Genomic DNA, 57,671 nt, shown 5'->3' on the forward strand with positions numbered 1-57,671 from the left:
AGCACACGAACAACGGCATGCTGTCACCGGTTGACTATGAAATGAAACAGCAGAAAATGAACAAGGCAGGCGTCTAGGAAGTTAGGGGCACCTCAGTCTTCACCACGCAGACCATCCAGAACGATCCTGATCTTCTCTTCGGATGAGAGGGCAGCGGTGCGCGCGTTTGATGTCTTTGACGATCTTCTCGCCGGGGCTCGTCGTTGTTTGTCTCATCTTCCACTCCTCAGTGGTGACGATGAGCCAGAAATGCTCTCTTATCAAATAACGCTATTTGGTCCCATAGGCGCTGACGTCAGACAAGCAATGCAGATATCACGCGGAGCGTGGTTCCATGAAACTCAAACCCGGCCCGAACGAGAACCACTCGCGTAACCTTGATCAGGGTTGCACTTGTTTTGAAATTCAGCAAAATAAGTTCGCGACTACAGCGTTGTGGTAGTGCTGATGCATTCAAATTTGTGCTATAGCGTAAATCAATAAAAAATTAATACCTGTGGAGGGGATATCATGAAAACTACTCTTTCTCTTGCCGTGATTGCGGCAGTTTCGGCGACGATGGTCTATGCGCAAAACGCGGATTACGCTGATCTTGACCGCACGGACTGGCCGAGCAGCTTTACCGTTGGCACGGCGTCCCAAGGTGGCACGTTCTTTGTTTACGGCTCTGGCTGGGCGAACTTGGTTGGCGATCAGCTTGGCATTTCCGGCGGCGGCGAAGTGACCGGCGGTCCAATGCAAAATATGGCGCTTGTCCACACTGGCGATGCCGCGTTCGGCATGACCACGATGGGCCCAGCACGCGAGTCTCTTGAAGGGACCAACCCGATCGCGCCCGGTCTTCAGATGACCAATGCTTGTGCGATGTTCCCGATGTACCAGACGCCGTTCTCAATGGCTGCGCTGACATCGTCGGGTATCGAATCCGTAGCGACGATCCCAGCGGGCGCGCGCATCGGCTTTGGTCCAGCCGGTTCAACGTCTGACACGTACTTCCCTGCGATGTTGGAAACGCTTGGTGTCGACTTTGAACGTCGTAATGGCGGTTGGGATGACCTTGGTGGCCAGCTGCAGGATGGGCTGCTTGATGCCGTGGCATTTGCCGTTGGTATCCCGACACCTGCAATCAGCCAGATCGAAGTGCAAGCCGACGTGAATTTCATCGACTTCACTGACGAAGAGCAGGCCCAAATCATCGACACATATCCTGTCGCGGATTACGCAATTCCTGCAGATACTTACGCGACGCTTGAGCGTGATATGCAGTCTGTTGCGATGTGGAACTTTGCGATTGCGAACTGCGAATTGCCAGAAAGCTTTGTCTACGCAGCCACTGACGTTGTCATGTCGGACAATGCGCGGATGATGAACATTCACGGCTCAGCAGCCGAGACAATCGTTGAAAACTGGACCAAAAACACAGTCATGAAGTGGCATCCTGGTGCAGCGCGTTGGTTCCGTGAAAACGCCGATGCGGATATCGCTGACGATATGGTTTACACTGCAGAATAAACGACTGGATTGCCCCGATAATCGGGGCAATCCTATACTAGGTGGTGTCCATCCCGACGCGCCCTGATAAATTTAACAACTTTTTACGAATTCCGGCTTATAGTCGGACAACCTGCCATGAGCGGGAACTGGGAGCGGCTAATGTCCGGACAGAACGACGACATCGAAATAATGAAGCCAGAGCTCGAGCCGGGTGGTCTGGCTGAAAGTGGCGGCGTGATATCCGAAGGTGCTGACGAAGAACCGATGGAGGCCAATCGACGCGACTTTACCGGTTGGCGCATGACCACGATTGCGTGGTGTTCTGGTCTCTATGCTGCGTTTCACATGGCCGCACTCAACGGCCTGTCAATCGAGCGTTGGATTGGCGTCGAAATCCCGTTGTTGCCGACGTTCCCGATGGAAACATGGAACTTTCGTATCATCCACGTCGCTGGTGCGCTTTTGCTCGGCTTTCTACTGTACTCCGCACGTCCATTTGCGGAAGACAAACACGGTGAATCCCGCGCCCTGAACTTGCCGTCCTTGGTACTCGGTGCACTGGCGCTGGTATCGGTGGGCACGGCATTTTCTTTTGCTGTCGAGATCGCAAATGGTGCGATGTGGAACGGCATGGACACAGGTATCCGCAGCAGAGAAATCTGGTGGTTTGGTGTTCCGTTGCTCGTCGCTACCGTTGGTGCGATTGTCTTGAGTTGGTTCCATCGCAAACAACGCGACGGGATCGCCGCACCCGATATCGTTTTGGGAATATGCGCCGCCGGTGTCGCGGTTTACTTGATCACGATCTATGGCACGTTGATGCGCAACTCCACGGGGACGCCATTTGCGCCGATCGGAATTTCGCTGGCAGCGGTGTCTGGCGTTGCACTTATCCTCGAATTGACGCGCCGCGTGGCTGGGTTGGCTCTTGTCATTATTTCAGTCGTCTTCCTCACTTATGTCTTTACCGGCCAGCATTTGCCGGGCTTCCTGAATTCCCCTGTCATCTCGTGGGAACGGTTCTTTAGCCAAGTTTACACCGACGCAGGTATCCTTGGACCAACGACGGCGGTGTCTTCGACTTACATCATCCTGTTCATCATCTTTGCGGCGTTCCTTTCCGCATCCAAAGTTGGCGATTATTTCATCAACTTCGCATTTGCGGCTGCAGGTCGCTCACGCGGTGGCCCTGCGAAAGTGTCGATTTTCGCCAGTGGCTTGATGGGCATGATCAACGGCACATCGGCGGGGAATGTGGTCGCGACCGGATCGCTCACGATCCCGTTAATGAAGCGTGTCGGATACAAGCCAACAACCGCGGGCGCAGTCGAAGCTGCTGCATCGACCGGTGGCCAAATTATGCCGCCAATCATGGGCGCTGGCGCGTTCATCATGGCCGAAGTCACAGGCATCCCTTACACAGAGATCGCCCTCGCAGCGGTCATTCCAGCAATTCTATACTTCGTGTCCATCTACTTCATGGTGGATTTCGAAGCAGCGAAGTTGGGGATGCGCGGGATGCGCGCCGACGAATTGCCGAAACTGCGCAAGCTGATCCGTCAGGTCTACCTGTTCTTCCCGATTGTTATCCTGATCGCCGCGTTGTTCATGGGTTATTCGGTTATTCGTGCTGGTACACTTGCCACGCTTTCAGCGGCCGTTGTGTCGTGGCTTACGCCATACCGGATGGGTTTCCGCGCAATTGGCAAAGCATTTGAGCTTGCTGGTGCTATGGCGATCCAGATCATCATCGTCTGCGCTTGTGCAGGTATCATCGTTGGGGTTATTGCGCTGACGGGTGTCGGCGCACGGTTCTCATCGCTGCTTCTCGGTATCGCCGGTGCGTCCGAATTGGCGGCATTGTTCTTTGCAATGTTGATCGCGATTCTGTTGGGGATGGGGATGCCGACAACGGCGGCCTATGCCGTTGCTGCAAGCGTCGTAGCACCCGGGCTAACTAATCTGGGTATCCCGCCACTGACGGCGCATTTCTTCGTCTTCTACTTCGCGGTGGTCAGTTCGATCACACCTCCCGTCGCATTGGCGAGTTATGCTGCGGCTGGTATTTCGGGGGCCAATCCGATGGCAACATCGGTTGCGTCCTTCAAGATCGGGATCGCCGCTTTTGTTGTGCCATTCATGTTCTTCTACAACTCTGCGTTGCTGATGGACGGTACATGGCCCGAGATTATCCGTGCAGGCATAACAGCCGTCGTCGGGGTCTTCCTTTTATCCTCAGCGGTTCAAGGCTGGTTCATGGGTGGGCGCACCGTCTGGTGGTTGCGTATCGCAATCGGAATCTTGGCGCTGTTTATGATCGAAGGTGGCATTGTCACAGATCTGATTGGCGTCGGCGGTGCGGTAGCCGTCTGGGCGATCCAGAAGTTCATTCGCCCCGATCCGAACACGCCTTTTGAGGTGCGTGGGGCAGATTAATCGCTGCCTTATAGGAAACGCCTCGTAGCAACCGCTGCGGGGCGTTTTCTTTTTGTGATACCATTCTTGGTTGCGACTGAATTCGCTAAGGCGGTTCAAGGACTTGATAACGCTTAAATTGACTACATTTGTTACTGTGAACCGCCCAATCAAAGGGTTACTTACGAACCCTGATTTTCTACAACTAATTTCTCTGATAGCTCACATATATGGACATCATACTTATTACGGCGGTCATCGCGTCGCTCTTTCTCGTTATCGGCGCAGCCGAACCTATGGCCGCACGTTTGCAGCTTCCTTACAGTGTGATTTTGGCGGTTCTTGGATCGTTGATCGCCGTCGCATCCGTGTTTTTCTTACGCACCGATCTGACCGACGCATTGAACCCCGTGGCAGAGGCCATAGTGGGGCTGCCGATCAGATCAAACGTCTTTCTTTATGTCTTCCTACCCACGTTGTTATTTCAGGCGACCTTGGGGATGAACCTTCGGCGCATGTTAGACGACTGGGTCCCCATTCTGGTGCTGGCAGTTGTAGCCGTCGTGGTCGCAACCTTGAGTGTGGGGTATGCGCTGGCATGGGCGAGCGCGCTGCCACTTGCCGCCTGTTTGCTCATCGGCGCGATTGTATCGACCACTGACCCTTCGGCCGTTGTGTCGATCTTTCGATCAATTTCAGCGCCGCGCCGATTGGCACGGATCATCGAAGGCGAAAGCCTGTTGAACGACGCCGCAGCCATCGCGCTTTTTGGACTTTTCATGGGCTTTGTCATGTTGGGTATGCCAGACCCGACATTGACCGATGCGCTTGGCCAGTTTCCGCTTTTGATCGGGGGCGGCGCCGTTGCGGGATGGTTCATGGCACGGCTTGCAGTGCGGCTCATGGCCGTTTTCGTTCATTACGAAAGGGCGCAGATTTCGGTGTCTGTGTCGTTGCCGTATCTCGTCTATATCGGCGCAGAGCAGATCATCGGTGCGTCAGGTGTCATCGCCGTTGTGACTGCCGGGATCACGATGAACCTCACCGGGCCACGACTGTTATCGCCACAAACATGGACTAATCTTAGCGAAGTTTGGGACTTGTTGGCGCATTGGGCAGGCGCATTGATCTTTATTCTCGCGGCACTTTTGATACCGCGCTTGCTGGAAGAAGTCCGCGCCGAAGACTTTGTGCTGATCGGTGTCGTGATTTGCGCGGCGGTTGCAGCACGGGGCCTTATCTTGTTCGGGCTCTTGCCATTGTTAACCTTGCTGCGGGTGTCGCCTGCCGTCGAACGCCCCTATCGTGTCGCAATTTTGTGGGGCGGCTTGCGCGGGGCGGTGACGCTTGCGCTGGCTTTGGCGGTTACGGAAAGCATTCTTGTCCCCATCGAGGTCAAGCGCTTGGTCGGTATTTTGGCGACTGGTTTCACGCTGTTCACACTGATCGTGCAGGGGACCACGTTACGGTCTGTGATCAAATGGTTAGGACTCGATCGTTTGTCGCCCATCGACGAAGCGCTTTCGCGTCAGGTTGTTGCTGTTGCCTTGCAAACGGTGCGTGAAGACGTCGAGCGGACCACCGAAAATTATGAACTGACACGGGAAATCGTGCGATCCGAGGCAAAGAACTTTGGCGAAAGGCTCGACCGAACTGTGCAAGCAGCAGAGGACGGTGCTGAAATTCAAGATAGGGACCGGATTACGCTAGGCTTGATCGCGTTAGCGGGGCACGAGCGCGACACAGTATTGGTGCGGATGCGCGAACGAACCATTTCGCAACGAATGGCAGAGCAAGTTTTGTCGGACGCGGATCGGTTAATCGAGGGTGCACGCTCGGGTGGTCGGAACGGATATCAACGCGCGGCGCGGCGTAGCGTCTCGTACGGCAAAGGGTTCCAGTTCGGTGTGTCTTTGCAACGAAGGCTACGTTTGTCAGCGCCTTTGGCTCGAATGACCGCGGATCGATTTGAGTTTTTGCTTTCGCAGCGGTTAATCTTGCGTGACCTTGATGCGTTTATTGACAGACGTATTCGCCGTATTCACGGTCGCCGCGTTGCGGATTTGCTGCACGAACTGCTGGCCCGTAGGGTCGACGCCATGGAAACCGCGTTGGAGGGATTGCGTCTGCAATACCCTGGCTATGCGGAAAAGCTAGAACGCCGCTTTATACGACGTACTGCGCTACGGCTCGAAGAGCGCGAATACACTATCATGCGCGATGACGGGCTGATCGGGACCGAGGTCTATACGACGCTCATGCAACGGCTGAATGCGCAACGCGCAGCCACGGAAAATCGTCCGGCTCTCGACATTGCGATCCAACGTCTGGAACTTGTCCAGCGTTTCCCATTGTTTGTGGGTATTGAAGATGCTGCGCTGAAGAAACTCGGGCGCGCGCTCAAGACCGTTTACGTTAACTCTGGCGATCTGATCATCAACAAAGATGATCCTGCGGATAGCGTGTATTTCATTGCATCAGGTGCTGTCGAAGTAGAGAGCGCAGGTCAGACATGGCGGCGTGGTGGCGGTGAAATGGTCGGTCAAATGGCGATCGTTACCAAAAAGGCAGTTCGCACACAGGTACGTGCAATTGCCCCATCGACGTTACTCGTGCTGGATGCAGAGCGTTTCCGGCGCCTTTTATCGCGTAGTCCTGCAATACAGCAAGCTATCCATCAAAGCGCGAAGGAGCGGGGCATCGACCCCGAAGGGCTTATCACACCTGACAAAAACTAGGGCGTTTTGTCAGGTGTCTTATCGATGTACGAGATTGGCCTCGCTAGTCGTCGATCCTAACATTTGCACTCGACGCCGATACGGCCTCGGCGGAAAGGCCAATAGACATCAAGATTTGGTTTGCGCCGACAGTGATGACGATCAAGGCGCACAGTGCTATCAAAAACGCCTTCATGTCATACTTCCTTGCTCTGTTGTTTGTCGGCTTCATCGACTTCTTCAACCCAAAGGCTGTGGTGTTCACGTGCCCATTGTTCTTCGACTTCGCCAGTGCCCATCGCATCGAACGCGCCTTCCATGCCGACGGTTCCAAGGTAAATGTGGGCAAAAATCACGGCCGTAAGGACCAGGCTGACAATCGCATGCCAAAGCTGCGCGTATTGCATTTCTTCTTGTGGAGCCAGTGGATAGGGCAGGTCGCCTAAGCCGACCCAACCGGGCACGCCGATTGCATTCAGTTTCGCGAACGTGAAGCCGAACATGTTGATTTCAAACGGGAACAAGAGCGACAAACCCGAAACAGAGATGGAAGTCCCCAAGACGATCACAGACCAGAAAACAATCTTTTGGCCTGCGTTGAATTTCTTGGCTGGGGGATGGCCACCCCCGAAAATACCGCCGCCACGCAACAGCCAAGCAATATCGGTTCGGTTCGGTATGTTGTGTGCAACCCAGAATACAAACACGATCACTAGAGCGAGCATAAACGCCCATGAAATGTTGTTGTGTACCCATTTGGTAGCAATAGCGACCGTCGAAAATGCGTCATGGCCGAAAACCGGAATAAGGAACTTGCGACCGAACAGAGAAATTAACCCAGTTGCGCCAAGGACGAGAAACGAACCCGCCAGCAACCAGTGGCCGAACCGCTCAACGCCAGAAAAGCGCGTGATGGTGCGTCCCGTTTTCTCACCCTCGATCTCGATGCGTCCGCGGAAGAAATAAAAGATCGCGAGCAGAAGCAATGTGCCGCCTAGCAGCGCGGCACCATATGTCTGCAACGGCCCCTCGCGGAATTTTAACCACCACATGCCACCGTCTTGGATCAGCGTTGTTGTGGCTGGTCCGCGTATTTGTGATCGCATGTCAGCGGTGTCATAGCGCACACCGCGCCACAACTCGGCGTCAGATTGCCCTCCGCGCGTGCCAAGTGGCTCGGTCGTTGGCGCAGCTAAAGAGGGATCGCCAATCGCATCGCGGCGAAATTCGTCGTCCACGTCTTGGTCAGCCTGACGTTGCAGGATGTCATTTAAGGTTTGCGCGCCGCCAGTGTCAGCGCGGACATCGCCCACGTTCTCTTGGGCCAAAGCAGGTGTCATTAAGCCGCTAACAAGCACTAAAACTGCAAAGAGACGGAGCATCAGAGCGATCCTTTAGTTATATCATAGAGACAGGCGACCCGTTATTGGCCGCCTGTTCGCAAGTCTAAATTGTAGGCGCGTTACTGACCCTTTTGGTCGTAAGCTGTGCCCCAGCCCCATGCGCCTGCGCCAAAACCGCGTGCAACAATGCGCTCGCGGTAGATTTCGGACACGGTATCACCGTCGCCTGCGAGCAGCGCTTTGGTCGAACACATTTCAGCGCAGAGCGGCAATTTGCCTTCTGCGATGCGGTTCCGGCCATACTTAGAGAATTCTGCAGCTGAGTGGTTTTCTTCGGGACCGCCTGCGCAGAAGGTACATTTGTCCATCTTGCCGCGCGAGCCAAAGTTGCCAGCCTGCGGGTATTGTGGCGCACCAAACGGGCACGCGTAGAAGCAATAACCGCAACCGATGCACAAGTCTTTCGAGTGCAGCACGATGCCATCTTCGGTTTGGTAAAAACAATCTACCGGGCAGACCGCCATGCAAGGCGCGTCCGAGCAATGCATACATGCGACCGAGATCGACCGTTCGCCGGGTTTACCGTCATTAATAGTGACAACCTTGCGGCGGTTGATGCCCCAAGGAACTTCGTGTTCGTTTTTACATGCAGTCACACAGGCGTTGCATTCGATGCAGCGTTCAGCGTCGCAGAGAAACTTTGCTCTTGCCATGATCTATCTCCTCTTATGCCGACCAGATTTTGCAGAGAGTCGCTTTGGTCTCTTGCATCTGGGTTACGCTGTCATAGCCGTAGGTTTGTGCGGTGTTGGTGGATTCACCCAACACATAAGGGTCGGCGCCTTCGGGGTATTTATCCCGCAAGTCCTTACCTTCGAAGTGGCCACCAAAGTGGAACGGCATAAATGCCACGCCAGTGCCCACACGTTCAGTCACCATCGCCATCACTTTGATCTTGCCGCCTTCTGGACCTTCGACCCAGACTTGCGCGCCATCACGGACACCAAGGTCATTCGCATCGCGTGTGTTAATCTCGATAAACATGTCCTGCTGAAGCTCGGCCAACCATGGGTTGGACCGTGTTTCTTCGCCGCCACCTTCATATTCGACCAAGCGACCAGAGGTCAGAATGATTGGATATTCTTGAGAGAAATCGTTCTTTTGGATCGATTCGTACATGGTTGGTACACGCCAGAACTTCTTGTCCTCGTAGGTTGGATAATCCGCAACAAGGTCGCGACGGTTGGAGTAGAGTGGCTCGCGGTGCACTGGCACCGGATCGGGGAACGTCCACACAACCGCACGGGCCTTGGCGTTACCGAATGGTGCGCAGCCATGTTTAATCGCAACCCGCTGGATGCCGCCGGAAAGGTCGGTTTTCCAGTTTACGCCACCAGTTTTCGCTTGGAAATCAGACGGAATTTCGCCTTGTTGCGACGTCTCTCCAACTTCCTCGTTGCTGTTCGCGCCACCATCGTCGGCAGGTTCGGTCGTCAGCGGTGCACCTTCAGGATATCCGGCGACGCTGTTGATGCTCGCGCGTTCTTCAGCGGTGAGATCATTTTCCCAGCCAAGGTCACGCAACATTTGCACCGTGAACTCGGGGTAACCGTCTTTGATTTCAGAATCTTTTGAGTAGACACCATCGGCTAGAATGTTCTCGCCGTCATGTTCCACACCAAAGCGGGCGCGGAATGTCAGCCCACCTTCGGCCACAGGAATCGACATATCATAGAGCAACGCAGTGCCCGGGTGGTTCATTTCCGGGGTGCCCCAGCACGGCCACGGCATACCGTAGAAATCGCCGTCAGCTGGCCCACCAACTGCACGCAAGGTTGTGCGGTCGAAAGTGTGCTGGTTCGCCATGTGCATTTTCATGCGCTCAGGGCTTTGGCCCGTGTAGCCAATCGTCCACATGCCACGGTTGAATTCGCGCGTCAGATCTTCGATGTTCGGCTCGCCGCCGTCTTCGATACCGATATTGCGGAAAATGCGGTCATGGAAACCAAATTTCTCAGCAAATTTCGCGAGGATTGTGTGATCAGGAAGCGATTCAAACAATGGGTCCATGATCTGCTCGCGCCATTGCAGCGACCGGTTCGATGCGGTCACAGAGCCGCGTGTCTCGAACTGTGTCGCGGCAGGCAGCAGGTAAACGCCATCGGTCCGGTCTTGCATAACCGCTGAAACAGTCGGGAACGGGTCGACGACGACCAGCATTTCCAGCTTCTCCATCGCAGTCTTCATCTCTTTTTGACGAGTCTGCGAGTTCGGGGCGTGTCCCCACAATACCATGCAACGTGTGTTATCAGGCTGGTCGAGGTTGGCTTTTTCTTCAAGCACACCGTCGATCCAGCGGCTGACTGGGATACCAGTGAGGTTCATCATCTTGGTATCGCCGATTGATGCGTCCGAGAAGCGGCCTTTGAGGTAATCCAGATCTTCTTCCCAAACACGAGCCCAATGCGCCCAAGCACCGTCGGCCAAGCCGTAGTAGCCGGGCAGCGTATCGGCAAGAACACCGAGGTCAGTCGCCCCTTGCACGTTGTCGTGGCCGCGGAAAATGTTAGTGCCGCCGCCAGAAACGCCCATGTTCCCAAGAGCAAGCTGCAGGATACAATATGCGCGGGTGTTGTTGTTGCCGTTGGTGTGCTGCGTGCCACCCATGCACCAAATCACGGTGCCGGGACGGTTGTTTGCCAAGGTGCGCGCGACACGCTCGAGCTGCTCGCCCGGTGCGCCAGTGACGCGCTCAACCTCTTCGGGCGTCCAGCGTGCCACCTCTTCGCGGATTTGATCCATGCCCCAAACGCGGGTGCGGATGAATTCGGCATCTTCCCACTTGTTTTCAAAGATGTGCCACAGAATACCCCAAACGAGAGCTACGTCAGAACCGGGCCGGAAGCGCACGTATTCATCAGCGTGAGCTGCTGTGCGGGTAAAGCGGGGGTCGCACACGATCATCGGTGCGTTGTTCTGTTCTTTTGCTTTCAAGAGGTGCAGCAAGGAAACAGGGTGCGCTTCAGCAGGGTTTGCACCGATCAAGAAGATCGCCTTGGAGTTATGAATGTCGTTGTAGCTGTTCGTCATGGCGCCATAGCCCCATGTGTTTGCTACGCCAGCAACGGTGGTCGAATGGCAAATTCGCGCTTGGTGATCGACGTTGTTCGTGCCCCAATAGGCCGCGAATTTGCGGAAGAGATATGCTTGTTCGTTGCTGTGTTTGGCTGAACCAAGCCAATACACTGAATCTGGGCCGCTTTCTTCGCGAATTTTCATCATGCCATCGCCGATTTCATTGATGGCTTGTTCCCAGCTCAGGCGGACCCATTCGCCGTTCTCTTTTTTCATCGGGTATTTGAGGCGGCGTTCACCGTGAGCGTGTTCGCGGACCGATGCACCTTTGGCGCAATGTGAACCAAGGTTGAACGGGCTGTCGAAGCCGGGTTCTTGGCCTGTCCAAACACCGTTGTCGACTTCTGCGATGACTGTACAGCCGACCGAGCAGTGTGTGCAGACGGATTTCTTGATCTCGACTGCGCGGGCTGCGACTGTCTGTGCCGTCGCCTGCGATACTGTACCGCCAGTTGCCGCAACAGCGGCCAAGCCGCCAATCGCTAGGCCTGAACCGCGCAGGAATGTGCGGCGATCAACAGAACCAGATGCGCCTTGCGCTACTGGTGATCGTGTTGACCGACGTGCGGTGCCATTTGTCTTTTTCCTGAGCATGGTTCTCTCCCTACTGCTGCACTGTCGCAGTCTTGGTAGTCGTCTATTGTTGCCTGCCCAAATGTGGTGGGCGGATTACTTTATTCTAAAAGCGAGTGCTTTCCAGATAGGTGCGTGTGTGTTCCGTATCTTGCATCACTTGTGATGTCAGATCGACCTGTGCTGGTCCCGCTTGCGCGGCGTTCGCACCAGATGCAACCGCGACAACACCGGGAACGGCTGTGCCTGCGATTTTCAGGAAATTGCGGCGGGTTGTGCCGTCTTTTGTTTCAGCCATTTGAATGCTCCCTGTTTCATGCGGTAATTTAACTATAGCGGTCTTAACCGCCAATTAATAGATGGGCAATTAGCTTGCCATCATCCGAAATGCTTCTTGTTCGACGTTCAGCAGTTCGGCCCCGACGGCCCCAACTGATGCATAAAGCACCGATGCTTTCGCGCCCTGCAAGTCAGCAAAGAAATGCGTCGCCCAAGGGCCGATGTGCTTGTTGTAAAACTCTTTCTGACGTTCCAGCGTGGCCGCCGTGCCAAAGCGCCCGACGATCATGCCGCCCATCATTTCCATCAAGGATGCGATATTGTCTTCTGGCTCAAACGTGTTTTCAGCGCGTGTGATGCCAAGCGCAGCCATGTCTGCCCGCAAGTTGGCAAGCGGCTTTTCGTTTAGAAATCCGGTCATGTAGTAGCTCGCGTAAGGCAGCAGCTCGCCGCGACCTAACCCGATAAACAATGCGTTATATTCTGTGCGCACGGTCTTGGGTTTACTCACCTTAGCGACGCGCGCCAGTCCCGCGATGGCTTGTCCGAGCGGCGTTTCATCGCCTGCCAGGTCTGCTGTTTGCGCCAGCAACAGTTCATCGGGCGGACCAGATAGCATGAGCCCAAGGTAGTTGTAGAGATCAGCGCGCAGGCGATCCTCGTCGTCAATCCGGTCTTTTGGTTGTGCAAGCGTCATGCGCTATTCCCATCAAAGTGAAATGCCATTCTACGCGGCTTGGGTGGATCAAAGTCGTCAACTGGATCGTCTGCAACATCATCTGGATCGGGCAGGGTGATTGCCTCTGGTTCGTCGCTGACAGCTTCATCAACTTCGACCAAAACATCTGGCTTGTCGAGTAACGTTTGTTCTTCGGCAGCAGCGGCATCTTGACGCGCGACCTCTAGGACATGCGCGAGCAAGCCTTCGCCCACGCGATAGCTGGTTTTGATCGGGGCGTTGCCGAAGCTACCAGTGAGATAGTCATCATCGTAGTCATTCAATCCGTCAACGCAGGCCAGAACAGGATTGCTGCGCCACAGTTTGCGCAACGCGCGTTTGCGAATGTGTTCCGGTACGGCCTTGGCCATGAAGGCGGTGAAATCATCGCCCTTAGCTAGCGTTTCCGGATCGGGAAGCCCCAATTCGTCGAGAATTTCTTCGTCAGACTTTTCAGCCAGTGCCTGCTGTTGCTCAGCTTCGAGAGCGGTTTCCTCAGCTAGCTTGTCGGCGTCCGCCTCTGCCTTCACGCCAGCGCGGCGGCCGGCCCAAAAAGCACTTTTATCGGTCATTTCGTTACCCCCCGGAAACGCCGCGGTGCGCTGTACACATCGTTGTCTTGGGAGATGCGCGGATCGCCGATGCCATCTTCGACACTATCGACATCTGTATTTTTGCGCTTACGTTTAACAAACGCCTCTTCCTCGTGGTGACGAGAAACAAAGTCAGCAACCCATGCTTTCATACCTTCGGGCATTGCCACTTTTTCGACCATGACCTCGTCGGAATCGCAGTAATCTTGCCCCTCATAAGGTGACGCAGTGACGAGCGTGACCTTCCACGGCATCTCGCGAGATGCGGTATTAGGGCTTAATACGATGTAGAGTGACGGCTCGCGCGTTTGCAATTCGTGCACGTAAGCCTCTGTGTCAGAGACATATAATTCCAACGGTAGCGTCGCTGCGTGAAATTCGGTGACATCTCCGTCACGATGCAGTACGGCCCAATCCGCAGGCGGTGCGCCGGGCAAAATGCCGACCGCACGCCACGCCCACTTCATCCAGCGGGTCACGCCGGGCGATTTCCGAATCACGACGCCCACCGGAATGGACTGGGAGTTGGGGAAGACGAACGACAATCGGATACCTGTGGGTTTGATCATGTCACGTATGACTTGGGTCTTTCTATCGTACACAACTTGCTGGAAAATTAAAGCTGGTACTTGGGCGATCACAATGAATTTTGCGTGTCCTTCTCTATTGTTACGTGATCTTCGTTAGATCACCTTTCATCCTCGGCTTTTACGTCTTACGTATGGCGAGCCAAGGAGGCAGAATGACTAAGACACTGATGATATGTGATTGCCTCGGCACTCAAACGATAGATGCTGACGCTTTGGCGCGCGATGTAGGCGTTTCGTGTTCGCGTAAGCACACGTCGCTCTGCCAGTCCGAGATTGGTCTGGCTGCAAAATCGATTGAGGCTGGCAATGTGATGATCGCCTGCCAGCAGGAATCGCAGCGGTTCACCGAATTGGCTGAAGATCTCGATGCTGACGTTCCAGAATTTGTCGATATTCGCGACCGTGCTGGCTGGACGGCTGATGCAGGCAGCACAACAGCAAAGATGGTCAGTCTGATTGCCGACGCGGCGCTTGCACAGCCGTCGCCAAAGACGCGTGATGTTGTTTCTGACGGTATTTGCTTGATTATTGGCGCGCCCGACGTTGCTTTTGCTGCCGCTGAAAAGTTGGCAGACATCTTGACCGTCACCGTGCTGGTCCCAGGTGCAGTCGACTTGCCCATCACCAATCGCTTTGATGTGTGCGTCGGGAAATTGAGCCGTGCGCAGGGTACACTTGGTCAATTTGCTGTTACGATCAATGCGTTTCAGCAAGTTTTTCCTGGCGGACGCGGTGAGCCCGCACTGACTGACCCGCGCGATGCGGCGCAATCCGAATGTGATCTGATCCTTGATCTCAGCGGTGGAGTTCCACTGTTTCCCGCCCCAGAAAAGCGTGACGGATATCTACGCGTAGACCCTGCCAGTGTGCCTGCTGTGGCGGATGCGATCCTGAACGCCAGCCAGATGATCGGGACGTTTGAAAAGCCGTTGCACATCCGCTTAGAGCCGTCACTTTGTGCGCATTCGCGTGCTGAACAACCTGCCTGCTCGAACTGTCTGAACGTTTGCCCCACCGGTGCGATCCTTTCCGCAGGTGAACATGTCGAGATTGACCCGATGGTTTGTGCTGGTTGCGGTGCCTGTTCGGCTGTGTGCCCGTCCGGCGCAATCAGCTACGATGCACCGCCAGTAGATCATGTGTTCCGCCGGATCGGCGTGATCGCAAGCGCCTACCGGAAAGCAGGCGGTCAAGCAGGATCGCTGCTGGTACATGACGCGCACGGGGCAGAAATGATCCGCCTTGGCGCACGTTTCGGGAAAGGGTTACCTGCCAATGTGATCCCGATGGAAATCGACGCTTTGGCAATGTTCGGACATGCGGAAATGCTCGCGGCTTTGGCAAGTGGTTTCACCTCTGTCGATGTTGTGCTTGGCCCGAAAAGCGACCGCGATGTGATCGCCGCACAAGCAGAACTAGCCACAGCGATGGGCGCAGGTAGCGCCATCGCATTGCTCGACTTCAATGATCCTGAGGCGTTTTGCGATCACTTATTTGAGCGCACTGCCGCACAGGTCCACGTCGAAAACCCCATTTTGCCTCAAGGATCGCGTCGTCAAATCAGTCGCATCGCGGCAAAGGCGCTGACGCCGGACGCCTCGATTGTGCCTTTGCCAGAACACGCGCCTTATGGTGCCGTGCTGGTTGACACAGATGCTTGCACGCTCTGTTTGGCTTGCGTTTCGCTGTGCCCATCCGGCGCGCTCGCGGATAATCCGGATATGCCGCAACTGCGCTTTCAAGAGGACGCATGTTTGCAATGTGGTCTCTGCACAAACGTCTGCCCCGAAAATGCCATTACATTGCAGCCCCAGTTAAATCTGACGGACACTGCGCTGGACCAAGTCGTTCTGAATGAAGAGGAACCGTTTGCCTGCGTGGAATGTGGTAGCTTGTTTGGTGTCAAATCTACCGTCGAGCGGATCATGGAAAAGCTGGCGGGCAATCATGCGATGTTCTCAAATCCCGCGACTGCACGTATGATACAAATGTGCGATAATTGCCGCGTGCAGGCGCAATACCACTCTGAGAACAACCCGCTTACTGGCGGGAAACGTCCTGCTGTACGCACCACCGATGACTATTTTTCCAGACGGAAAGATCATTAACTGTCCTTAATTACGTTCAAAAGGGAGACCATCATGAGCGATGATTTCAATATGTCGATGCGCAAATTCCTCAAGCAGGTTGGTGTGACGTCGCAGCAAGCGATCGAAGAAGCGTTTCGCACTGCCGATGGCACCGAAGGTCAACAATTCGAGGCCCGCATGGTGCTGACGATTGACGGTGTTGATCTGGAACATGTCGTTACCGGCACGATCAAGGGTTGATTTGATAATGACGCTTGCCCGTGAGGACGTACTTTCCGCGCTGAAAACCCTGACCGACCCAGTCAGTGGTACATCTGTTGTTGACGCTGGTTTGGTGAAGGCGCTGACCGTGCAAGACGGCAACGTGCGCTTTGTGCTCGAAGTGAGCGGCAATCACGCAGCCGCTTACGGCAAGCTGAAAGACGAGGTCGAAGCCAAAATCAAGGCGTTGGCCGGTGTCGCGCAATTGTCCGTTGTGATGACGGCGCACAGTGCGCCCGCCGCGCCGCCGGACCTAAAGCTGAACAAGCCGTCAGAGCCTAAAGGCCCGCAAAAAATCCCCGGCATCAACCACATTATTGCGGTTGCGTCAGGTAAAGGCGGCGTGGGCAAATCGACCGTTTCAGCGAACCTTGCCTGTGCATTGGCGGCTGAAGGAAAGCGCGTTGGACTGCTCGACGCCGACGTTTATGGACCGTCACAGCCACGTATGTTGGGCGTATCGGGGCGGCCTTCGTCGCCTGACGGCAAGACAATCCTGCCCATGCGGAATTTTGGGGTCACGATGATGTCGCTCGGCCTGATGGCGAATGATGATCAGGCGGTTGTCTGGCGCGGCCCGATGTTGATGGGCGCGTTGCAGCAGATGCTGACCCAAGTGCAATGGGGCGCGTTGGATGTGCTGATCGTGGATTTACCGCCCGGCACTGGCGACGTGCAAATGACATTGGCGCAAAAAGCCCAGCTTGAAGGCGCTATTATCGTTTCGACGCCGCAAGATATCGCGCTTTTGGATGCCCGCAAGGGAATCGATATGTTTAACCAACTCGGCACGCCGATCCTTGGTATGATCGAGAATATGTCGACGCATATCTGCTCGAATTGCGGGTTTGAGGAACATATGTTCGGCCATGGCGGTGTTGCTGCCGAAGCCGAAAAACTTGGCGTGCCTTTGTTGGCAGAAATTCCGCTGCACCTCGATATTCGTATGGCCGCAGATGGCGGCGCACCGATTGTCGTGTCTAAGCCCGACAGCCCACAAGCGGCGAGTTTCCGTGCGTTAGCGCAAAAACTGATCGCGCTCGGCCACGTATGACCGAGCCTCAGTTTCCGCCGCTATTTTCGGGTCTTGATGCCAATGGGGCTGATCCTTTTGCCTTGGCTTGTGCCGAGGCGCGAGCCGTGTGTGATGCGGGGCTCGTCGCGTATGATTTGGCGCATGCGACCCTTCGTGCGGCAATTGTGTTTGCACCTGAAATCCCGTTGCGCGATGCGGCTTGCATGCTACCGCTCTGCGGTGTGGGGTTCCAGAACGCACTTGGTGCGCTCGCGCCGCCCGAAGTTGGTGTGCATTTGGGTTGGAATGGCGACATTTACCTGAATGGCGGCCATTGCGGCGCGCTTCAAATCGCGGCGTCGACGCATGAACCCGATGCAGTGCCAGAATGGCTGGTCGTCGGATTTGCATTGGATCTCTGGCCACCATCGGATGACACTGGATTAACGCCAGACAGAACCGCGCTTTACGCAGAAGGATGCGGCGATGTTGATCCGATCACCTTGCTGGAAGCTTGGGTGCGGCACACATTGGTTGAATTGAACGCTTGGGCCGATGATGGCCCGGCACGTTTGCACCGCAACTGGAGCGGGCTTGCCCATGGTCGCGACACTGAAATTGCCGTAGCGGGTCAAACGGGCATCTTTATTGGCCTTGATGAAACGCTCGGGTTGCTATTGAAAAGCGGCGATCAGACCCGCCTTATTCCACTGACAGCCCTCTTGACGGAGCCGACATGAAACTTGCCCGCGCAATCCATTTTGACGAAAGCGACACGCGCGTTTTCCATAATCCGGCTCGCACCGGCGAATGGTGCATTTCCGGCGGATTCGAGTTTTCAAACTGGTCCGATGGTGATCTGACTGGCAAAGCGCGACAGGCATTTTCCAATGGATGGATGGGATGCGAGACATTTGGCCGCGTCACGTTCGTCGCGGTCACGCAGATCGAAGACACCGAAATTCAAGCGCTAACCGACCTGTTGGCCCAGCATTTTGTCGATATCTACGGTGCACCATCGCTGGATGCCGCCCGTAACGTTGCCCGCGAAGAATTGTCGCAAATGTCGGACCTCTGCGACGAACATGACGCGAATACGCTGCTCACAGTGGCGCGTGAGCTAACGCAAGCGGGCGTCAAGGAAAGCTATCGCATGATCGAAGCGCAGGCGGCAGGGCTTGAGCAATTCGCAATACACGGCGAAATCGACGATCCTCACCACTAACAAACACCCTTCGACCAACGCGCTGCCGCGACCGAGGGCGGTTAACGGTGGGTGTCGATCCATGCGGCGCACCCATGAGCCCTTGAAATATAACGAAATTTCCCTGATCCGTGTCGGTTGGGCGCAATCGCTATAGCTTCTTGTGCTTTACTATGCGAAATTTCCCGCGAGATGGAGATTTTGCATACATGGACAGCTTTTCGGGCATTTTGGTAGAAGCGATCGGTCTTATCCTGTCGTGGGACCCTGACGTGATCGAGATCATTGTGCTGTCGTTGCGCGTGACGTTGACGGCGGTCGCCGCCGCGTGCCTGATTGGCTTGCCGCTGGGTGCAATCGTCGGCGCGTTTCAGTTCCCAATGCGAACAGGCGTGATCATTGCGATGAATACCTTGATGGGGCTGCCGCCAGTTGTGGTTGGCTTGCTGGTTTATTTGATGCTGTCGGCTTCGGGACCGATGGGCGTTCTGGGGCTGCTTTACACGCCGACGGCGATGATTGTTGCGCAGACTATCCTCGTGACACCTATCGTCGCGGCGTTGACACGGCAGGTGATTGAAGACCTGAACAGTGAATACGCAGAGCAATTCGCATCGCTGGGCGTGGGTCCATTTGACCGCGTTCTCGCGTTGCTATGGGATGCCCGCTATAGCTTGCTGACCGTGGCGCTGGCGGGTTTTGGTCGTGCGGTTGCCGAGGTTGGCGCGGTGATTATCGTCGGCGGCAATATCAACCACGTAACCCGTGTGATGACTACGACAATTGCGCTCGAAACATCCAAGGGCAATCTACAACTCGCACTAGCGCTTGGGCTGATCCTTCTAACAATTGCAGTCATCGTGAATGGTCTTCTGATGGCTATTCGCGGCACAGCGACGAGGGCGGCTTATGTCTGATAAACTGATCGACATTCGCAATTACACCAGCAGCCCGTCAGCGCCACTGTTGACCGCACGCGGATTGTGCTTTGACGCGGGTGGACAACGTTTGATCAATAAGGTTGATCTGAACGTTGCCGCTGGGCGCTGCACTGTGATCATGGGGGCAAATGGGAGCGGGAAAAGTCTGCTTTTGCGTCTGTTGCACGGACTTATTCGACCCGAAGAAGGCACGATCAACTGGGAAGGCCAACCGCTAGATCGCGCTGGGCGTCAGCAGCAGGCGATGGTTTTTCAACGCCCAGTTATGCTGCGCCGGTCCGTCGCCGCCAACCTCCGGTTTGCCCTTTCAGTGCGTGGGGTGCGAGGCGAAGAAAGACGGGCGCGCGAGGCTGAAACGCTTGCGCTTGCTCGATTGGAAACACTTAAAGACAAGCCCGCGCGTGTTCTGTCCGGCGGCGAACAGCAGCGCCTTGCGATGGCCCGCGCCCTGATCTGTGCGCCGCGACTTCTGTTCCTAGATGAGCCAACAGCGAGCCTCGATCCAGCGTCATCTTTGGCTATCGAAAATCTTATCCAAGGCGCTCGTGAAAACGGGACGACTATCGTTCTTGTGACCCATGACGCGGGGCAAGCCCGAAGGCTTGGCGATGATCTGGTGTTTCTACATGCAGGACGCATCGCAGAGACGGGCCCGATCAAACGCGTGCTCGATGCTCCCCGATCTGAGGCCGCGCAGGCGTGGCTGGGCGGGCGTCTTTTCGTTCCCGAAAAAACTGAAACTGACAGTATCAAAAATGGAGTATGATCATGTTCAGATGTAATTTCTTTGGCTTTGCAGCCACAGGCCTTTTGGCGCTGGGTCTCTCTGGACCCGCGGCCGCACAAAATGATTTCATCATCGTGCAATCCACAACATCGACCCAAAATTCTGGCTTGTTCGACTATATGCTGCCGAAATTCCAAGACGAAACAGGCGTCGAAGTACGCGTCGTCGCGGTCGGCACAGGCCAAGCGATCAAAAATGCAGCCAATGGCGACGGGGACGTGTTGTTCGTTCACGCAAAAGCCTCTGAAGAAGCATTCGTTGCAGATGGTGATGGCGTCAGCCGCAGTGACGTCATGTACAACGACTTTGTGATCGTAGGACCTCCTTCCGATCCAGCGGGCGTCGCCGGGTCGTCCGATATCGCCGTAGCACTCGCCCAAATCGCTGAAGTCGAAGCACCATTCGCATCACGCGGTGACGACAGCGGGACACATAAAGCCGAGTTGAACCTGTGGGCCGACGCTGGCGTTGACGTCGATGCGGCATCGGGTGGTTGGTACCGCGAAACCGGGTCCGGTATGGGGGCTACTTTGAACACTGGCACGGGCATGAATGCTTACATTATGACGGACCGGGCCACCTGGATCAGCTTTGGCAACAAAGGCGATTATGAGATCGCAGTCGAGGGCGACGCGAAGATGTTCAACCAATACGGCATCATTCTTGTGAACCCTGAAAAGCATAGCAATGTGAAGGCCGAGCAGGGGCAAGCGTTTATCGATTGGGTGCTATCCGAAGAAGGACAAGCCACGATTGCTGACTACAAGATCGACGGGCAACAGTTGTTTTTCCCGAACGCGAACTAATAATCGATTAAGGCGCGCTGCGTAGTAGTGCGCCTTTCGACTGAATTTCATTCAGACAGCCAGCGCACTGTGCCCATCTGTGACAGATCGTACCCGCCCATTGACGCGGCCTTTTCGCGACACGCAGTACTTTGCGCAAACGACAACAACTTTTGCACAGGTTCTGTAAAGTAGGCGTGGCGATCAATCAGCAGGTCAAAGCGCTCTTCGGCCAGCGGCACAAAGCCGAGATTGAACTGACGGGCCATGGCCTCGATGCCAGTCGCGGCATCTGCTTGTCCTGCGGCAACAGCCACCGCCGCGTCATATTCCGTATGGGCCAACCCGCTCACCAGTTCCAAATCTGTCGCGCTCATTCCTTCACGCTTTAACATATCTTCGAAAAATGTAGCGCCGCCTGCTCCAGGTTGACGCAGCACGACACGTTTACCTTTGAGGTGGGCGAAGTCAGTGATTGAGGCGGTTGCATTCTGCGAGACAATCAATCCGCGCGCGCGACTTGCCCACGCGATCAAGACAACGTTTTTCAATCCCCGCGCGGCAATCGGTTCGACATTCCAGCCCGTACTGTCTGGGATATGCAAGCCCGCCAGTGCAGCCCGCCCGTCGGCAAAGCAGTCCAAGCCATCGCGACTACCGTTAAACAGTGTCGCAAGGCCGGATCCACATTCGCGAACGGCCCAATCCAATAGCGGGTCGTGTGATCCTGTCAAAACGACGGGACGTTCAGCCGCCGCAGGTGCGCTACCCGTCTCGATCCAGTCAAGCAGTTCCCCGCGTGGAAATAGCAGCTTACCGGTAATGCGTCGGTGTGGAATTTCCCCTGCGGCCGCAAGATCGTAGACCTTACGTTCTTTCACCCGCAAAATGTCTGCCACCTCTTTGGTGGTCAGATAGCTTGCGGAACTGGCGCCTTGCTCTTGTAACATCTACAGATATGTCTCCCGAATACGTAAAAATGGACCAGCCAGCCATCCTGCGCAAGCAGCAAAGACGACATCATGTCCCACTTCTTGCGAACCTGCTCGGGACGCGCAGGCGTCGGTAGGGAAAAAGAGTATCATATAGTACAGCGATTGCAGTCCATGGTGTTAACGAGAAAAATGTTCCTGATGTCCGCAAAGCCAATTGGAAGGGCAGCCGCGCGGACCTTGGAATTACAGTTGTTCGGGGCACTCACTTAAGTTTTTTAACGAGCGCCTCGATTGCAAGGTGCTGTCCAAAGGATGCTTTAAGTTTTTCGCGCGTCGCGTCTTCCTTCGCAACTTCTGTGAAAAGCTCCACATTGACCGTTGCTTGCATGTCATCGATCCATCGCCCCCAGTGAAAGGACTGCTTCTGCATCAGAGGTTGCGCTGAATCGCGAGAGCTAAGGTTTCGACTCTCATCCAGCCTGTGAATCATTTTTTCTAAGTCGTCACGCCGTTGCAAGTGTTGTGACCAAGTCTTCTGATCTTGCAGGTACTTCAGTCGTGATATTGTGACGAGCTTCTCTATACCGCGAGCCATATGAATTCCTAATGTTTTTGTGCGGACTGCGCGAACCTGATCGCAGCGGCAACCGCCCCATAAAACTCGACAGGAATTTCATCCCCGATCGACGCTGTACTCGCGAGTTGTCGCGCAGTCGGGATATCCACGTGAACGGGGATGCCCTTTTCATTTGCGATCTGCCGAATTTTTAGCGCAATCTCGTCAATGCCCTTTGCCAGAACGATTGGTGCGTTTGATTTGCGTGGGTCCCATGCCAGAGCGACCGCGTAATGGGTAGGGTTAACGATGACGACATCAGCATTAGGGACGTCGTGCATCATCCTGTTGGACGCAATCTCCATGGCCCGTTGCCGCCTTGCATTTTTAAAGTGTGGGTCGCCTTCAGCTTCTCGATGCTCGTCCTTGATTTGCTGGAAAGACATCATATTCTTTTTTATAAATTGGGCATGCTGCCAGAGGTAATCTACGATAGCCAAGGTGACTGAAATGAGCGTGGCAATGAATAGCAGACTCAAACATTTGTCGAAAATATACTTTGTGCCAATCTGCGGCTGGAGCAGCGATAGTCCGGCAATCTGATCAATTAACGGGATCAGTAACGCTAATAGTGCAATCACGTACAGTAGCAGTTTCGTAAAGCTTTTGAGGAATTCAAAAACCCCATTTACGCCAAACTTCTTCTTGAAACCGGCGGCCGGAGATATTCTGTTAAACTTTGGTGTAATGTTTGAGCCGACAAAGATAGCGGATCGTTGCAAAACTATCATGATTGCAACAAGGCCAAAGGGTACCAAGAAAATTGGCAAGATGGATGCGCCAATTGAAATGAAGATTTCAGGAGACAATAGTGCCGTGTTCGCTTGTGCAATGAGTGTCGATGGAGCAAGGAAGTTCCGAAGTAAATATGTCAGTTTCTCAAAGATCGAAGCACCAAATATGGACAGCGTAACTGCGAGAGACAGGTATGTCAGAGCAATTCCTATTTCTTGAGATCGCGCGATTTCGCCCTTTTCTCTGGCGTCCTGAAGCTTTTTCTCTGAAGGTTGATGGGTCTTGTCATCGGAGTCGTCCATTCACTTATACCGTTGCATAGGTAAAGAATCGAATGCGACGTATCTCCATTCGCTGAGAATTGGCTCAATCGCGATTAGAAGAAGCGCAATCGAGGCAGCGATTATGGCAGGAGCGCCAACAAAACTGACTAAGAGCTGTGGCATCGCACGATTTATGGCACCTAGGGTGAAATTGTAGAATAGTGATAACGCCAGAAATGGTAGTGCGAGTTGAAAGGCAAGCGCATAACTGCTTACCATAAGATTCACAATCATGTCTAAGATCAACGCCCCATCAATTGCACTGTTGAGAGGTAACCAATCGTAAGACTGTACAAGAAAAAGGACAAATGTATCCAAAAATCCCGATATCATAAGAAGTGTTACGCCAGATATAGTTAAGATGTTGCTGATGGTCGATTGCGCATCGTTTGAAACGGACCCCCCAAATATTTGGGCTATTGAACTAGCTTGCGCTACGATGGTGCCTGCGATTTGCAACGTAAAAAGCCCAAAGCGAATGGAAAACCCAATGATGGTACCGAAGATGATTTCCTTGACCATGATTATCGAGAGGGTTTCAAAACTATTCGGCGGAAGAGGCGTCGAATTCGTTACCGCTGAGAAGATTGTTATGCTTATCACAAAGGTTAGAGCGAGCTTGAACCTCGGTGGAACATAGCTTGCAGACAAGCCCGGCAGTAGAAATGCAACTGCAGCCACTCGACAAAAAACGAGTGCCAAGCTGTCAAGTGACACAATCCCAAAGACGCTGACTAGAGTCACGATATCGATCAAGGTTGAATTACGCCAACTAAATTCAACGATACGTTTTGATCTATTTCGTCGTATGAAAGTACAGGATTGGAAATACCCTTCGCAGCCAAAATGCTACTTATGAATTTACGACGTTTACTCGTCGTGATGATAGCTGTTTGGGTCGATGTGCTAGCGACATCGTTAATTTCTTTTGATGTCTTTTCGAGTAATTCCTGCAGCAATGGCGGGGGCAAAGCAATTTCACTTCGGTTGAACCCGTCGCCATTTAACTGGTAGGTGGCAAACACCTTCTCCCACTCTTGCGCCAGTTGAACGACATTCAGGTTATTGTCTTTGTCCTTGATCTTGTCCAGAATCTGAAAACCTAAACGGCTCCTGACGTGCTCATAGATACTATCCCAGTTCTTCGAAAATTGTTGACCTTCAGCGATTGCTTCAATGATCAGTTGCAAATTCCTGATGGAAATGTGCTCGTCGAGCAGGGAGCGTGCCGTCGCGTGAAGCAATTCTAATGAAACTTTTTCGGGGATCATCGTATCTAGCAACTTTTTATTGGCAGTTGCGCGCCTTTCGTCGGGAACAGTTGTCATTTCAGAAAGGCGTTCTTGTAAAGCGGACATGTTTAGGATTTTTGAGAAATTTTTCTTCAGCACCTCCAGCAAGTGAGTTGCAAGAATTTCTTCAGGGCGCACAACCGTTAACCCGTTAAGTGTGGCTTCCTCGGCTCCATTTTTTGAGACCCAAACCGCTGGTGCGTTGAACACAGGTTCGGTGACTTTTTGACCCTCTAATTCAAGCTCCTCGGAGTTGGAGGTTAGAACAAGTTGTAGGTCCGGTTTGAGATGATACCGACCATGCGTTACGCCAAGTAGTTTGATAACATATTCGCCGGACTCAAGTATAGGATTGTCCGTGAGATGTACTTCAGGAAGAAGAATTCCAAATTCGCTTGCAACATGCTTCCGAATGTTGGCGATACGCGTGTCAAGACCTGTCGCGCGATCCAAGGCCATCGGGGTGAGATCTGTGGCGAAGTCGATATGGATGATATCAGTTTCCAATAAGCTTGAAATAGACGATGTCACGGGCTCGGCTACAACCTTGTCATGATCAGATTTCGGATCACCCACTGCTCGCTTTATAATCCTGAACCTAGCCGCTCCCGCCACTCCAAGAACCATGGCCCCTGCCATGAATGGTAAAAATGGAAGGCCAGGAACCAATGCGAAAAACACCATCAAAATCGAAACAGAGATCAACGCAGCCGGGTGCTTCCCAAGTTGATCAACGACGGTTACGTCTGTGGCTCCAGTTGTGCCACCACGTGCCAGCAGTAAGGCTGATGCAATAGAAATAAGAACGGCGGGGATTTGCGACACTAGACCATCGCCGACAGTCAAAATTGAATACGTGGCAAATCCTTCGCTAAGCGGCATATCGTGACTAAAAAAGCCGATAGCTAAACCGAAAAATAAATTTAACGCAGTAATTAAAAGTCCAGCAATAGCGTCGCCTTTGACAAACTTTGACGCGCCATCTAGTGATCCGAAGAAAGTTGTTTCGGCTTGTTCTTTTTCACGACGTTCTTTGGCTTGCTCGTGGGAAATGGCTCCAGATGCAAGGTCGCTATCAATCGCCATTTGCTTCCCTGGCATGGCGTCCAGCGCAAATCGTGCACCGACCTCGGCCATGCGAGTCGCGCCCTTGTTAATAACAAGAAAGTTAACCATCAATAAGACGCAAAAGACAACTAATCCTAAGGCAATATTCCCCCTCATAACGAACATTGCAAATCCTTCAATGACGTTGCCAGCGGCGCCGGTGCCCGTGTGTCCATTCCCGATAATCAATTTCGTTGAGGCGATATTGAGCGATAGGCGTAATATTAGTGAGCCAAGTAGGATAGTTGGAAAAGCGGAAAAATCTAATGGTCTTTGAATGAAAAGTGTCACGGTGAACATGAGAATTGCCAAGGAAAACGAGGCGGCGAGTCCAATATCCAAAGCCCAAGATGGAACTGGAAGAATCATGATGCAAATTACGCCCATGAGAACGAAGGCGAGGGCAATTGTCGTGTGGGAGGAGTTGCTGTTCATTAAGGGACCTAAAGTTATGGAATCAGTTTTAAATATCTTTTGGGGCGTGCTGACATCTGCCCTAAAATGGTTTCTTTCAAAACTTTGGAGTCTTCGAGTAGTGAGCGGATGTTCGAGCTAGTAAATTGCCCGCTGGACATGGTTGATGCAGATCCGTCCCGCGTATGGATATTTGGTATGGTGTCGTCGGTCCCGAAACCATCCGGCAACGTTTCAGAAACGGTGAAATTATTAACGTCCAAATCTAATTCCGAGATGCCAAACCCGATAAATCGGCTTTTTAAAGCAGCGGTCGTAGCTGGAGAAAGTGGCCATTCCTGACTGACAAAATACGACGCTAGGAAGTCTGTATCCGAGGCGTCGGTTGTGATGGCTGAAAATACTGCATTTGCCTCGCGCTCGACGTCTGAAGTAGACACGCTTTCGGCTGCTAGTTCACGTAGTTTATCAAGCGCATCCGAAAAATTCCTCAGAGCTAGACTCGTCGATATCTCGGCGCTAAGAAGTTTTGCCCAATTCGACGTGTTTTGATATTCGAATCGAACGGCCTCTGACGCGCCAACTAGGTTTATATCGGAGGGCACGCGAAGGGATGAGGACAGGGATTTTGTAATAAGCTCTGGTTCATCCATGTTTGACAGTTGCAATTCTCTAAGTGTTGTTCGTCGCTCTGGGTCAGGAGGAGATCTTTCTGGATCTTCATAGATAACTTTCATGAATGTATTTAACTCTTCTGCTGCATCTAACCAACCGTGCTGAACTAATTGACGGTGGGTCTGGCCTGTAAGTGTTTTTTGCAAAGGGGCCGGTAAAGATTTGAATTGAGAGAGTATGGAGGCGGCGTTCGTGTTACCTGAGTTAGGATTTGAGGTTTGTAGAAACAACCAGAAATTTAATGAATTATCACAATCACTGAATAAATTCCAAAACTCTCGTTTAGAAGATGGTGAAGATATTAAGCGAGAAATCTCAGACAGTAATGCGACTTCCCCAATGGGGCCATCGATTAATTCGAGTATTTGAGCCGCTTCGTTTCCAAAGCCTAGTTTTTGATAGGTAATGACGAGGGGTATGATGTGTTCAGCGTTTGGCTCTCCATTGGACGTGAAGATGTGTTCCCGTTCTTCTGCGATGCGGCCATAGTCGAACTTTGCTAAATTTGCAGAAAATAATTCTGTAGATCGAAATTCGTTGCAATGCAAAGCCTCAGAGTTAGAAGATACTTCTGTGTCGACGTTCGTATTCGATCTCATACCGATGTTTAAGTTGAAATCGCTAGTAGGTCTGGTAATTTCCACCAAGCGGACTTCTGAATTTATTTCTGCGGTCGTTCGTAACTCTGTTGTGCCTGCCACGGTGCTGGATGAGATCTCTCGTGCCAAACGGTTTGGTGAAAATATGTTTTTAGTTAAAGATCCCTCCGAGGTCGGAGGCGAGATCCGAGCTATAGGACCATGTGTTAATGGCACGAACTCAGAGTCCTTCCACCAGCTCTCGAACGTGGCGCGAGGCTGATACGAGGTGTCGCCGACCGCAGCAGGGGTATCATATCCAATGTCAATAACTAGATAAACGTCCTCGTAGGAAAAAACGGTTCCCTTGCACTCGCACGCGAGCTGGATGTCGAGAACGTTTTTAAGGCGTTCAGATGATATCGATGAAATTCGTAAATCGGTAACTTGATCAAAGGTGTTTTTTGAATCGAATACCAATTTTTCAGGTAGCTCGAGTGTTAACAGCGATCCATCTTGAGTTGAACGCCAATCAGTTTGAGGAGGGATAGTGACAACAATACGTGTAAAGCTTTCATGCTCAGCAGCGACAACAGGAACAATTTCTGCGGATAGGCATTGGGGTAAAGCCATGCTTAACGCTACTATAATCAGGCGCATTAAGAGGCGTCCTTTTTTAAAGCTTTTAAAGCATCTTCAAGGTCAGTAAAACTTGGGCGAAATTGCATTGGAGTATTTTGTCTACCCACTTCTATACAGATATTGGGAGCGTGGCGGTGTAGGTTAGCAACAAGAACTTCGCGGATCAGGCGGTAGAAGTGCGCATCTTCTTCAACTACAGAGCCAACGCGCAAGGCGAACGGTCCGACTAGGCCGTAAGCTAAGAATACGCCAAGAAATGTCCCGACCAATGCGCCCCCAATTAACTTTCCTAAGACTTCAGGCGGTTGATCAATCGACCCCATTGTCTTGATGATACCAAGAACTGCCGCTACGATACCCAGCGCTGGCAACCCATCAGCGATACTTTGTAAAGCGTGTGTTGAGTGCATGTTGTGGTGATGTGTGGCTTCGATCCGTTTCTCTAAAACCTCTTCCACTTGGTGAGGGTCGTCATAGTTCATCGATCCGGATCTCAATGTATCACATATCAGCCCAACCGCTTCGACATCAGCCAGTATCTTTGGGTATCGCTTGAAGATTTCTGAATCTGACGGATCTTCGATGTGGACCTCAAGTTCGACTGGATTGGTCCTTGCAATACGTAGCAGCTCAAAAAGAAGACATAGCAGGTCGCTGTAGTCGGTCGATTTCCAGGTTGGACCCTTGAATACTTTTCCAATGTCCTTGGCTGTGTGCTTTATTCCGGATCCATCGTTGCTGATAACAAATGCGCCAACCGCAGCTCCGACAATCATAATCATTTCAAATGGTAAGGATTTTAGAATAATCCCCATTTTGCCACCCGCGAGTAGATATCCGCCGAACACGGTTATAAAAATGATGACAATACCGATTAGTCCGACCATTCATTCGTCTCACAGTTCTGGCTCTTGGTTTGGATGGAATTATTGAACGTTAAATGCATTTGCATTTCGTCCGGCCAACATGACGCTTATCGTGTGTGCAACCTGTGGTTCTAGCTCCGTCATGACTGATGCTGCTGCATCGGGTTGCATCAAGCTTAGAAATCCAGCCGCAAACCCAGGGTCCATTTCAGAAAAGAGCGCGGCTGTGTCGCGCGGTTTCATGTTTTCATAAACCGTCGCCAATCGCGCAAGGTCGTTCTCGGCAGCGCTATCAGCTAGCGCTAATGTTGCTGCAAGTTTTGCTTCGATCTCAGTCAGTTCAGCTATCTTTTCAGTTACGCGAGCTTCCGCATCACGTAGAGTGTCGTCCAAGTCATCCAGTTGTTGTTCTCGTTCTAACAAACGCGCTTCGCGGGATTTAAGTGCTGCAAGTATTGTCTCAATCGCGTCGTCTCCAAACGGGACGCTCAAGATAGTATGCTCATCGCTTATTGAAGGTTGATCCGCGGGCGCGGCATCTTGTGCAAATGCGACGTTACCTTGGTTTGTGATTCGTATGGTGCCGGACAGCAACAAAATTGACGCAAGTATTCGCAATGAACTAACTGTATTTCGACGTTGTTTTGAGTTTTTCATTCTGCGCTCGCATAGTCGAAGTTACGTCGTGCAAAGAACGGATTTGCGGGCGCTGTCTTAGTCTGGCGTTCATTGGTTGGAAGGCTATGTAACGAGGCAACTAACAGCTCGAGGTGTCGTCCCGCTGCTTCGGCACGTTCACTTCCCTCTTTCAACCGGTTTACCGATTCGCTTCCTGTGATCTGTGCTTTTTGAAGGGAATTCTCTAAATCTTGAATTTGTTTAGACATTGTATTGATCGCTTTTCCAATGCCACTCTCCAAATTGGTGAAACGCTTCAATCGACGAGACAAAACGATGCAATAAAGTGCAACGCCAAAAGCGCCAGAAGACATTAGTATATCAGAGATGAAGGCCATTCTGGCACCCCTTAGTTTAAGACAAATTCCATAACGAGAAGATCATTAATTAGATCGTCTCCTGCAACGATCTTGACCCTATGCAGCATTTGCGACCGCAGTTTGATGAGCGCAGCTGGTGCTTCTAAATCGTCTATTTCCAAAGCTCTTAAATAACCGTTTAAAACATCCACGATTCGCGGTTTTATTTTCTCCACTTCGGCGACGGCAGACGGTTTTACTTCGAGTTGAGCCGTGAAACGTAACAGTTGCCTGCTGGAACCGCTTGAAAATGAAACGATGATCGGGTCTAGCGCCACAAATGCTAGCTCTTCTGTTTCTCGGTTCGCGGTGTGGTCCGGCGTTGAGGCGCTACTTGTTGGCGTTGCCGTTCCACCAATCATGCCAGAATTTGCTGCAAGAAAACCACCCGCTGCCCCCGCAACCAATAGGACGATGCCAAGGATCAAGGGCAGCTTTGATTTTTTCCTGATCGGCGGTCCATCTGTTTCGATTATGTCTGCCATGATTGCGAATCCATTTTGTTGCGATGGAGCCGACTAAATCAAAGAAGACCTAACTTGATGTTAATTCTTTCCGGCCAATCTGTCGGCATATCGAAGGCAGAAAGCCTTTCTTGTGTCGGAGAACTGAAGTGCAGAATTTACTCGATGTGTGGGGGCGACTTGGCCTCGGTCAACGGATCGCGACAATAGGGTCGACGCTTGGCGTTTTTCTCGTCGTACTGTTGCTGGTTCAGTCGCCCACATCAAAGGATATGTCATTACTTTTCGGTGGATTGGAGGCCGGTGCTGCCGGCGACGTCCTGGCTGCCCTAGATCAGCAAGGTGTGCTATATGAGGTGAGAGGTGCTGCGATCTATGTTGACGCTTCGGCGCGTGATTCTCTTAGATTGGTCCTTGCTGGCCAAGGACTTCCGGTGAGCGGGGGGGATGGGTACGAGCTTCTTGACAATTTAAGTGGATTTTCGACCACATCGCAAATGTTCGACGCGACGTATTGGCGAGCAAAAGAAGGTGAATTAGCACGAACAATCGTGGCTAATCCTCGGTTTAGAAGTGCGCGGGTCCACATCTCGACGTCAACAACGCGAACCTTTCAACGCACCGAAGCACCCAGCGCCGCAATTACGGTACAATCTGCCACCGGAGTGATTTCTGCGAGCCAAGTGAAAGCGTTACAGTATCTCGTTGCTTCGGCGGTAAGTGGGTTAGTTCCTGAAAACGTTGCGATAATAGATGCAACGGCTGGATTGTTGTCTGGGGCTGATGACCTGCCCGGGGCTGCGGCGGATAATGAACGAGCTGACGTTCTTAGGGCGAGGGCGGAGCGCCTTTTGATTGCGCGAGTGGGGGCTGGAAATGCGGTCGTCGAAGTCACGATGGAAACGGTAACCGATTCGGAAACCATTTCTGAGAGGACCGTTGATCCCGACAGTCGCGTCGCAATTAGCACAGACGTTCAAGAGAGCGCTGAAAAATCCGAGGATTCCCGCGGAGGTGACGTGACCGTCGCGTCCAATTTGCCTGATGGTGATGCGGCGGGAGGTGGTGCTGCAAACAATGAAAACAGCGAAACACGAGCTCTAACAAATTTTGAGGTTTCGGAAACGCAACGTGAAATTCATCGCGGACCGGGGGCTGTGAAGCGTTTAACCATCGCGGTTTTGATTAATGACGCGGTCGTAATCGGCGCTGATGGAACGACAACGTCAGAAGCCCGGTCCGACGAAGAGTTGGCAGACTTGCAGGAACTCGTGACGTCGGCAGTTGGGTTCGATGAGGAACGTGGTGATCAAATCACGCTTAGAGCGATGCCATTTGAACCTGTTCCTGAGTTGGGCACTGAAATGTTCGCCGAAGGTGTAACGACGTCTTCGCTCAATATGATGCAACTCATTCAGATTGGCGTTTTGGCCGCTGTCGCGTTGGTGTTGGGGTTATTCGTTGTGAAACCGATTCTCGCGCCTCGCGCTGATATCGCCGCGTTATCTGCTCCTAGCGAGCGATCAGTTGATGGCGATATGACAAACGCAGATGGTGGATCGCAGTTCATCTCTGCATCTCCCAATGTGATGTCGATCGAAGGTCCCGATACCGAACCCTTGGCTAACGGCACGTTGGCTGCTGGGGGGACCGAGGACCCCGTCACACGATTGCAAAATATGATCTCCGACCGTGAAACTGAAACACTGCAGATTTTAGAAAATTGGATGGATGACCATGAGCGAACGGAGGATGCATAGATGGGCGCGATACTGAGCCTAGAGAGTTTTGATGATGGTTCGTTACGATCTTCAACAACTGATAAAAAAGCAGTGGGTTCTTATGATGATGGTTACCGCGACGGGTGGGTGGCCGCAGAAATGGCGTTGGCCGAAAAGCAAACGCACGTTCGAGCCTCTCTAACCGAGTCGTTAAACGATGCGAACTTTGGGTACTTAGAAGCCCAAGCACATTTTTTGGCTGGAATGAACTCGTATGTTACAGCCCTCGTTGAAGCTGTTTTGCCGGCACTTTTGAGCCCTGCGTTTAATGCCCAACTTTGCTCAGTCCTTCTGGAGGCGATTGAGCGCGACGCATCAGGTCCAATTTCGATACGACTACCGCCTGATCAGATTCAGGCGTTTCAGTTGGCTGTCGATGATCTCGACTTGGCGCGTGTCACCTTTGTTCCAGATGAAACGCTTACAGATCATGCGGCGATTGTATGTGGGCCCAATAGCGAAACGGCATTGGATTTAGATGGCGTGCTGCAGGTCATCACAGAGCATAGCGCAATATTACTCACACCATCGCAGAAGGCATCCTAAAATGGAAAATCACGTCGAGAACGAAGTGGGAGCGCACAGCGCGATTCATCCACTACAGCGGATACCAATTGAAATTGCAGTTTGCGTTGGTAAGGCAACGCCTCTGATCTCCGATTTAATGAAACTTTCAGAAAATGCGGTGCTTCCGCTTGATCGGAAAATTGATGATCCCGTCGAATTGTATATCGGCGATCGGTTGATTGCGCGGGGCGAATTGCAAGAACTCGAAGGAGGGGAGCCGGGACAGCTGGCCGTCAGATTAACAGAAGTCGCGGTCCATAAGGATGAGTTAGATTAAAGTGCGTCATCTTCTCGTTTCCCTCGCTCTTGTTGTCCTCTGGGCGTCACCCTCAAACGCACAAGACTTTGCAATAACCCTTGGCGACGACTCCTCGCTGGCGTCGCGCTCTGTCCAGCTTTTGGTCCTTGTCACGGTGTTGAGCCTCGTGCCGGGCATTGCAATTATGGTGACGTGCTTTCCATTTTTTGTAACGGTTTTCGCGATTTTGCGGCAGGCCATCGGGCTGCAGCAGTCGCCGCCGAACATGATGATGGTGAGTCTTGCGCTCTTCATGACCTATTTTGTCATGGAGCCGGTCTTTCTTGCGTCATGGGAAAACGGGATTGGTCCTGTTGTCGATGGCGTGATGGACATCGAGACTGGATTTTATCGGGCCATGGAGCCTTTGAAGGTATTTATGGCTGGACGCATTGATCCAGATACTTTCGAGCGGTTGGTTGAATTGCGGCCAGACGTCGATCTGGCGCTGCCTATCGAGCAATCCAACCTGTCCGTCGTTATCCCATCATTTATGCTGAGCGAATTGGCGCGTGCCTTTCAGGTTGGCTTTATCGTGTTTTTACCTTTTCTTATCATTGACTTAATCGTTGCTGCGATCCTGATGTCGATGGGCATGATGATGGTGCCGCCCGCCATTGTTTCACTGCCGTTTAAGTTGTCATTTTTTGTTGTCGCCGATGGCTGGAGCTTGCTCTCAACAGGGTTGGTCCAGAGTTATGGCGGGTAAGTGGGCATTGCTCTTGTGCTGCAACGCACTTCACGGCACGCACAATTGTATCCGCGGAAAACCCAAAATGCTTCCCAAAGCGGTTAATCCAGTGTATGGCCCGCCCATCTTGGAAGCCCGGCGCCCGCAGTCCAGCGCCGACAAAAAGAAGATACCGGATTGAGGGGGAATACGCCCCCTACGCAAAAGGCCCCAAAGGGCCAAAAGGAAAACATATATGTTTAACGAAGTAAAAAAGTCGATGCAGTGGGGCGAAGAAACGCTCACTCTCGAAACTGGTAAGGTTGCGCGTCAGGCTGACGGCTCTGTGATCGCAACGCTTGGCGAAACATCTGTGATGGCGAACGTCACATTTGCACGCAAGCAAAAGCCAGGTCAGGATTTCTTTCCACTGACCGTACACTATCAAGAAAAATATTACGCTGCCGGTAAAGTTCCTGGTGGCTTCTTCAAGCGTGAAGCGCGTCCAACTGAAAAAGAGACGCTGACATCCCGCCTTATCGACCGTCCTATTCGCCCGTTGTTCGTCCCTGGCTTCAAAAACGAAGTTCTGGTGATGTGTACTGTGTTGTCCCACGATCTGGTGAACGACCCAGACATGGTTGCTATGATTGCCGCATCCGCTGCGCTGACCATCTCTGGCGCGCCGTTCCGTGGCCCGATTGCTGCTTGTCGCGTCGGCTATGAAGGTGGCGAATACATCCTGAACCCTGAAATTGACGATATGCACAACCTGCGCATGAACCCAGAGCAGCGTTTGGATCTTGTTGTTGCCGGCACAAAAGACGCCGTGATGATGGTTGAATCCGAAGCATACGAATTGACCGAAGAAGAAATGCTTGGCGCGGTAACATTCGCTCACAACGCTATTCAGCCTGTCATCGACTTGATCATTGATCTGGCCGAAGATTGCGCGAAAGAGCCGTTCGATTTCCAGCCAGAAGATTATTCGGACCTGTTCAATGCTGTCAAAGCCGCTGGCGAAGACAAAATGCGTGCCGCTTATGCGATCACCGACAAGCAAGAGCGTACTGGTGCGGTTTCTGCCGCGAAAGATGAAATCGTCGCGTCTCTGACCGAAGAACAGCAAGAAGACGGCAACTTGGGCGCTGCCCTGAAAAAGCTGGAATCTGCTGTTCTGCGTGGCGACGTTGTGAAAAACGGCAAGCGTATTGATGGTCGTGCACTCGACACGATCCGTCCAATCGTTTCCGAAACTGGCATTTTGCCACGGACACACGGTTCTGCCTTGTTCACACGTGGTGAGACTCAGGGTCTTGTTGTGACAACGTTGGGTACCGGCGACGACGAGCAGATGATCGACTCGTTGACTGGCATGTATAAATCAAACTTCATGCTGCACTATAACTTCCCACCATATTCTGTTGGTGAAGTTGGTCGCGTGAGCGGTCCTGGTCGTCGTGAAATCGGCCACGGTAAGCTAGCTTGGCGTGCGTTGCAGGCGGTTCTGCCGTCGGCGACAGACTTCCCATACACTATCCGTTTGGTGTCAGAGATCACTGAATCTAACGGTTCTTCTTCGATGGCGTCCGTTTGTGGTGGTTCCTTGTCCATGATGGATGCGGGCGTTCCGTTGAAATCACCAGTTGCTGGTGTGGCGATGGGCCTCGTGATGGAAGACGATGGCGACTACGCGATCCTGTCCGACATCTTGGGCGACGAAGATCACCTCGGCGACATGGACTTCAAGGTTGCGGGTACTGAAAACGGTATCACATCTTTGCAGATGGACATCAAAATCGCGGGCATCACGCCAGAGATCATGTCCAAAGCATTGGATCAGGCGAAAGCTGGCCGTTTGCATATCCTCGGCGAGATGGGCAAAGCCCTGACAGGCGCGAAAGATCTGGGCGTACACGCACCGAAGATCGAAACGATGCAGATCCCAACCGACAAGATCCGTGAAGTTATCGGGTCTGGTGGTAAAGTGATCCGTGAAATCGTTGAGACATCCGGCGCGAAAGTAGACATCAACGACGACGGCGTCATCAAGCTAGCGTCTAACGATGCAGAGGCCATCAAAAAGGCCTACGACATGATCTACTCCATCGTGGCTGAGCCAGAGGAAGGCGTTGTCTACAAAGGTAAAGTTGTGAAACTCGTCGATTTCGGCGCGTTTGTGAACTTCTTTGGCAAACGTGACGGCCTCGTGCACGTCTCCCAGATCGAAAACCGCCGCTTGAACCACCCGTCTGACGTTCTGAAAGAAGGTCAAGAAGTTTGGGTGAAATTGCTTGGCTTTGATGATCGCGGTAAAGTGCGCTTGGCCATGAAAATGGTGGATCAGGAAACTGGTAAAGAGATCACTAAAGAAGAAGCTGCCGAAGAGTAAATTAGGCACTTTTTGAATGGAAAAGCCCCAGTGGAAACGCTGGGGCTTTTCTTTTTGTTTACTTGTCTTGTTTATGTAAATGAAAACAACGAGGAACTTTTGATGAAGTCTACAGTCGCAATCGCATTCATTTTCAGTGTTTTAGGGTCGGTCGGTCACGCTCAGCAGGTCGGTGATGTCACCGCTTGGAGCGGGATTTCTTCTTTTGGGCTCTCGTTCGAGGGCGGCTATCAATTCGCCCCTGAATTCCGCGCGCGAGGTGGCTGGATGGGTGGCGTGAACGTTGACGAAACGCGTACAGAGGACGGAAATACGTTTGATGTAGATGCCGAGATTGGCGCGTTGACCATGATGGTCGACTATTCTCCGATTGATGCTGGCTGGCGCATGTCTGGCGGCGTGTTGTTCAGCCGAACGTCAATCGATTCTACCGTGCGTGGGGCCGCCGGCGATCCTATTGAATATAACGGGCAAAGCTTCAGTAGTGGCGTCGCCGAAAGCCTGATCGAGTTTAAGCGGTCTGTTTCTCCGGTCGTTACTGCGGGCTATGATTATCCGATCTCTGACAATTGGGTTTTGAGCGGTGAGATCGGTGCAGTGTTCATTGGCGGTGTTGATGTTGAAGTCACAGGTGACAGTGCAGAATTACAAGACGCCATCGATAACGACGAGGACGTGAAATCTATGCGTGAAGATTTGGCAGATGTATCGATTTATCCGTATATCAACATCGCGATGGGTTACCGCTTCTGATCGCACATCGCGATTTTTCCCCTAATTTGGCGCGAGCAAGCCGACTAATGTTGTTGTCGGTTTGCATCACCGCACTGGGTTCACTCATATTTGATCTGAATTTCCTCTGCGATGGCGTTAAGTACTAGAAAACCAGCGCCAGATTCTTTGGGGGAACAACCGAATGCTGACACGACGTCATTTTATTGCCACGGGTGCTGCCATCACCGCGTTTGGCGCACATCCTGCTTTCGCTCAGGAAGCAGCTACACCTGCTATAGAGGAACCAATTGTACCGGCTGACCCGCTTGCGCCAACCTTGGTGACTTTGGCGGGCATCGTTCCGGCGAACGAGATCCACATGGATCCGAACACTTTCCGTCTTTATCTCACGCTCGGCGGGGATCAGGCGATGCGTTACGCTGTCGGCGTAGGCCGTCCGGGGCTTTACGAACCCGGAACTTTCTTTGTTGGTGCAAAGAAGGAATGGCCAAGTTGGACACCTACGCCTGACATGATCGAACGCGATCCAGAAGCCTATGAACAGTTCAAAGACGGTATGGAGGGGGGCATAAATAATCCTCTCGGTGCACGTGCAATTTACCTGTTTGAGCCAGGTCGCGGTGACACTTATCTTCGTATTCATGGGACGAATTCACCGCGCACAATCGGGACTGCCGTCTCAAATGGGTGTGCACGTTTGACGAATGAGTTTGTCGTAGACCTTTACGACCGGACGCCTATGCGTGCGCAGGTATATCTGTATCCACGCGACGTCTAGCGCGGCGAACTGATGCAGGAACCCTACAGTGCCGCCCCTATTCGGGGCGGCATTTTTCATTTTCGATGATTTGGTAACCAGATTGTAATAAATTACAGGCAATAAGTATAAAAACTGACCTGAGCAGGATCTGAAATGCTGACACGCCGTCAATTTGCTACAACAGCAGTGGCTTCGCTACTTGCGTCGCCCGCCATCGCAACGCCCACAGTTGTTCAACTTCCCCTCAAGTTTATGCCGCAGGAAGTAGACGTGAATCCGGATTTACCTGCAGGCCAAATTCATGTCGTGAAGAAAGATTTTTTCTTATATTGGACGCTTGGTAACGGCCGTGCGCGTCGCTATGGGATCGCGCTGGGCAATCAGGGGCGCAACTACACGGGCGTTCTAACAATCCGTCGCAAGGCCGAATGGCCGAGCTGGACGCCGACGCAGAACATGATCAACCTCGAACCAGAGCTTTACGCGCCGTACCGTCGCGGCCTGCCCGGCGGTCACCCGCAAAACCCGATGGGTGCACGTGCTCTGTATCTCTATGATGGTGGCCGTGACACATATTACCGCATTCATGGTACGCCACAGCCGTGGACGATTGGTCAAAATTTCTCGTCTGGCTGCGTGCGTTTGATCAACCCGCATGTGGAAGAACTGTATGCCCAAGTGCCTGTTAATACGCACGTGTATATTTTTTGACGCACAATCACTGATTTGAACGAAAAAGCCCCGCATCAAAATGCGGGGCTTTTGTTTTCCAAGTATAGCCGGTGTTACTTAAGTTTGGTTTTGCGCAAGTACGGTAACACCGTTTCAAAGTCACCGAACTTCGCTTTGGCATCTTCGTCGCTCAGCGTCGCGGGGATGATAACATCATCGCCAACGTTCCAGTTCGCAGGCGTCGCGACGCCACGACCTGTTGAGGTTTGCAGGCCGTCAAGGGCACGCAGAACTTCGGCAAAATTGCGGCCGACAGTCATTGGGTAGGTCATCGACAGTTTCAACTGCTTGTCCGGCCCGATAATAAAGACCGCGCGTACCGTTGCGCTATCGGCTGGTGTCCGACCGTCGGGCAGGTAGGCTTCGGCGGGTAGCATGTCGAATGCTTTGGATACTTCCAGCCCTGTGTCCGCGATAATCGGAAAGCCAGCAGGCGCACCAGCGACGGTCTCGATGTCGGATTTCCACTTCTTGTGATCCTCAACGCCGTCAACAGATACGCCGATAACCTTGGTGCCGCGCTTTGCCCATTCGTCGGATAGCTGTGCGACCGCACCAAACTCTGTGGTGCAGACCGGAGTGAAGTCTTTGGGATGCGAGAACAAAATTGCCCAGCTGTCGCCGATCCAATCGTGCAGTGCAAAACTACCTTGGTCGGTTTCAACGGTCAGGTTCGGGATCGTGTCATTAATACGTAAGCTCATAGCATTATCCTCTTGTTGTCCTTTGATCATATATAGGTGTGTCGAAAATTTAGAACACCCCCGCGTAACGCTGATGTCTTAGAACGGGGCCTTGGCCGTGATCCGTGTGCCTTGCCCGCCGTCGGGGTGCCGAAACTGGAACGTTTCAGAATGCAGCATCATGCGGGGATAGTCGCGGGCGGCGCCTGTCGCATAGAACGGATCGCCTAAAATCGGATGCCCCATCGCCAGCATATGAACACGCAATTGGTGTGATCTGCCAGTTTTCGGCATCAAGCGGACACGCGTTTCCGTGTCGTTGCCCCGCAGGACACGAAAATCGGTGATCGCCTGCCTTCCCGTCTCGTGACACACCATCTGTCTCGGGCGATTGGGCCAGTCCACGATCAGCGGCAAATCAATAGTCCCGGTTTTCTCCGCAATCAGTCCAGCAACCCGCGCGACATAGGTCTTTTTCGTCTGCCGTTTTTCAAATTGCAGGCCAAGATGACGCTGGGCATGCGGGGTTAGCGCAAAGATCATGACGCCGGATGTGTCGCGGTCTAGGCGATGCACCAACAATGCCTGCGGATAAACCGCCTGCACACGCGCAATCAGACAGTCGGCAAGGTGTTCACCTTTACCCGGAACAGACAAAAGCCCGCAGGGTTTGTCAACGAGCACAACTTCGTGGTCATCGTGCAAGATGACCAACGGGTCTTGGGGCGGGTTGTAAGTGTCACTCATAAACGCGGTCGCCGAAAATAGCGGACCCAACGCGGACATGCGTGGCACCCAATGCGATGGCGCTTTCAAAGTCGCTGCTCATGCCCATAGATAGCCCTGTCAGACCGTTGCGATGTGCAATCTTCGCAAGCAACGCAAAGTTTAACGACGGCTCCTCGTCGGCAGGCGGGATGCACATTAACCCTTTGATAGGCAAATCAAGTGCAATCGCGTCTTTGATGAAATCGTCAGCGTCTTGCGGCAGCACACCAGCTTTCTGCGGCTCTGCACCGGTGTTCACTTGTATATAGAGGTCAGGACAGTGGCCTTCCTCTTGGGCAATGCGGGCGATAGTCGTGGCAAGCTTTGGCCGATCTAGCGTGTGGATCGATTGCGCCAGTGCCATGGCTTGCCGAACCTTGTTGGTTTGCAGCGGTCCAATCAGGTGAAGATCGACGTCACTATAGGTCTCGCGAAACTCTGGCCACTTACTTGCCGCTTCTTGGACCTTATTTTCGCCGAAAATTCGGTGTCCACTGGCAAGAATCGCTGCGACTCGGTCGTTTGGTTGTACTTTGGAAACCGCAATAAGTGTCACGTCACCTTTTGTACGGTTCGCTTTTATTTCGGCGCGATTGATGCGCTCTTGGATATCGGTCAGCGACATTGCAGGGTCCTGTTATTGTTTTGATAATCGTCTTGAGCAACAAAATAGGGTGTTTCGCGGGCAATGTCATCGCGCAAACCGCCAAATCTGGTGTGTGTCCTTGATGCACCATTTCTCATAGACTGGCGAACATGTGGTCCAATTTACTTGAGTGTGCAGCCACTTGGGCGCAATTACTCAGGCAATGCTAGACGATCTGGCATCTTGGGAATGCAAACACGAGGGAATTATCCATGAAAAGCATCCTTCTTACCACTACTGCCCTGGTCGCCTTTGCTGGCGCCGCTGCAGCTGATGGCCACGCAGCAGTTTCACACGAACTGTCCGCGACACTGGGATACACATCCAACGACAACTACGGCAGCGCCGATGTTATCGATCCAACAGAAGACTTCGGCGAAGACGGTTTCTTCTGGGAAGGTAACCTGAAGACTACTGCAACTGCTGGTTTGGACAATGGTCTGACAGCTGGTGCATACTTCGAAATCACTGTTGGTGAAGACGATGCTATCGACGGTTCTGTAACCGACGACAGCGAAATCGGCCTTGTATCTTCTGACTTCGTTGTATCCTTGGAAAGCGACAACGCTTCCTTGTTCTTCGGCGACACAGGCACAGCGGCTGACCGTCACTGGGCATCTGCTGGCGACATGGAATCCGACTTCTTCACATCTGGTAACGACTCCGCAGCACTGCGCGGCGACGTATCCTTTGGTGGCGTAGACGCATCCATCTCTTACCTTGCTGATGACACTAACAACGAAGCTGAGCAGTTGTCCTTCGGTGCAGCTGGTACATTCGGTATCGCTACGATCACAGCAGCGTACCAAGAAGAAACTTCTTACGTTGACGGCGACGGCGACTTCAACGGCGACGAAGTTGCTGGTATTTCCGGTGCTGTGACTTTTGCTAACGCAACAATCACACTCGCATATGCTGACAACATGACTGACGATACACAGTCTACTGGTATCAAAGTTTCTTACCCGTTCGGTCCAGTTGTTGGTACAGTTTACTACGTTGAAGAAACTGGTGGCGTAAACGAAGACCCTAACTACGGTGTTAACGTTGCTTACGCAGCTGGTGCAATCGACGTAGAAGTTGATTACCAAGACGACCAGGGTACAGAAAAGTACACTGTTGAAGGTTCTTACGACGTAGGTAACGGTCTGACTGTTCTTGCTGGTGTTCTGAACGAAAACGAAGGCGACGATGTAGATTACTACGCTGGCGCAACATACGACTTGGGTGGCGGCGCAGTTGCTACACTCGTTTATGCTGAAGACGTTGACGGCGACCAAGCGGACGAAATCGGCAACGACGAATTCGATCCAGGTTTCACTGTTCAAGTTGACTTCACATTCTAAGTCGACCGACATGATCTAAGTTTGAGCCGTCCTTTTAGGGCGGCTCTTTCTTTTTGGGCGCACATCTTTTGCTGGACTAGTCTTTCGGTGCGCGGGCCTTTATGAAAACGCAAAGCTTGATCGCGCGTTTCCATTGAAAGACCAGACATATGTCCACCTATTCCCCATCAGACATCGAAGCCAAATGGCAGGCCGCATGGGCGGATGCCGAGACCTTCAAGGCCGTGCGCAGCGATGATAAACCCAAGTACTATGTCTTGGAAATGTTTCCGTATCCGTCGGGCAACCTGCACATGGGACACGTGCGCAACTACACGATGGGCGACGTGATCGCGCGTTACAAACTGTCGACGGGCCACAACGTGTTGCACCCGATGGGGTGGGATGCGTTCGGGATGCCTGCAGAAAACGCAGCCATGGCGACCGGCATTCACCCGAAAGAATACACATACGGCAACATCGCCCACATGAAATCCCAGATGCGCCCGTTGGGCCTGTCGCTGGATTGGTCGCGTGAATTTGCGACCTGCGATCCCGAATACTACGGCCAGCAGCAAGCCTTGTTCATCGATTTCCTTGAAAAAGGCCTGATCTACCGCAAGAAAGCCGTCGTGAACTGGGACCCCATCGATATGACGGTTCTGGCCAACGAGCAGGTCATCGACGGCAAAGGCTGGCGGTCCGGCGCCGAGGTCGAACGCCGCGAATTGGTGCAGTGGTTCTTTAAGATTTCGGACTATTCCGATGAATTACTGACTGCCTTGGACAACCTAGACAACTGGCCTGCCAAAGTGAAATTGATGCAGTCCAACTGGATCGGCAAATCGCGCGGCTTGCAGTTCGGCTTTTCCATGATCGACGGCCCCGAGGGCCATGACCGCGTCGATGTCTACACGACGCGCCCCGACACGTTGAACGGTGCATCTTTCGTGGGCATTTCGCCGGATCACCCGCTTGCCAAGCAACTCGAAGCAGACAACCCGGAAATCGCCGCGTTCTGCGCTGAATGCCGCAAAGGGGGCACGACAGCCGAAGCTGTTGAAAAAGCAGAGAAGCTCGGTTTGGACACAGGCCTGCGCGTGCGCCACCCGTTTGATAACGCTTGGGAATTACCTGTCTACATCGCCAATTTCATCCTGATGGATTACGGCACGGGCGCTATCTTTGGCTGCCCTGCGCATGATCCGCGCGACTTTGAATTCGCGACGAAATATGACTTGCCCATCATCCCGGTTTTTGCCGAAGTCGGGGCAACTGATGTGATCCTAACCGAAGCCTTCGTGCCGGGTCGCACTGATAAGGTCACGTACCTCAAAGGCTTCGCTGGCGAGACCGATCAAAACGGCGACGAAGCCGTCGAAGCCGCCGTTGATTTCTGTGAAGCTAACGGCGTTGGCCAAGGCGTGACCAAGTTCCGTCTGCGCGACTGGGGCCTGTCCCGTCAGCGGTATTGGGGCTGTCCAATCCCGATTATCCATTGCGATAGCTGTGGCGCGGTGCCTGAGGCGAAAGAAAACCTGCCGATCCGTCTGCCCGACGATGTCAGCTTTGACATTCCCGGCAACCCGTTGGATCGCCACCCGACATGGCGCGACTGCACTTGCCCGAAATGCGGTGCTGCTGCGCAGCGTGAAACCGACACGATGGACACTTTTGTCGATTCGTCTTGGTACTACGCGCGGTTCACGTCACCGGGTGCGACCACGCCTGTAGACGCGGACGAAGCGGCGTACTGGATGAACGTCGATCAGTATATCGGCGGGATTGAGCATGCAATTTTGCACCTGCTGTACTCGCGCTTCTTTGCCCGTGCGATGAACATGACAGGTCACTTGCCAGAGGCCGCATCAGAGCCATTTAACGCGTTGTTCACCCAAGGCATGGTGACTCATGAGATTTACCAAACAAAAGGCGCTGATGGGCGCCCTGTTTACCATTTCCCGTCAGATGTGACCGATGGTAAGTTGGCTGACGGCACAGACGTCGACATCATCCCATCCGCCAAAATGTCCAAGTCGAAAAAGAACGTGGTCGACCCGGACGACATCCTTGCGACTTACGGCGCTGACACCGCACGTTGGTTTGTGCTGTCCGACAGCCCGCCAGAACGCGACGTGGAATGGACCGCTTCGGGCGCTGAAGCCACGCACAAACATCTGGCCCGCGTCTGGCGGATCGCCACTGACATCGCCACACTCGAAGGCGGCGATGCGTCGCAAGACGCAGACCTCGAGCGGGCCATGCACAAGGCGATCCAAGACGTGACCAATGGCGTCGAAAGTTTCGGATTTAATGCGGCGATTGCAAAGCTTTACGGCTTTACAGGCGTGCTGTCGAAATCGAAAGCCAGCGCCGCGACCAAGCGTGACGCAGCCCGCACATTGGCCCAGTTGATGTCACCAATGACGCCGCATTTATCCGAAGAAATCTGGACGTTGCTGGGTGGTGAGGGGCTTGTCACGACAGCCCCTTGGCCGGTCGCGGACGAAAGCAAGCTGGTCGAAGATACGGTCACGATGCCTGTTCAAATCAACGGTAAACGCAAAGCCGAAATCGCAGTTGCCGCGGACGCAGACAAAGCATCCGTCGAAGCGCTCGCGATGGCAGACCAAAAGGTTCTACGCGCACTCGACGGCGCGACACCGAAAAAGATCATCGTAGTGCCGGGGCGGATCGTTAACATTGTTATTTAGGGTGATCTCTCGCCGAGGCGTGCTCTTGGGGGCGTTTTTGGCTTTAACCAGTTGCGGGCTCGCTCCAGCTTACGGGCCAGATGGTGTGGGCGAGCAATGGCAGAATGCAGTCACGTTCCAAACGCCGCAAAGCGTGATCGGCTACCGCATGAACGCGCGGTTGACCGAGGTCTTTGGCCCCGTGACTGCCGCCAAATTTACCTTGAATGTCGAACCTCAGGTCGGTTCGGTCTCTGCGACGATCACAGAGGACGGGGATAGCACGCGCTATAACCTGACTGGCAATGCGACGTGGACATTAACCGACCTATCCGGCGTACAGATCGCGACGGGGTTGGAGCAGACGTTTACCAGTTATTCAGCAACAGGCTCTACAGTGGCGACGCAGGCGGCGGAAAATGACGCTCAGGCACGCCTTGGCGTGGCTTTGGCGGACTTGATCGCCCGGCGGGTGGTTCTACTAGGGGCCGCGCTATGAAACTCGCTGGGGCAGCGGCAAACGGCTATTTTCGCAACCCCGATAAAACCCACACTGGGATGTTAATCTTTGGTGCGGACCCGATGCGGGTCGCTGGCAAGCGGCAGGAAGCAATCGCTGCGCTCGTTGGGCCCAAGGGTGACGAGGAAATGCGCCTGACCCGCATTCCGGGTGCCGATTTACGCAAAGACCCCGCGATCCTGAATGATGCGATCAAGGCCCAAGGATTTTTCCCCGGCCATCGCGTTGCATTTGTCGAGGATGCGACTGACACCATTGCCAAAGTCATCGATGCTGCACTGCGGGATTGGCAGTCCGGCGATGCGCAGGTTGTGGTCACTGCAGGACAGCTCACCGCGAAATCCGCTTTGCGCAAGGTGTTCGAGGCGCATCGCAATGCGATGTGTATCGGCATCTATGATGATCCACCTAGCCGCGACGACATCGAACAATCGTTGCGCGATGCGGGGCTCGAAGTGCAGGGCCGCGATGTTATGGACGCCTTGTTTGCGCTCGCCGGATCGCTAGAGCCTGGCGATTTTCGGCAAACGATTGAAAAAGTCGGACTGTATAAACGTGGGGACACCACGCCGCTAAGCATCGAAGACGTCATGGCAAACGCGCCGCAATCCGCAGAAGTCGACGTGGACGACGTGCTTGAGGTCGTCGCTACAGGGCAGGCGGACAAGCTGGGACCGGTCTTGCGCGACCTCTATGCGCAGGGCGTCGCACCTGTCACGCTATGCATCGGTGCGATGCGCCATTTCCGGCAACTGCACGCAGCTGCGTCTGATCCGGGCGGCGCTGCGGCCGGGGTAGGGCGGTTGCGCCCGCCGGTCTTTGGCCCGCGTCGTGACAAAATCGTGCGGCAAGCCAGCAACTGGGGCCGTGACCGACTTGAGCGGGCGTTAACCGCTTTGACCGACGTCGACCTACAAATGCGGTCAGCTGGTGCAACGCCGGATCGTGCATTGATGGAGCGGGTGCTGATCCGCTTGGCGATGATGGCGCGACGTTAACAATCAATAAACGCAAAAAGGGGCCAACAAATGTTGGCCCCTTTTCGTTCGTGACTAAGCGGTTGAGCTTAGAATGATGCAGATGCTGCAACCAATGCGGCCAGCAGGCCAAGCACGATGTAGCCAGAGTTAACTGAGCCAGCAGGTGCTGGTGCAGGTGCCTGTGGGATTACAACTGGTGCAGGAGCTGGAACCGGAGCAAGGCCGCCAGCGTTAACTGCTGCAGCGGATGTTGCCAAAACCGCAGCAGCGGCGAGAACTTTCAAAGAGCGCATATTGAGTTTCCTTCTTCTAAAAAATGAAAAAGGGCTAGCCGTAGCTAGCCCTTTAAACTTAAATCTAATCGTTAGATTAGAAAGAAGCGGATGCAGCTACGAGTGCAGCCAAAAGGCCAAGCACGATGTAACCGGAGTTGATTGAACCAGCAGGAGCAGGTGTGTCAACGATGACAACTGGTGCTTCTGGGATTACTGGGGCCAAGCCGCCAGCGTTAGCAGCAACACCGGAAACAGCAATAGCAGCTGCGGCAGCGAGAGTAGTTGTGAGGCGCATGTCGGTACTCCAAATAAATGCACTTTGTGGACGATCACAGGTTTTCTATCCACCGTGCTCGTGTAACTCAAGGGGTTAAATGTTTTGGGCGTCGGACCCAAGAGTTTCTTTTTGCGCAGAAATCCGCCCGATGCAGCATTTTGCCACACATCTCAGCGCATGACGAGACGGCAGTCAGCCTCACGAGCCTATTTTTATTGGTGAATCGGGGGCTTCGCGTCAGGTGGTATGACGCAAGAGCTGCCTCGCGACGCTGAATTTCGTCTTGGCGTGGTCTTGCACAAAAGCTGAAAACCGATGCGGCTGCGCAACAGTTTGCCCCAAACGGGCGTTCGCCATGGAACCAAAAATGCACAAATTTGACCCTGAATGGTCGCGATTCCCGCTGAAAACGCGCGTTTTTCCGTGTTTTGCGAATCCGTGGGGCTGCACCTAGCCGAATTGAGGCAATAGCGATTCTAGCGGATTCGCTTACCGCGACGTGGAAAGCCAAGCCAACGCGCCATGTCCCGCCGCATATCCTGTCGCGAGGCAGCCGTTGATCAGGTAACCGCCTGTTGGTGCTTCCCAATCCAGCATTTCGCCAGCCGCGAACACGCCCGGCGTGTCCTTCACCATAAAGCGCGTATCAAGCGCGCCGATCCGTAATCCGCCCGCCGTCGAAATTGCACCGTCCATCGGCATCGGTTCCGACACTGGTACGGGTAGGGATTTCAACAGCTCGGCAATCCGCACCGCATCGCTGAGGTCTAGATCGCGTGTGAACTCTTGAAACAGCGCCGCTTTGATTGGCGAAAGGCGTAACGACTTTTTGATAAACTGTGAAAAGCTCTGCTTACTGCGCCGTTTCTTGGCGCGGGCCAATACAGCATCTGCCGTCAAATCAGGGAACAAGTCGACATGCAAGATCGCACCGTCGCGTACCGCTGCAGAAAGGTCATAGACGCCGCCGCCTTCGATGCCATTACGAGAAATCACCCATTCGCCCCGCGAAGATCTGCGGCCCGCGTACAGCGCCGTGGCTTTGACTGGCTGCCCAAAGAAAGGCATCATGTGATCCGACCAAGCGACCTGAAAGCCCATGTTCGCGGGTTTGAATGGCGCGACGCTATCGAACTGCGCGGTCCACGCGCCGGTTGATCCCAGCTTGGCCCAACTCGCGCCACCCATGGCGAGGACGGTGACGTCGGGGCTAATTGTCTGCAGGCCGTCGGGCGTGTCGAATTGGCTCGCGGCGCCATCAAAGCCAGTCCAACGCCAGCGTGGATTAAAGGTGACGTTTGCCGCCCGCAACCGTTTCAACCAAGCGCGCAAGAGCGGCGACGCCTTCATCGCCTTGGGAAACACCCGCCCGGTCGATCCGGTGAAAATCGCCTGCTCTAAGTCTTCGGCCCACGCCATCACCTCGACAGGGCTAAAGCCTCGCAGCGCGGCCTCTAGCGTCGGGTGTATCGTGCCAAAACGGGCGATAAAGGCGTCCAGCGGTTCGTCTTTGGTCAGGTTCAAACCGGACTTGCCCGCCATCAGAAATTTGCGGCCTATCGACGGCATTGCATCGCAAATCGTGACGTCGTGGGCTGCTTGCGACAAAACATCGGCGGCCATTAGTCCAGCGGGTCCGCCGCCAATGATCAAAGCTTGGCTCATGTTGGTAAATGACCTTTAATTTCCACGACGCGGTGCGGATATGGGATTTCGATGTCGTTGGCTTTGAGGGTGTTCCAAACAACAAATAGAATATCGGAGGCGTATTTGTTCGGCCCGTCGTCAATACCTTCGACCCAAAACTCGACGGCAAAATCGATGCCGCTGTCGCCAAATCCGCGCAATTCGCAGTCTGGTTCTTCCGGCGCACTTAGTACGTTCGGATGGGCTGCGACTGCCGCTTGGATCAGGTCTGGGACTTTATTGATATCGGTGTCGTAGCTAACAGAGAACAAGACTTCTAACCGGTTCGCCGACCCGCTGTCTGAATAGTTAACCACGCGGGTCGTGATGAAATCTTCGTTCGGGACCACGATCCAGCGACCATCAAAGGTTTCCAAAAACGTGGCGCGGGCGGTCATCTTGATAATTGTGCCCGCTTCGCCACCGTCCAGTTCGACATAGTCGCCAACAGTCGCCTGTCCTTCGACCAGCAAAATCACGCCCGAGATAAAGTTCGACGCGATCTTTTGCAGGCCAAAACCAAGACCCACACCAATTGCACCACCCAAGACCGCAAGCGAGCCAAGATCGATGCCCATAATGTTCATCAACAACAAGAAGGCGAAACCGAAAATGGCAAATTCTGCGGTTTTGACGGTCAATTGACGGATTGCTGGGCGCATTTCCTGACGGTCAAGAAACGCGGACGATTGGCTGTTTGACCAATGGCCCAGCCAAAACAGCAACGATCCAGCGATCAAGCCGCGCACAAGCGCCAAGGCGCTAAAGGCGATATTACCGACGCTGACCCGCGCTTCGCCCAACAGGACGACGACAGGCTCCAGAACACCAAGCGCATAAAGCGCGCCAGCAGGTATCAGAATGAATTTGCCCAAGACGTGCAGGAACGAGTCGGTCAAAATGTCCTTGGCAAAGGCGCGGATCGCGAGGAACAGGAATACCCGTTTACCAAAACCAATCACCGGACCTGCGCCGAACATCGCCGTTACGACAGCTTCGCCCATCGCGGTGAACGCGTAAGCGAGTAATGGCAAGAGTAACGGCAAAAGGTTCAGTAAGAACCGTCGCGCCTTGGCTAGGGCGTTGGTGTTGTCGGCGGCGGGTGTCAGCAGGCCTGCAAGTTTGGGCGTTAATATGCGATTGACGATGCGGGCAAGCAGGTACGACGCGATCAACAGGCCAAACTGCGACCAAGCGGCAGGCGACAACAGCCAGTCCTTTGCCAGCGCGACGCCTTGATCAACATAACCTAAAACTTGTTCTAAAATAACTTGCGGATCCATAAGCGCCTCCGGTTCACGATGCGCTTTTGCCCCGATTTGCTTTGCGTGGCAAGCTTCAGCCCGTGATCGCAGCCTTGACGCCACGGACAAGGGGCAATGTCGTGGCACGGGCCGTCTCCGCAAGCGCGTTTGCGCGGTCCATCAGAGTGTCCGGTGCTACGATCTCGTCGATCAAACCCCACCGTAGTGCTGCGTCACTCTGTATCTTCTGCGCACTCAGCAGGATCATTTTTGTCCGCGACGGGCCGATCAACGCTTTCATGCGGGCGGGATCAGACGGTTGCGGATAAACGCCCATCTTGAGCACGGGATAGAAGAACTTGGCGTCCGGCACAGCAATCCGCAGATCACAAGCCAAGGCCATGCCAAATGCACCGCCCGCCAAGGTTCCGTTCAACGCACATATCGTCAGGCCGGACAGGTCCGCGATCTTTTGCGACAGGATTTCCCACACAGGATCAGTGGCTAGTCCAGTTTTCACCTCGTCGAGCGATGCACCCGCGCTAAAGATTTTGCCAATGCCGGTTAAAACCACAGCGCGCGACTCGCGAGCCTTATCGACCGCATCAATGAGTGCGCGCAGCATATCACCCGTCAGCGCGTTTGCTTTTTCTGGACGATTGATCGTGATGACAGACAGGTGATCGTCAAAGCTATAGTCGATCATATCAGGCCAATCTGACGGCGAATATCGTCGTCTCGTAACGATACATCCGCGCCTAAATGCGGATCTGCTGCGTCGCCGCACATCCAGACCAAGGCTTTGGCGGCCCATTTTGGCGGGATGTGATCGGACCAGTCTAACTCTGACACCGCATTGACGCCCGACGCCTTGATCTCGCGCTGCATTTGGGTCGCCACTGTTCCCGGTGATAGGCCAAGAACCCGAATGCCGTGGTCGCGATTTTCCAGATCAGCGGTACGGGTCAGCATGTAAGCGCCCGCTTTGGATGAGCAATACGCGGACCATCCCAGCACCGGATTATGTGCCGCACCGGACGACACGGTGATAATCGTTCCAGACCGTTGGGCGATCATCGGCGGTAATGCAGCCCGCATGCCGTAAAACACGCCTTTGAAATTCACGTCGATGGCTTTGGAAAACGCATCGGGGTTGGCTTCGGATAGATTGGAAATAGGGTCGATTGTGCCTGCGTTGCCGACAAAGACGTCAATCGCGCCAAAATGCGCAATCGTCGTGCTGACAGCGGCTTCCACTGCCACCGGATCGGACACGTCGCATTCAACCGCCAAGGCGCGATCCCCGATGCCGCTGGCGATTGCCTCTATCTCGGTGCGACTTCTTGCCGCTAAGACAACATTCGCCCCAGCATCCGCAAAGGCGTGGGCCGCAGCCGCGCCAATACCACGACTGGCACCTGTGATAAGAACCGTTTTTCCGCGTAACGTTTGATCGTTCATAGTCGCTCCCTAAGTATTCCGGCCAATGCTTGCTAGTCTAGAATTCCCGACCTTGCACATCAGCGCAAGCAGTAGGAAGGTATCATCAGAAAATTTTGAAAGGTCTTCTTATGAAAGATGTTCTAGCACTTCGCAGTGCTGTTTGTGTGGCAGCGCTTTTTACCTCTACGGCTGCAATCGCCGATGTTACAGCGGCTGACGTGTGGGCGGACTGGCAGAAAAGTCTCGAACTTTATGGTTCAGATGGTGTGACGATCGGGTCCGAAGACATGGACGGCGATACACTGACCGTGCGCGATCTTAGCCTGTCGATGGATGATGAATACAGCAGCGTGACCACGCAGATGGATGCGCTCACCTTCACTGAAAACGGCGACGGCACTGTATCCGTGACCGTTCCGGCTAGCTATTTGATCGCCGTGAACATCGAAGATGATTTTGTAGCCGACCTTGAAGTTGCCCAAGAAAATATGGCGATCATGGTCAGCGGTGACCCCGAGAACCTGAACTATGACGTGACTGCGGACAGCTACACGATCCGCGTCGCTGAATTCAAGGGTGACAGCGACGAGATCGACGGCGACGTTTTTGTGAAAGCAAACGGCGTGGCAGGGACATATGTCTCTGAGAAAGGCGAAGTCGACACGCTGACCTACGAATTGTCAGCTGACAACGTGGATATGTTGGTCGATATCAAAGAGCCGGGCGGCGACGGATACGTTCTGGTCAGTGGTAAACTGGACGCTCTTTCATTCGCTGGCGACATGATCGTGCCAGAAGACATGGATACCGAAAATCCGGAAACATGGTTCGTGAACGGTTTTGGCTTTGACGGCGCGATGAACTACGCCAGTGGCGGTTTCCTCATTGATTTCAACGCTGACGGCGAAGCGGGCACCGCAACGGTTCAGCTTGGCGAAGGTGGGTTCAACGCCAATGTTGATCCAGAACGTCTAGGCTACGGGTTCACATTCGATGGTTTGAACGTCAGCGCACAAATGCCGGACCTTCCGTTCCCAGTCGATTTTGCGTGGGATCAGGCCGAAATCAGCTTTCATACGCCAGTGGCCAGCTCGGAAGAGCCGGAAGAATTTGGTTTGAAGTTCGCACTGACCGACGTCACAGTCAGCGACGACATCTGGAACATGGTTGATCCGGCCAGCGCCATTCCACGTGATCCGATCTCAGCCGAAATCGAAGTCGCGGGGCTGGCTAAGTTGTTCTTTAACCTTTTGGATCCCGAACAAGCCGAAGCAATGGCCTATGGCGAAACGCCGGGTGAATTGAACAGTTTGCAACTGATCGGTCTGCGCTTGGCTGCCGCTGGGGCGGAAATCACGGGTGTGGGTGACTTTACATTCGACAATACAGACCTTGAAACGTTCAACGGTTTGCCGCGCCCTGAAGGTGAAGTGAACATCGATATCAAAGGCGCAAATGCGCTGATCGATACCGCTGTCAGCATGGGGCTCTTGCCAGCAGAACAGGCGACAATGGGCCGTATGTTCATGGGCATGTTCACCACGCCAACTGGCGACGACGAGTTGACATCGAAAATTGAGATCAATGAGCAGGGCCACATTATGGCCAACGGTCAACGTATCCAGTAAGATGCGCGAAACAGGGGGCGCGATGGGCAACCGTCGCGCCTTTTCTATTGTTAAATGAAGGAAATATAATGCTTCGCCGTACTCTTTTTGGAACGACCGTCTTATCCGCATCGGCACTGCTCGCGCACACGGCAGCGGCTGATGTCACGGCTGCGGATGTTTGGGCGACATATTCCGCGTCTTACGAAGCCACTGGCGCACAAGTCATCGGCACGCCGGCTGCTGATGGCGCTGATACGCTCGTGAGTGATGCGGCATTGCTGTACCGCTTCCCATTTGGTGCGGCGACGCTGCGGATTGGCCTGCCAGAAATGCGCATGACAGACGAATCCGACGGCACAGTTACTATTTCCTACCCCGAAACGATTGATGTGCGTTTCGAATTTGATGCGCCGTCCGAAGGGTCCGGTGCCCTGACGCTCAGCATTTCGCAAGATAACTACCAAGGCTCCGTTTCTGGCGTGCCTGACGACATGACGTTCGTGCAATCCGCCGATGGCGTGACCATCGAAGTCAAAGATATCGATGCGCCCGATGCTGAAGTCGACTTTACCTTCCTTGCAGAGGGCGAAGGTTATACATCGACGTCGCATGTCGTGACTGGCGATCTGATTACAACCACGACCGATCTGACAACGGGTGCCGCTGACATCGCCTATGTGCTTAACGACCCAGAAGGCGCCGTGATGAGCAACACTGGCCGCTTTGGCGCAAATGAGACATCGTTTGAAACAGCACTTCCTGCTGGTGGTTCAGACGTGATGAACTTGTCTGCCGCACTGACCGCTGGCGCGTACTTGCGCGGCACAGCAGAAGGCGAAGGCAGCTCTAGCGAGACTGTAACGACGATCGATGGCGACATCATTTCCGAGCAAACACAGACGTCTGGCCGTACAACCAGCCGCTTTTCGATTGATGAAGCTGGCTTTGACCTGTTCGCTGAAGGCGAAAGCGTCGACTTTAAAATGCTGATCCCAGAGCTGTTTCCATTCCCAATGGCTGGCAGCATCGGCGCTATCGCGGGCGGTTACAAATTCCCACTGTTGCCGAGCGAAGACGCACAAGACGTCGCATTGCGTCTTGACCTGACCGACCTTGAGATCAGCGAAGACCTGTGGGGCTTGTTCGATCCGAACGCCGAATTGCCACGCGATCCGGCGTCGATCAACATCGACCTTGCTGGTACTGTAATCTCTGAAATCGACGCGCTGAACTTTGCGACCCTTGAGGCGCAAATGGATCAAGCCGAGCCGCCGATCAGCCTGGAAACGCTGACAATCAACGAAATCTCTGTTGCGGCCATCGGGGCAAGCGCCTTGGCGACCGGATCGTTCCTGCTTGATAACGCGGACACCGCAACCTTTGGCGGTTTCCCGCGTCCAGAAGGCAGCGCAATCCTGAACGTAACTGGTGCAAACGCGTTGATCGACCGTTTGGTCGCGTTTGGTGTGATCCCCGAGGAGCAGGCTGGCATGGCGCGTCTCGGCATGGGCTTTATCGCAAAATCCACTGGCGAGGATTCATTTGAATCGCGTCTGGACGTGAACGAAGAAGGTCATGTCATGGTGAACGGCCAACGTATGCGCTAAGCGCCCCTTGCGGCGGGGCAACCCGCCGCATACCTGTGTTACGACTTATTATAGTAGGCACACATGACCCAGACGCTCTCCTCCCTTACAGAACAGATGATCGCCATTGCCAAAAAGGCAGGCGCAGACGCCGTCGATGCGATTGCCGTTGACGGCACTTCGGTGTCGATTGATGTGCGGGGCGGGGCCTTGGAAAAGGCGGAACGCTCCGAAGGCGTGGACGTCGGGATGCGTGTGTTTGTTGGGCAGCGACAGGCGTGCGTGTCGTCATCGGACGCGAAAACTGCGACCTTGGAACAAATGGCAGAACGCGCCGTTGCGATGGCCCGCGAAGCGCCCGAAGACCCGCATGCGGGTTTGGCTGATGCCGCACAACTGGCCGTGGATCGCGACAGCAGCGGATTGGAAATGTTCGATCCAACGGACGAACCCGATCCGGCCCAATTGCAAGACGACGCAGCCCGCGCCGAAGCCGCAGCACTACAAAACAAAGACATCAGCCAAGTTCAATCCGCCTCTGCTGGTTACAGCCGCCGCCGCATTCACCTTGCGGCGTCCAACGGATTTTCCGGCGGATACGAGCGTAGCGACCGTGGTTTGTCCTGCGTCGCAATCAGCGGCACTGGTGCGCAGATGGAACGCGACTACGACTACGATAGCCGTATTTTCCAAGCAGATATGCGCGATGCCGAGGACATTGGCCGTCAGGCCGCCGCACGTGCAGTTGAACGTATGGGTGCCCGCAAACCCAAAACCGGCAGCTACCCTGTGTTGTTCGATGAACGCATTTCCAGTAGTCTTGTTGGCCACATCAGCCAAGCCGTAAACGGTGCCGCGATTGCACGTGGCTCTAGCTGGCTGCGCGATGCGCTGGGCGAACAGGTTCTGCCCAAAGGCATTTCCCTGATCGAAGACCCACGCCGGCCACGCGCCTTTTCGTCGCGCATGTTTGACGCCGAAGGTTTAGCGACACAGCGCCGCGCAATCATCGACGATGGGATGCTGACGGGCTGGACTTTAGATCTCGCCAATGCCCGCAAACTTGGCATGGACAGCACGGCAAATGCGTCACGCGGGACGTCTGCACCGCCATCGCCTAGCCTGTCGAACCTTGCTTTGACGCAAGGCGACAAAAGCCGTGCTGACCTGATCCGCGACATGGGAACGGGCCTGTTGATCACGTCGATGATCGGCTCAACCGTGAACCCCAACACCGGTGATTATTCCCGTGGGGCTGCTGGTTTCTGGGTTGAAAATGGTGAAATCACCTATCCCGTGAATGAATGCACTGTCGCGGGCAATCTGCGCGACATGCTGTTGCGGATGATCCCAGCGAATGACGCACGTGCACATCTGAGCCATGTTGTTCCGTCGATTTTGATCGAGGGGCTGACCCTTGCAGGGGACTGATCTAGATCTTTTGATCGCAACCGCAAAAGCGTCGGGTGAAATCGCTCGGGGTTTTGTCGATGTGGCCCCCAAAGTGTGGGAAAAAGGCGGCGGGGCTGGGCCTGTGACCGAAGCCGATTTGGCCGTAAACGAACTGATGGCCAGCGATTTGCAAACTGCGCGGCCCGACTACGGCTGGTTGTCCGAAGAAACCGAAGACGACATGGCGCGGCTGGAGAGGCAGCGCCAGTTCATCGTCGATCCCATTGACGGCACCCGCGCCTTTATCGACGGATCACGCGATTGGGCGCATGCTTTGGCTGTTCTCGAAGACGGGCTGGTGACATGCGCAGTCGTGTATCTGCCAATGCGTGACTTAATGTATACGGCATCGCATGGCGGCGGCGCATTCCTAAACGGCGAACCGATTAAAGTGTCGCAAAAGACTGACCTCGACGGGGCAACGGTCCTGTCCAACAAAGCCAGTTTTGCGGATGAGATTTGGGCGGCAGGCGCGCCCCCAATCGGTGTCACGCGTAAATTCAGATCGTCGCTGGCCTACCGCCTTTCGCTTGCGGCGCAGGGGCGTTTCGACGCGATGATGATCATACGACCGTCGTGGGAATGGGATATCGCTGCAGGCGCGTTGATCGTCGCAGAAGCCGGCGGCGACGTCACCGACCAAACCGGCGCACCTTTGCGTTTCAATAATCCACATCCGCAGGTGAACGGGGTCGTCGCTGGCAGCCCGATCACATCCAAATTGCGGGACGCATTTGCCACATCCACTGTTGAGGCGCGGCTGCCAAACACCTAAGTTGTCGCCAACAGCACCATACAACAAAAGGTTCATCCCATGACCCAACGCCTTCACCTTGTTTTCGGCGGAGAACTGATCGATCCAACCAAAAGCGCATTTGCGGACGTGAATGACATCGATATCGTTGGCATCTTTCCAGACTACGCCACGGCTTATGACGCTTGGAAAGGGGCTGCGCATCGCACCGTTGATAACGCGCATACCCGTTATTTCATTGCGCATCTGCACCGCCTGCGGGACGAAGAAACGGCCGCTTCGTCGACTGAAGAACTCGGTTAAGACGGACACACCAAATGGCTGACACCTCGCTCTCGCTCGCGGCGTATTTCTCTCGCCGTGGTGGTGACGGGGCGGGAACCCCGTTGGCTGATATGCCGCCGCGCCCAGTTGGAAACGTGATTTGGGTGCGCGGGCATCACGCGTCGCAATTGGATGCTTTGTCCGATTTAGAGCTTCAGTTGCAGGCGGACGGTGATCCAATCCACCTGATCACAACGTTACCAACTGCCCAAAAGGGTGTGCTTCAAACCCCAACTGGTCGGGCGCACGTGCGGGCATTTTTGAACCACTGGACGCCTGATTTAGTACTTTGGCTTGTGCCGACATTGGACACCAACACTGTATTCGAACTGGCACAGGCCAACATTCCTTGCATCCTCGTCGGTGCATCGAAAGACACCGCGCGTCCGGCGGTCAAGGCTTGGGTGCCGGGCCTGACACGCGCAATGCTCCGGCAATTCGTGAAAATTATGACGCTGGACGCCGACGTGAACGCGACGCTCATACGGGCCGGAGCGGACGCAAATAGCATCGAAACGCTTGGCGCTCTAGAAAGCGCACCGTCAGCGTTGCCGCATTTCGAAAGCGAACGGCAGGACATCGCGACCACCTTGGGAGCGCGATCCATCTGGTTCGCGGCTGACACGGACATTTTGGAAATCCCGCAAATCGCAAAGGCGCACCATCAGGCCAGCAGGCGAGCGCATCGGCTTTTGTTGATTGTGTCGCTACGTGACCCGTCACAGGGAACGGCGGCAGCTGAGGCATTGCGTGACGCAGGGTTTACCGTCGCGTTGCGCTCTGCCGATGAAGAGGCCGACACCGCGACGCAAGTTTATGTCGCTGATACCGTAGGGGAATTAGGGC

Annotated in this window: 55 protein-coding genes and 1 pseudogene (1 of these 56 running past the window's edge); 29 read left to right on the forward strand and 27 right to left on the reverse strand. The window is 53.8% G+C overall.

What is annotated here, in order from left to right; all coding sequences use genetic code 11:
- Positions 1-510 precede the first annotated feature (510 nt).
- The 3 genes from FHS72_RS00005 (at position 511) to FHS72_RS00015 (ending at position 6,647) form a co-directional block, all read left to right on the forward strand.
- Positions 511-1,512 carry a TAXI family TRAP transporter solute-binding subunit gene (locus FHS72_RS00005; RefSeq protein ID WP_183523669.1) on the forward strand — a complete coding sequence of 334 codons (1,002 nt, stop codon included), beginning with the start codon at positions 511-513 and terminating at the stop codon, positions 1,510-1,512.
- A gap of 171 nt (positions 1,513-1,683) precedes the next feature.
- Positions 1,684-3,930 (forward strand): TRAP transporter permease, encoded by a 2,247-nt coding sequence (locus FHS72_RS00010; RefSeq protein WP_183525238.1) that lies wholly within the window; start codon positions 1,684-1,686, stop codon positions 3,928-3,930.
- A 209-nt stretch (positions 3,931-4,139) separates the two neighbouring features.
- Positions 4,140-6,647: a cation:proton antiporter gene (locus tag FHS72_RS00015; RefSeq protein WP_183523672.1), complete on the forward strand. Its 2,508-nt coding sequence runs from the start codon at positions 4,140-4,142 to the stop codon at positions 6,645-6,647.
- 43 nt (positions 6,648-6,690) lie between these two features.
- On the opposite strand, the gene FHS72_RS18550 is transcribed toward FHS72_RS00015, so the two are convergent.
- The 8 genes and pseudogenes from FHS72_RS18550 to FHS72_RS00050 all read right to left on the reverse strand — a co-directional run bounded on the left by FHS72_RS18550 (position 6,691) and on the right by FHS72_RS00050 (position 13,836).
- Positions 6,691-6,822: a hypothetical protein gene (locus FHS72_RS18550; protein ID WP_281378197.1), complete on the reverse strand. Its 132-nt coding sequence runs from the start codon at positions 6,820-6,822 to the stop codon at positions 6,691-6,693.
- A 1-nt stretch (position 6,823) separates the two neighbouring features.
- Positions 6,824-8,008 carry a formate dehydrogenase subunit gamma gene (locus FHS72_RS00020; RefSeq protein ID WP_183523675.1) on the reverse strand — a complete coding sequence of 395 codons (1,185 nt, stop codon included), beginning with the start codon at positions 8,006-8,008 and terminating at the stop codon, positions 6,824-6,826.
- Positions 8,009-8,088: 80 nt separating this feature from the next.
- Positions 8,089-8,682, reverse strand: a complete 594-nt coding sequence (fdh3B, locus tag FHS72_RS00025; RefSeq protein WP_183523678.1) for a formate dehydrogenase FDH3 subunit beta — start codon at positions 8,680-8,682, stop codon at positions 8,089-8,091.
- 13 nt (positions 8,683-8,695) lie between these two features.
- Complete coding sequence (locus FHS72_RS00030; RefSeq protein ID WP_183523681.1) at positions 8,696-11,698, reverse strand: formate dehydrogenase subunit alpha; 3,003 nt, start codon at positions 11,696-11,698, stop codon at positions 8,696-8,698.
- A gap of 85 nt (positions 11,699-11,783) precedes the next feature.
- Entirely contained in the window at positions 11,784-11,975 is a 192-nt protein-coding gene (locus FHS72_RS00035; protein WP_183523684.1) for a twin-arginine translocation signal domain-containing protein, read from the reverse strand.
- 69 nt (positions 11,976-12,044) lie between these two features.
- The gene (locus FHS72_RS00040) at positions 12,045-12,653 is read right to left on the reverse strand and encodes a TorD/DmsD family molecular chaperone (protein ID WP_183523687.1); all 609 of its coding nucleotides are present in this window, start codon (positions 12,651-12,653) and stop codon (positions 12,045-12,047) included.
- Positions 12,650-13,264: pseudogene (locus FHS72_RS00045) on the reverse strand (DUF3306 domain-containing protein); the annotation flags it as partial. The pseudogene FHS72_RS00045 and the gene FHS72_RS00040, both read right to left, overlap by 4 nt.
- Complete coding sequence (locus tag FHS72_RS00050; protein WP_183523692.1) at positions 13,243-13,836, reverse strand: DUF3305 domain-containing protein; 594 nt, start codon at positions 13,834-13,836, stop codon at positions 13,243-13,245. The gene FHS72_RS00050 and the pseudogene FHS72_RS00045, both read right to left, overlap by 22 nt.
- Before the next feature lie 173 nt (positions 13,837-14,009).
- Here FHS72_RS00050 and FHS72_RS00055 point away from each other — a divergent pair, with 173 nt between their 5' ends.
- From FHS72_RS00055 to FHS72_RS00090, 8 genes are all read left to right on the forward strand, one after another.
- Positions 14,010-15,965: a 4Fe-4S binding protein gene (locus FHS72_RS00055; RefSeq protein WP_183523695.1), complete on the forward strand. Its 1,956-nt coding sequence runs from the start codon at positions 14,010-14,012 to the stop codon at positions 15,963-15,965.
- 33 nt (positions 15,966-15,998) lie between these two features.
- On the forward strand, positions 15,999-16,187 hold the full coding sequence (locus FHS72_RS00060) for a DUF6494 family protein (RefSeq protein ID WP_183523697.1): 189 nt from the start codon (positions 15,999-16,001) through the stop codon (positions 16,185-16,187).
- Between the two features lie 7 nt (positions 16,188-16,194).
- Complete coding sequence (locus tag FHS72_RS00065; RefSeq protein ID WP_183523701.1) at positions 16,195-17,262, forward strand: Mrp/NBP35 family ATP-binding protein; 1,068 nt, start codon at positions 16,195-16,197, stop codon at positions 17,260-17,262.
- On the forward strand, positions 17,259-17,963 hold the full coding sequence (locus tag FHS72_RS00070; RefSeq protein ID WP_183523705.1) for a biotin/lipoate--protein ligase family protein: 705 nt from the start codon (positions 17,259-17,261) through the stop codon (positions 17,961-17,963). Before FHS72_RS00065 ends, FHS72_RS00070 begins: the two co-directional genes overlap by 4 nt.
- Positions 17,960-18,448: a DUF6505 family protein gene (locus FHS72_RS00075; RefSeq protein WP_183523708.1), complete on the forward strand. Its 489-nt coding sequence runs from the start codon at positions 17,960-17,962 to the stop codon at positions 18,446-18,448. The genes FHS72_RS00070 and FHS72_RS00075 overlap by 4 nt, the downstream gene beginning before the upstream one ends.
- A gap of 188 nt (positions 18,449-18,636) precedes the next feature.
- Positions 18,637-19,344 carry an ABC transporter permease gene (locus tag FHS72_RS00080; RefSeq protein ID WP_183523710.1) on the forward strand — a complete coding sequence of 236 codons (708 nt, stop codon included), beginning with the start codon at positions 18,637-18,639 and terminating at the stop codon, positions 19,342-19,344.
- Positions 19,337-20,134, forward strand: a complete 798-nt coding sequence (locus tag FHS72_RS00085) for an ABC transporter ATP-binding protein (RefSeq protein ID WP_183523713.1) — start codon at positions 19,337-19,339, stop codon at positions 20,132-20,134. The genes FHS72_RS00080 and FHS72_RS00085 overlap by 8 nt, the downstream gene beginning before the upstream one ends.
- Before the next feature lie 2 nt (positions 20,135-20,136).
- Complete coding sequence (locus FHS72_RS00090; protein ID WP_183523716.1) at positions 20,137-20,961, forward strand: ABC transporter substrate-binding protein; 825 nt, start codon at positions 20,137-20,139, stop codon at positions 20,959-20,961.
- Between the two features lie 47 nt (positions 20,962-21,008).
- Here FHS72_RS00090 and FHS72_RS00095 read toward each other — a convergent pair whose 3' ends face one another.
- The 10 genes from FHS72_RS00095 to FHS72_RS00140 form a co-directional block, all read right to left on the reverse strand.
- A complete protein-coding gene (locus tag FHS72_RS00095) occupies positions 21,009-21,890 on the reverse strand; it encodes a helix-turn-helix transcriptional regulator (RefSeq protein ID WP_183523719.1) in 882 nt (293 codons plus the stop codon).
- 247 nt (positions 21,891-22,137) lie between these two features.
- Complete coding sequence (locus FHS72_RS00100; protein ID WP_183523722.1) at positions 22,138-22,470, reverse strand: hypothetical protein; 333 nt, start codon at positions 22,468-22,470, stop codon at positions 22,138-22,140.
- An 8-nt stretch (positions 22,471-22,478) separates the two neighbouring features.
- Positions 22,479-23,528: an EscU/YscU/HrcU family type III secretion system export apparatus switch protein gene (locus tag FHS72_RS00105; protein ID WP_183523726.1), complete on the reverse strand. Its 1,050-nt coding sequence runs from the start codon at positions 23,526-23,528 to the stop codon at positions 22,479-22,481.
- Positions 23,529-24,305 carry a flagellar biosynthetic protein FliR gene (locus tag FHS72_RS00110; protein WP_183523730.1) on the reverse strand — a complete coding sequence of 259 codons (777 nt, stop codon included), beginning with the start codon at positions 24,303-24,305 and terminating at the stop codon, positions 23,529-23,531.
- Positions 24,302-26,383, reverse strand: coding sequence for a flagellar biosynthesis protein FlhA (locus tag FHS72_RS00115; RefSeq protein ID WP_183523733.1), 2,082 nt, complete (start codon positions 26,381-26,383; stop codon positions 24,302-24,304). The genes FHS72_RS00110 and FHS72_RS00115 overlap by 4 nt, the downstream gene beginning before the upstream one ends.
- A 14-nt stretch (positions 26,384-26,397) precedes the next feature.
- A complete protein-coding gene (locus FHS72_RS00120; RefSeq protein ID WP_183523736.1) occupies positions 26,398-28,275 on the reverse strand; it encodes a hypothetical protein in 1,878 nt (625 codons plus the stop codon).
- Positions 28,275-29,144, reverse strand: coding sequence for a flagellar motor stator protein MotA (gene motA / locus FHS72_RS00125; RefSeq protein ID WP_183523739.1), 870 nt, complete (start codon positions 29,142-29,144; stop codon positions 28,275-28,277). Before motA ends, FHS72_RS00120 begins: the two co-directional genes overlap by 1 nt.
- Positions 29,145-29,183: 39 nt before the next feature.
- Complete coding sequence (locus tag FHS72_RS00130) at positions 29,184-29,780, reverse strand: MotE family protein (RefSeq protein ID WP_183523742.1); 597 nt, start codon at positions 29,778-29,780, stop codon at positions 29,184-29,186.
- Positions 29,777-30,139, reverse strand: coding sequence for a hypothetical protein (locus FHS72_RS00135; protein WP_183523745.1), 363 nt, complete (start codon positions 30,137-30,139; stop codon positions 29,777-29,779). Before FHS72_RS00135 ends, FHS72_RS00130 begins: the two co-directional genes overlap by 4 nt.
- 11 nt (positions 30,140-30,150) lie before the next feature.
- Positions 30,151-30,645, reverse strand: coding sequence for a flagellar basal body-associated FliL family protein (locus tag FHS72_RS00140; RefSeq protein WP_183523748.1), 495 nt, complete (start codon positions 30,643-30,645; stop codon positions 30,151-30,153).
- Between the two features lie 146 nt (positions 30,646-30,791).
- On the opposite strand from FHS72_RS00140, the gene fliF reads away from it, so the two are divergent.
- The 8 genes from fliF (at position 30,792) to FHS72_RS00180 (ending at position 38,538) form a co-directional block, all read left to right on the forward strand.
- A complete protein-coding gene (gene fliF, locus FHS72_RS00145) occupies positions 30,792-32,384 on the forward strand; it encodes a flagellar basal-body MS-ring/collar protein FliF (protein WP_343042642.1) in 1,593 nt (530 codons plus the stop codon).
- The gene (locus FHS72_RS00150) at positions 32,385-32,951 is read left to right on the forward strand and encodes a FliH/SctL family protein (protein WP_183523753.1); all 567 of its coding nucleotides are present in this window, start codon (positions 32,385-32,387) and stop codon (positions 32,949-32,951) included.
- A gap of 1 nt (position 32,952) precedes the next feature.
- Positions 32,953-33,249, forward strand: a complete 297-nt coding sequence (locus FHS72_RS00155) for a FliM/FliN family flagellar motor switch protein (RefSeq protein ID WP_183523756.1) — start codon at positions 32,953-32,955, stop codon at positions 33,247-33,249.
- Position 33,250: 1 nt separating this feature from the next.
- The gene (gene fliP, locus FHS72_RS00160) at positions 33,251-33,979 is read left to right on the forward strand and encodes a flagellar type III secretion system pore protein FliP (RefSeq protein ID WP_343042605.1); all 729 of its coding nucleotides are present in this window, start codon (positions 33,251-33,253) and stop codon (positions 33,977-33,979) included.
- 217 nt (positions 33,980-34,196) lie between these two features.
- Positions 34,197-36,332, forward strand: coding sequence for a polyribonucleotide nucleotidyltransferase (gene pnp / locus FHS72_RS00165; RefSeq protein ID WP_183523759.1), 2,136 nt, complete (start codon positions 34,197-34,199; stop codon positions 36,330-36,332).
- 30 nt (positions 36,333-36,362) lie between these two features.
- Positions 36,363-37,085, forward strand: coding sequence for a hypothetical protein (locus FHS72_RS00170; RefSeq protein ID WP_183523762.1), 723 nt, complete (start codon positions 36,363-36,365; stop codon positions 37,083-37,085).
- A 163-nt stretch (positions 37,086-37,248) separates the two neighbouring features.
- The gene (locus FHS72_RS00175) at positions 37,249-37,845 is read left to right on the forward strand and encodes a L,D-transpeptidase (protein ID WP_183523765.1); all 597 of its coding nucleotides are present in this window, start codon (positions 37,249-37,251) and stop codon (positions 37,843-37,845) included.
- 135 nt (positions 37,846-37,980) lie between these two features.
- Positions 37,981-38,538, forward strand: a complete 558-nt coding sequence (locus FHS72_RS00180; RefSeq protein WP_183523768.1) for a L,D-transpeptidase — start codon at positions 37,981-37,983, stop codon at positions 38,536-38,538.
- A 74-nt stretch (positions 38,539-38,612) separates the two neighbouring features.
- On the opposite strand, the gene FHS72_RS00185 is transcribed toward FHS72_RS00180, so the two are convergent.
- From FHS72_RS00185 to FHS72_RS00195, 3 genes are all read right to left on the reverse strand, one after another.
- Positions 38,613-39,263 (reverse strand): peroxiredoxin, encoded by a 651-nt coding sequence (locus FHS72_RS00185; protein WP_183523771.1) that lies wholly within the window; start codon positions 39,261-39,263, stop codon positions 38,613-38,615.
- Between the two features lie 78 nt (positions 39,264-39,341).
- Positions 39,342-39,989: a pseudouridine synthase gene (locus FHS72_RS00190; RefSeq protein WP_183523774.1), complete on the reverse strand. Its 648-nt coding sequence runs from the start codon at positions 39,987-39,989 to the stop codon at positions 39,342-39,344.
- Positions 39,982-40,635, reverse strand: a complete 654-nt coding sequence (locus tag FHS72_RS00195; RefSeq protein WP_183523776.1) for a YggS family pyridoxal phosphate-dependent enzyme — start codon at positions 40,633-40,635, stop codon at positions 39,982-39,984. Before FHS72_RS00195 ends, FHS72_RS00190 begins: the two co-directional genes overlap by 8 nt.
- 233 nt (positions 40,636-40,868) lie before the next feature.
- Between FHS72_RS00195 and FHS72_RS00200 the strand changes: the two genes are divergently transcribed.
- From FHS72_RS00200 to holA, 4 genes are all read left to right on the forward strand, one after another.
- Positions 40,869-42,002, forward strand: coding sequence for a porin (locus FHS72_RS00200; RefSeq protein WP_183523778.1), 1,134 nt, complete (start codon positions 40,869-40,871; stop codon positions 42,000-42,002).
- A 149-nt stretch (positions 42,003-42,151) separates the two neighbouring features.
- Positions 42,152-44,695 (forward strand): leucine--tRNA ligase, encoded by a 2,544-nt coding sequence (leuS, locus tag FHS72_RS00205; RefSeq protein WP_183523781.1) that lies wholly within the window; start codon positions 42,152-42,154, stop codon positions 44,693-44,695.
- A 37-nt stretch (positions 44,696-44,732) separates the two neighbouring features.
- Positions 44,733-45,173 (forward strand): LPS assembly lipoprotein LptE, encoded by a 441-nt coding sequence (gene lptE, locus FHS72_RS00210; RefSeq protein ID WP_246414400.1) that lies wholly within the window; start codon positions 44,733-44,735, stop codon positions 45,171-45,173.
- Positions 45,170-46,192: a DNA polymerase III subunit delta gene (holA, locus tag FHS72_RS00215; protein WP_183523784.1), complete on the forward strand. Its 1,023-nt coding sequence runs from the start codon at positions 45,170-45,172 to the stop codon at positions 46,190-46,192. Before lptE ends, holA begins: the two co-directional genes overlap by 4 nt.
- Before the next feature lie 68 nt (positions 46,193-46,260).
- Here the strand turns inward: holA and FHS72_RS00220 are convergent, their stop codons facing one another.
- From FHS72_RS00220 to FHS72_RS00245, 6 genes are all read right to left on the reverse strand, one after another.
- Positions 46,261-46,467 (reverse strand): hypothetical protein, encoded by a 207-nt coding sequence (locus tag FHS72_RS00220; protein WP_183523787.1) that lies wholly within the window; start codon positions 46,465-46,467, stop codon positions 46,261-46,263.
- Positions 46,468-46,543: 76 nt separating this feature from the next.
- On the reverse strand, positions 46,544-46,744 hold the full coding sequence (locus FHS72_RS00225) for a hypothetical protein (protein ID WP_183523790.1): 201 nt from the start codon (positions 46,742-46,744) through the stop codon (positions 46,544-46,546).
- A 471-nt stretch (positions 46,745-47,215) separates the two neighbouring features.
- Entirely contained in the window at positions 47,216-48,391 is a 1,176-nt protein-coding gene (locus FHS72_RS00230) for a TIGR03862 family flavoprotein (protein ID WP_183523793.1), read from the reverse strand.
- On the reverse strand, positions 48,388-49,695 hold the full coding sequence (locus tag FHS72_RS00235) for a mechanosensitive ion channel family protein (RefSeq protein WP_183523796.1): 1,308 nt from the start codon (positions 49,693-49,695) through the stop codon (positions 48,388-48,390). The genes FHS72_RS00230 and FHS72_RS00235 overlap by 4 nt, the downstream gene beginning before the upstream one ends.
- Before the next feature lie 55 nt (positions 49,696-49,750).
- Positions 49,751-50,362, reverse strand: a complete 612-nt coding sequence (locus FHS72_RS00240) for an enoyl-CoA hydratase/isomerase family protein (RefSeq protein ID WP_183523798.1) — start codon at positions 50,360-50,362, stop codon at positions 49,751-49,753.
- A complete protein-coding gene (locus tag FHS72_RS00245) occupies positions 50,359-51,117 on the reverse strand; it encodes an SDR family oxidoreductase (protein WP_183523800.1) in 759 nt (252 codons plus the stop codon). Before FHS72_RS00245 ends, FHS72_RS00240 begins: the two co-directional genes overlap by 4 nt.
- A 110-nt stretch (positions 51,118-51,227) precedes the next feature.
- Here FHS72_RS00245 and FHS72_RS00250 point away from each other — a divergent pair, with 110 nt between their 5' ends.
- From FHS72_RS00250 to FHS72_RS00275, 6 genes are all read left to right on the forward strand, one after another.
- The gene (locus FHS72_RS00250) at positions 51,228-52,727 is read left to right on the forward strand and encodes a DUF2125 domain-containing protein (protein WP_183523802.1); all 1,500 of its coding nucleotides are present in this window, start codon (positions 51,228-51,230) and stop codon (positions 52,725-52,727) included.
- A 68-nt stretch (positions 52,728-52,795) separates the two neighbouring features.
- Positions 52,796-54,316, forward strand: a complete 1,521-nt coding sequence (locus tag FHS72_RS00255) for a DUF2125 domain-containing protein (RefSeq protein ID WP_183523804.1) — start codon at positions 52,796-52,798, stop codon at positions 54,314-54,316.
- A 63-nt stretch (positions 54,317-54,379) separates the two neighbouring features.
- A complete protein-coding gene (locus FHS72_RS00260; RefSeq protein WP_183523806.1) occupies positions 54,380-55,726 on the forward strand; it encodes a TldD/PmbA family protein in 1,347 nt (448 codons plus the stop codon).
- A complete protein-coding gene (locus FHS72_RS00265; RefSeq protein ID WP_183523808.1) occupies positions 55,713-56,522 on the forward strand; it encodes an inositol monophosphatase family protein in 810 nt (269 codons plus the stop codon). The genes FHS72_RS00260 and FHS72_RS00265 overlap by 14 nt, the downstream gene beginning before the upstream one ends.
- Before the next feature lie 39 nt (positions 56,523-56,561).
- On the forward strand, positions 56,562-56,804 hold the full coding sequence (locus FHS72_RS00270) for a DUF4170 domain-containing protein (RefSeq protein ID WP_183523812.1): 243 nt from the start codon (positions 56,562-56,564) through the stop codon (positions 56,802-56,804).
- 14 nt (positions 56,805-56,818) lie between these two features.
- A protein-coding gene (locus tag FHS72_RS00275) for a 3-deoxy-D-manno-octulosonic acid transferase (protein ID WP_183523815.1) crosses the window boundary here: on the forward strand, positions 56,819-57,671 show its 5' portion. The gene runs 335 nt beyond the window's last position; 853 of the gene's 1,188 nt are visible here — the first part of the coding sequence; its start codon is at positions 56,819-56,821; the stop codon falls past the right edge of the window.

It is taken from the genome of Yoonia ponticola (assembly GCF_014199395.1).
Lineage (GTDB): Bacteria > Pseudomonadota > Alphaproteobacteria > Rhodobacterales > Rhodobacteraceae > Yoonia > Yoonia ponticola.

Bases quoted from the DNA above. Each gene is read 5' to 3' on its own strand.
- FHS72_RS00005 (WP_183523669.1), top strand. From the start codon at position 511: ATGAAAACTACTCTTTCTCTTGCCGTGATTGCGGCAGTTTCGGCGACG.
- FHS72_RS00010 (WP_183525238.1), top strand. From the start codon at position 1,684: ATGAAGCCAGAGCTCGAGCCGGGTGGTCTGGCTGAAAGTGGCGGCGTG.
- FHS72_RS00015 (WP_183523672.1), top strand. From the start codon at position 4,140: ATGGACATCATACTTATTACGGCGGTCATCGCGTCGCTCTTTCTCGTT.
- FHS72_RS18550 (WP_281378197.1), bottom strand. From the start codon at position 6,822: ATGAAGGCGTTTTTGATAGCACTGTGCGCCTTGATCGTCATCACTGTC.
- FHS72_RS00020 (WP_183523675.1), bottom strand. From the start codon at position 8,008: ATGCTCCGTCTCTTTGCAGTTTTAGTGCTTGTTAGCGGCTTAATGACA.
- fdh3B (WP_183523678.1), bottom strand. From the start codon at position 8,682: ATGGCAAGAGCAAAGTTTCTCTGCGACGCTGAACGCTGCATCGAATGC.
- FHS72_RS00030 (WP_183523681.1), bottom strand. From the start codon at position 11,698: ATGCTCAGGAAAAAGACAAATGGCACCGCACGTCGGTCAACACGATCA.
- FHS72_RS00035 (WP_183523684.1), bottom strand. From the start codon at position 11,975: ATGGCTGAAACAAAAGACGGCACAACCCGCCGCAATTTCCTGAAAATC.
- FHS72_RS00040 (WP_183523687.1), bottom strand. From the start codon at position 12,653: ATGACGCTTGCACAACCAAAAGACCGGATTGACGACGAGGATCGCCTG.
- FHS72_RS00050 (WP_183523692.1), bottom strand. From the start codon at position 13,836: ATGATCAAACCCACAGGTATCCGATTGTCGTTCGTCTTCCCCAACTCC.
- FHS72_RS00055 (WP_183523695.1), top strand. From the start codon at position 14,010: ATGACTAAGACACTGATGATATGTGATTGCCTCGGCACTCAAACGATA.
- FHS72_RS00060 (WP_183523697.1), top strand. From the start codon at position 15,999: ATGAGCGATGATTTCAATATGTCGATGCGCAAATTCCTCAAGCAGGTT.
- FHS72_RS00065 (WP_183523701.1), top strand. From the start codon at position 16,195: ATGACGCTTGCCCGTGAGGACGTACTTTCCGCGCTGAAAACCCTGACC.
- FHS72_RS00070 (WP_183523705.1), top strand. From the start codon at position 17,259: ATGACCGAGCCTCAGTTTCCGCCGCTATTTTCGGGTCTTGATGCCAAT.
- FHS72_RS00075 (WP_183523708.1), top strand. From the start codon at position 17,960: ATGAAACTTGCCCGCGCAATCCATTTTGACGAAAGCGACACGCGCGTT.
- FHS72_RS00080 (WP_183523710.1), top strand. From the start codon at position 18,637: ATGGACAGCTTTTCGGGCATTTTGGTAGAAGCGATCGGTCTTATCCTG.
- FHS72_RS00085 (WP_183523713.1), top strand. From the start codon at position 19,337: ATGTCTGATAAACTGATCGACATTCGCAATTACACCAGCAGCCCGTCA.
- FHS72_RS00090 (WP_183523716.1), top strand. From the start codon at position 20,137: ATGTTCAGATGTAATTTCTTTGGCTTTGCAGCCACAGGCCTTTTGGCG.
- FHS72_RS00095 (WP_183523719.1), bottom strand. From the start codon at position 21,890: ATGTTACAAGAGCAAGGCGCCAGTTCCGCAAGCTATCTGACCACCAAA.
- FHS72_RS00100 (WP_183523722.1), bottom strand. From the start codon at position 22,470: ATGGCTCGCGGTATAGAGAAGCTCGTCACAATATCACGACTGAAGTAC.
- FHS72_RS00105 (WP_183523726.1), bottom strand. From the start codon at position 23,528: ATGGACGACTCCGATGACAAGACCCATCAACCTTCAGAGAAAAAGCTT.
- FHS72_RS00115 (WP_183523733.1), bottom strand. From the start codon at position 26,383: ATGAACAGCAACTCCTCCCACACGACAATTGCCCTCGCCTTCGTTCTC.
- FHS72_RS00120 (WP_183523736.1), bottom strand. From the start codon at position 28,275: ATGCGCCTGATTATAGTAGCGTTAAGCATGGCTTTACCCCAATGCCTA.
- motA (WP_183523739.1), bottom strand. From the start codon at position 29,144: ATGGTCGGACTAATCGGTATTGTCATCATTTTTATAACCGTGTTCGGC.
- FHS72_RS00130 (WP_183523742.1), bottom strand. From the start codon at position 29,780: ATGAAAAACTCAAAACAACGTCGAAATACAGTTAGTTCATTGCGAATA.
- FHS72_RS00135 (WP_183523745.1), bottom strand. From the start codon at position 30,139: ATGGCCTTCATCTCTGATATACTAATGTCTTCTGGCGCTTTTGGCGTT.
- FHS72_RS00140 (WP_183523748.1), bottom strand. From the start codon at position 30,645: ATGGCAGACATAATCGAAACAGATGGACCGCCGATCAGGAAAAAATCA.
- FHS72_RS00150 (WP_183523753.1), top strand. From the start codon at position 32,385: ATGGGCGCGATACTGAGCCTAGAGAGTTTTGATGATGGTTCGTTACGA.
- FHS72_RS00155 (WP_183523756.1), top strand. From the start codon at position 32,953: ATGGAAAATCACGTCGAGAACGAAGTGGGAGCGCACAGCGCGATTCAT.
- pnp (WP_183523759.1), top strand. From the start codon at position 34,197: ATGTTTAACGAAGTAAAAAAGTCGATGCAGTGGGGCGAAGAAACGCTC.
- FHS72_RS00175 (WP_183523765.1), top strand. From the start codon at position 37,249: ATGCTGACACGACGTCATTTTATTGCCACGGGTGCTGCCATCACCGCG.
- FHS72_RS00180 (WP_183523768.1), top strand. From the start codon at position 37,981: ATGCTGACACGCCGTCAATTTGCTACAACAGCAGTGGCTTCGCTACTT.
- FHS72_RS00185 (WP_183523771.1), bottom strand. From the start codon at position 39,263: ATGAGCTTACGTATTAATGACACGATCCCGAACCTGACCGTTGAAACC.
- FHS72_RS00190 (WP_183523774.1), bottom strand. From the start codon at position 39,989: ATGAGTGACACTTACAACCCGCCCCAAGACCCGTTGGTCATCTTGCAC.
- FHS72_RS00195 (WP_183523776.1), bottom strand. From the start codon at position 40,635: ATGTCGCTGACCGATATCCAAGAGCGCATCAATCGCGCCGAAATAAAA.
- FHS72_RS00200 (WP_183523778.1), top strand. From the start codon at position 40,869: ATGAAAAGCATCCTTCTTACCACTACTGCCCTGGTCGCCTTTGCTGGC.
- leuS (WP_183523781.1), top strand. From the start codon at position 42,152: ATGTCCACCTATTCCCCATCAGACATCGAAGCCAAATGGCAGGCCGCA.
- holA (WP_183523784.1), top strand. From the start codon at position 45,170: ATGAAACTCGCTGGGGCAGCGGCAAACGGCTATTTTCGCAACCCCGAT.
- FHS72_RS00220 (WP_183523787.1), bottom strand. From the start codon at position 46,467: ATGCGCTCTTTGAAAGTTCTCGCCGCTGCTGCGGTTTTGGCAACATCC.
- FHS72_RS00225 (WP_183523790.1), bottom strand. From the start codon at position 46,744: ATGCGCCTCACAACTACTCTCGCTGCCGCAGCTGCTATTGCTGTTTCC.
- FHS72_RS00230 (WP_183523793.1), bottom strand. From the start codon at position 48,391: ATGAGCCAAGCTTTGATCATTGGCGGCGGACCCGCTGGACTAATGGCC.
- FHS72_RS00235 (WP_183523796.1), bottom strand. From the start codon at position 49,695: ATGGATCCGCAAGTTATTTTAGAACAAGTTTTAGGTTATGTTGATCAA.
- FHS72_RS00240 (WP_183523798.1), bottom strand. From the start codon at position 50,362: ATGATCGACTATAGCTTTGACGATCACCTGTCTGTCATCACGATCAAT.
- FHS72_RS00245 (WP_183523800.1), bottom strand. From the start codon at position 51,117: ATGAACGATCAAACGTTACGCGGAAAAACGGTTCTTATCACAGGTGCC.
- FHS72_RS00250 (WP_183523802.1), top strand. From the start codon at position 51,228: ATGAAAGATGTTCTAGCACTTCGCAGTGCTGTTTGTGTGGCAGCGCTT.
- FHS72_RS00255 (WP_183523804.1), top strand. From the start codon at position 52,796: ATGCTTCGCCGTACTCTTTTTGGAACGACCGTCTTATCCGCATCGGCA.
- FHS72_RS00260 (WP_183523806.1), top strand. From the start codon at position 54,380: ATGACCCAGACGCTCTCCTCCCTTACAGAACAGATGATCGCCATTGCC.
- FHS72_RS00270 (WP_183523812.1), top strand. From the start codon at position 56,562: ATGACCCAACGCCTTCACCTTGTTTTCGGCGGAGAACTGATCGATCCA.